Source organism: Synechococcus sp. ATX 2A4, from assembly GCF_024346375.1.
Classification (GTDB): domain Bacteria; phylum Cyanobacteriota; class Cyanobacteriia; order PCC-6307; family Cyanobiaceae; genus MW101C3.
The window spans coordinates 1-43,088 of sequence record NZ_JAGQCV010000018.1 but is presented as its reverse complement, the minus strand read 5'-3'; the positions used below and the strand labels follow the sequence as shown (position 1 = coordinate 43,088).

The 43,088-nt window shown below is 67.0% G+C and carries 53 protein-coding genes and 1 tRNA gene; 31 read left to right on the top strand and 23 right to left on the bottom strand.

Annotated features, from left to right (window positions below):
* Positions 1-30 precede the first annotated feature (30 nt).
* A complete protein-coding gene (locus KBY97_RS13940) occupies positions 31-180 on the top strand; it encodes an integrase core domain-containing protein (protein WP_315857174.1) in 150 nt (49 codons plus the stop codon).
* Positions 181-312: 132 nt separating this feature from the next.
* Here KBY97_RS13940 and KBY97_RS13935 read toward each other — a convergent pair whose 3' ends face one another.
* On the bottom strand, positions 313-537 hold the full coding sequence (locus KBY97_RS13935; RefSeq protein ID WP_255147831.1) for a hypothetical protein: 225 nt from the start codon (positions 535-537) through the stop codon (positions 313-315).
* A 43-nt stretch (positions 538-580) separates the two neighbouring features.
* On the opposite strand from KBY97_RS13935, the gene KBY97_RS13930 reads away from it, so the two are divergent.
* The 4 genes from KBY97_RS13930 (at position 581) to KBY97_RS13915 (ending at position 4,959) form a co-directional block, all read left to right on the top strand.
* Positions 581-961: an HNH endonuclease signature motif containing protein gene (locus KBY97_RS13930; protein ID WP_255147829.1), complete on the top strand. Its 381-nt coding sequence runs from the start codon at positions 581-583 to the stop codon at positions 959-961.
* 346 nt (positions 962-1,307) lie between these two features.
* Positions 1,308-1,853, top strand: coding sequence for a hypothetical protein (locus tag KBY97_RS13925; protein ID WP_255147826.1), 546 nt, complete (start codon positions 1,308-1,310; stop codon positions 1,851-1,853).
* A 632-nt stretch (positions 1,854-2,485) separates the two neighbouring features.
* A complete protein-coding gene (locus tag KBY97_RS13920) occupies positions 2,486-4,225 on the top strand; it encodes an Eco57I restriction-modification methylase domain-containing protein (RefSeq protein WP_255147825.1) in 1,740 nt (579 codons plus the stop codon).
* Positions 4,222-4,959, top strand: a complete 738-nt coding sequence (locus KBY97_RS13915) for a PaeR7I family type II restriction endonuclease (protein ID WP_255147824.1) — start codon at positions 4,222-4,224, stop codon at positions 4,957-4,959. The genes KBY97_RS13920 and KBY97_RS13915 overlap by 4 nt, the downstream gene beginning before the upstream one ends.
* A 46-nt stretch (positions 4,960-5,005) precedes the next feature.
* Here the strand turns inward: KBY97_RS13915 and thyX are convergent, their stop codons facing one another.
* Both thyX and KBY97_RS13905 read right to left on the bottom strand, forming a co-directional pair.
* Positions 5,006-5,731, bottom strand: coding sequence for an FAD-dependent thymidylate synthase (thyX, locus tag KBY97_RS13910; protein WP_255147822.1), 726 nt, complete (start codon positions 5,729-5,731; stop codon positions 5,006-5,008).
* An 81-nt stretch (positions 5,732-5,812) separates the two neighbouring features.
* Positions 5,813-6,379 (bottom strand): thioredoxin domain-containing protein, encoded by a 567-nt coding sequence (locus KBY97_RS13905; protein WP_255147819.1) that lies wholly within the window; start codon positions 6,377-6,379, stop codon positions 5,813-5,815.
* 133 nt (positions 6,380-6,512) lie between these two features.
* On the opposite strand from KBY97_RS13905, the gene KBY97_RS13900 reads away from it, so the two are divergent.
* Together KBY97_RS13900 and KBY97_RS13895 are read left to right on the top strand one after the other, a co-directional pair.
* Entirely contained in the window at positions 6,513-6,926 is a 414-nt protein-coding gene (locus tag KBY97_RS13900) for an NIL domain-containing protein (protein WP_255147818.1), read from the top strand.
* Positions 6,927-6,954: 28 nt separating this feature from the next.
* Entirely contained in the window at positions 6,955-7,491 is a 537-nt protein-coding gene (locus KBY97_RS13895) for a hypothetical protein (protein WP_255147816.1), read from the top strand.
* 55 nt (positions 7,492-7,546) lie between these two features.
* On the opposite strand, the gene KBY97_RS13890 is transcribed toward KBY97_RS13895, so the two are convergent.
* Complete coding sequence (locus KBY97_RS13890) at positions 7,547-9,589, bottom strand: lytic transglycosylase domain-containing protein (RefSeq protein ID WP_255147815.1); 2,043 nt, start codon at positions 9,587-9,589, stop codon at positions 7,547-7,549.
* A 95-nt stretch (positions 9,590-9,684) separates the two neighbouring features.
* On the opposite strand from KBY97_RS13890, the gene KBY97_RS13885 reads away from it, so the two are divergent.
* A complete protein-coding gene (locus KBY97_RS13885) occupies positions 9,685-9,873 on the top strand; it encodes a hypothetical protein (RefSeq protein ID WP_255147814.1) in 189 nt (62 codons plus the stop codon).
* 77 nt (positions 9,874-9,950) lie between these two features.
* On the top strand, positions 9,951-11,360 hold the full coding sequence (gene glmM, locus KBY97_RS13880) for a phosphoglucosamine mutase (protein ID WP_255147813.1): 1,410 nt from the start codon (positions 9,951-9,953) through the stop codon (positions 11,358-11,360).
* On the opposite strand, the gene KBY97_RS13875 is transcribed toward glmM, so the two are convergent.
* The 4 genes from KBY97_RS13875 to KBY97_RS13860 are packed head-to-tail and all read right to left on the bottom strand — an operon-like array spanning position 11,361 to position 15,732.
* Positions 11,361-12,398: a BadF/BadG/BcrA/BcrD ATPase family protein gene (locus KBY97_RS13875; RefSeq protein ID WP_255147811.1), complete on the bottom strand. Its 1,038-nt coding sequence runs from the start codon at positions 12,396-12,398 to the stop codon at positions 11,361-11,363.
* Complete coding sequence (locus KBY97_RS13870; RefSeq protein ID WP_255147809.1) at positions 12,391-13,728, bottom strand: IctB family putative bicarbonate transporter; 1,338 nt, start codon at positions 13,726-13,728, stop codon at positions 12,391-12,393. The genes KBY97_RS13875 and KBY97_RS13870 overlap by 8 nt, the downstream gene beginning before the upstream one ends.
* On the bottom strand, positions 13,729-14,430 hold the full coding sequence (gene trmB / locus KBY97_RS13865) for a tRNA (guanosine(46)-N7)-methyltransferase TrmB (RefSeq protein WP_255147839.1): 702 nt from the start codon (positions 14,428-14,430) through the stop codon (positions 13,729-13,731). It abuts the gene before it with no gap.
* A gap of 6 nt (positions 14,431-14,436) precedes the next feature.
* The gene (locus KBY97_RS13860; RefSeq protein WP_255147808.1) at positions 14,437-15,732 is read right to left on the bottom strand and encodes an FIST N-terminal domain-containing protein; all 1,296 of its coding nucleotides are present in this window, start codon (positions 15,730-15,732) and stop codon (positions 14,437-14,439) included.
* 59 nt (positions 15,733-15,791) lie between these two features.
* Here KBY97_RS13860 and KBY97_RS13855 point away from each other — a divergent pair, with 59 nt between their 5' ends.
* Positions 15,792-16,406 (top strand): DUF3177 family protein, encoded by a 615-nt coding sequence (locus KBY97_RS13855; RefSeq protein ID WP_255147807.1) that lies wholly within the window; start codon positions 15,792-15,794, stop codon positions 16,404-16,406.
* Positions 16,406-16,789, top strand: coding sequence for a hypothetical protein (locus tag KBY97_RS13850; RefSeq protein WP_255147805.1), 384 nt, complete (start codon positions 16,406-16,408; stop codon positions 16,787-16,789). The genes KBY97_RS13855 and KBY97_RS13850 overlap by 1 nt, the downstream gene beginning before the upstream one ends.
* Before the next feature lie 33 nt (positions 16,790-16,822).
* On the opposite strand, the gene KBY97_RS13845 is transcribed toward KBY97_RS13850, so the two are convergent.
* Both KBY97_RS13845 and KBY97_RS13840 read right to left on the bottom strand, forming a co-directional pair.
* Positions 16,823-17,686 carry a PhzF family phenazine biosynthesis protein gene (locus tag KBY97_RS13845; protein WP_255147804.1) on the bottom strand — a complete coding sequence of 288 codons (864 nt, stop codon included), beginning with the start codon at positions 17,684-17,686 and terminating at the stop codon, positions 16,823-16,825.
* A complete protein-coding gene (locus KBY97_RS13840) occupies positions 17,683-18,579 on the bottom strand; it encodes a transglutaminase family protein (RefSeq protein ID WP_255147803.1) in 897 nt (298 codons plus the stop codon). The genes KBY97_RS13845 and KBY97_RS13840 overlap by 4 nt, the downstream gene beginning before the upstream one ends.
* A 159-nt stretch (positions 18,580-18,738) precedes the next feature.
* Here KBY97_RS13840 and KBY97_RS13835 point away from each other — a divergent pair, with 159 nt between their 5' ends.
* Together KBY97_RS13835 and KBY97_RS13830 are read left to right on the top strand one after the other, a co-directional pair.
* The gene (locus tag KBY97_RS13835) at positions 18,739-18,903 is read left to right on the top strand and encodes a hypothetical protein (RefSeq protein ID WP_255147802.1); all 165 of its coding nucleotides are present in this window, start codon (positions 18,739-18,741) and stop codon (positions 18,901-18,903) included.
* Between the two features lie 308 nt (positions 18,904-19,211).
* Complete coding sequence (locus KBY97_RS13830; RefSeq protein ID WP_255147801.1) at positions 19,212-19,463, top strand: hypothetical protein; 252 nt, start codon at positions 19,212-19,214, stop codon at positions 19,461-19,463.
* Positions 19,464-19,480: 17 nt separating this feature from the next.
* Here the strand turns inward: KBY97_RS13830 and KBY97_RS13825 are convergent, their stop codons facing one another.
* Positions 19,481-19,852: an AbrB family transcriptional regulator gene (locus KBY97_RS13825; RefSeq protein ID WP_255147800.1), complete on the bottom strand. Its 372-nt coding sequence runs from the start codon at positions 19,850-19,852 to the stop codon at positions 19,481-19,483.
* Positions 19,853-19,994: 142 nt separating this feature from the next.
* A complete protein-coding gene (locus KBY97_RS13820) occupies positions 19,995-20,828 on the bottom strand; it encodes a sterol desaturase family protein (protein WP_255147798.1) in 834 nt (277 codons plus the stop codon).
* A gap of 142 nt (positions 20,829-20,970) precedes the next feature.
* Here KBY97_RS13820 and modA point away from each other — a divergent pair, with 142 nt between their 5' ends.
* Genes modA through KBY97_RS13805 form a run of 3 tightly spaced genes read left to right on the top strand, consistent with a single transcriptional unit; the run spans position 20,971 to position 23,265 of the window.
* On the top strand, positions 20,971-21,768 hold the full coding sequence (modA, locus tag KBY97_RS13815) for a molybdate ABC transporter substrate-binding protein (protein ID WP_255147796.1): 798 nt from the start codon (positions 20,971-20,973) through the stop codon (positions 21,766-21,768).
* A gap of 25 nt (positions 21,769-21,793) precedes the next feature.
* Complete coding sequence (locus KBY97_RS13810; protein ID WP_255147795.1) at positions 21,794-22,600, top strand: ABC transporter permease; 807 nt, start codon at positions 21,794-21,796, stop codon at positions 22,598-22,600.
* Positions 22,597-23,265: a sulfate/molybdate ABC transporter ATP-binding protein gene (locus tag KBY97_RS13805; RefSeq protein ID WP_255147794.1), complete on the top strand. Its 669-nt coding sequence runs from the start codon at positions 22,597-22,599 to the stop codon at positions 23,263-23,265. Before KBY97_RS13810 ends, KBY97_RS13805 begins: the two co-directional genes overlap by 4 nt.
* Before the next feature lie 49 nt (positions 23,266-23,314).
* On the opposite strand, the gene KBY97_RS13800 is transcribed toward KBY97_RS13805, so the two are convergent.
* Positions 23,315-23,965 carry a ParB-like protein gene (locus tag KBY97_RS13800; protein ID WP_255147791.1) on the bottom strand — a complete coding sequence of 217 codons (651 nt, stop codon included), beginning with the start codon at positions 23,963-23,965 and terminating at the stop codon, positions 23,315-23,317.
* Positions 23,966-24,199: 234 nt separating this feature from the next.
* Here KBY97_RS13800 and pstS point away from each other — a divergent pair, with 234 nt between their 5' ends.
* The 5 genes from pstS (at position 24,200) to crtR (ending at position 29,097) form a co-directional block, all read left to right on the top strand.
* Positions 24,200-25,207, top strand: coding sequence for a phosphate ABC transporter substrate-binding protein PstS (gene pstS, locus KBY97_RS13795; RefSeq protein WP_255147789.1), 1,008 nt, complete (start codon positions 24,200-24,202; stop codon positions 25,205-25,207).
* A gap of 249 nt (positions 25,208-25,456) precedes the next feature.
* Positions 25,457-26,092 (top strand): Crp/Fnr family transcriptional regulator, encoded by a 636-nt coding sequence (locus KBY97_RS13790; protein ID WP_255147787.1) that lies wholly within the window; start codon positions 25,457-25,459, stop codon positions 26,090-26,092.
* A 56-nt stretch (positions 26,093-26,148) separates the two neighbouring features.
* Positions 26,149-26,853 carry a response regulator transcription factor gene (locus tag KBY97_RS13785; protein WP_255147784.1) on the top strand — a complete coding sequence of 235 codons (705 nt, stop codon included), beginning with the start codon at positions 26,149-26,151 and terminating at the stop codon, positions 26,851-26,853.
* A gap of 13 nt (positions 26,854-26,866) precedes the next feature.
* Entirely contained in the window at positions 26,867-28,015 is a 1,149-nt protein-coding gene (locus tag KBY97_RS13780; RefSeq protein ID WP_255147783.1) for a cell wall metabolism sensor histidine kinase WalK, read from the top strand.
* A 41-nt stretch (positions 28,016-28,056) separates the two neighbouring features.
* Positions 28,057-29,097, top strand: coding sequence for a beta-carotene hydroxylase (gene crtR / locus KBY97_RS13775; protein WP_255147782.1), 1,041 nt, complete (start codon positions 28,057-28,059; stop codon positions 29,095-29,097).
* 95 nt (positions 29,098-29,192) lie between these two features.
* Here crtR and gatC read toward each other — a convergent pair whose 3' ends face one another.
* Genes gatC through KBY97_RS13760 form a run of 3 tightly spaced genes read right to left on the bottom strand, consistent with a single transcriptional unit; the run spans position 29,193 to position 30,454 of the window.
* A complete protein-coding gene (gene gatC / locus KBY97_RS13770) occupies positions 29,193-29,486 on the bottom strand; it encodes an Asp-tRNA(Asn)/Glu-tRNA(Gln) amidotransferase subunit GatC (RefSeq protein ID WP_255147837.1) in 294 nt (97 codons plus the stop codon).
* 49 nt (positions 29,487-29,535) lie between these two features.
* Positions 29,536-30,312: a creatininase family protein gene (locus KBY97_RS13765; RefSeq protein WP_255147781.1), complete on the bottom strand. Its 777-nt coding sequence runs from the start codon at positions 30,310-30,312 to the stop codon at positions 29,536-29,538.
* Positions 30,299-30,454: a hypothetical protein gene (locus KBY97_RS13760; RefSeq protein WP_255147779.1), complete on the bottom strand. Its 156-nt coding sequence runs from the start codon at positions 30,452-30,454 to the stop codon at positions 30,299-30,301. Before KBY97_RS13760 ends, KBY97_RS13765 begins: the two co-directional genes overlap by 14 nt.
* A 91-nt stretch (positions 30,455-30,545) precedes the next feature.
* Here KBY97_RS13760 and KBY97_RS13755 point away from each other — a divergent pair, with 91 nt between their 5' ends.
* Entirely contained in the window at positions 30,546-30,845 is a 300-nt protein-coding gene (locus tag KBY97_RS13755) for a DUF6679 family protein (protein ID WP_255147778.1), read from the top strand.
* A gap of 47 nt (positions 30,846-30,892) precedes the next feature.
* Here the strand turns inward: KBY97_RS13755 and KBY97_RS13750 are convergent, their stop codons facing one another.
* Positions 30,893-31,036, bottom strand: coding sequence for a hypothetical protein (locus tag KBY97_RS13750; RefSeq protein ID WP_198948333.1), 144 nt, complete (start codon positions 31,034-31,036; stop codon positions 30,893-30,895).
* 21 nt (positions 31,037-31,057) lie between these two features.
* Here KBY97_RS13750 and KBY97_RS13745 point away from each other — a divergent pair, with 21 nt between their 5' ends.
* The gene (locus tag KBY97_RS13745) at positions 31,058-31,813 is read left to right on the top strand and encodes a DNA-3-methyladenine glycosylase (protein WP_255147776.1); all 756 of its coding nucleotides are present in this window, start codon (positions 31,058-31,060) and stop codon (positions 31,811-31,813) included.
* Complete coding sequence (locus tag KBY97_RS13740; protein WP_255147774.1) at positions 31,810-32,844, top strand: aspartate carbamoyltransferase catalytic subunit; 1,035 nt, start codon at positions 31,810-31,812, stop codon at positions 32,842-32,844. Before KBY97_RS13745 ends, KBY97_RS13740 begins: the two co-directional genes overlap by 4 nt.
* Here KBY97_RS13740 and KBY97_RS13735 read toward each other — a convergent pair.
* The 3 genes from KBY97_RS13735 to KBY97_RS13725 form a co-directional block, all read right to left on the bottom strand.
* Positions 32,831-33,169, bottom strand: coding sequence for a DUF565 domain-containing protein (locus KBY97_RS13735; protein ID WP_315857172.1), 339 nt, complete (start codon positions 33,167-33,169; stop codon positions 32,831-32,833). The two genes, KBY97_RS13740 and KBY97_RS13735, sit on opposite strands and share 14 nt — an antisense overlap.
* Before the next feature lie 239 nt (positions 33,170-33,408).
* The gene (locus KBY97_RS13730; protein ID WP_255147772.1) at positions 33,409-33,609 is read right to left on the bottom strand and encodes a hypothetical protein; all 201 of its coding nucleotides are present in this window, start codon (positions 33,607-33,609) and stop codon (positions 33,409-33,411) included.
* A gap of 124 nt (positions 33,610-33,733) precedes the next feature.
* The gene (locus tag KBY97_RS13725; RefSeq protein WP_255147770.1) at positions 33,734-33,895 is read right to left on the bottom strand and encodes a PCP reductase family protein; all 162 of its coding nucleotides are present in this window, start codon (positions 33,893-33,895) and stop codon (positions 33,734-33,736) included.
* 108 nt (positions 33,896-34,003) lie between these two features.
* Here KBY97_RS13725 and KBY97_RS13720 point away from each other — a divergent pair, with 108 nt between their 5' ends.
* The gene (locus tag KBY97_RS13720; protein ID WP_255147769.1) at positions 34,004-34,237 is read left to right on the top strand and encodes a hypothetical protein; all 234 of its coding nucleotides are present in this window, start codon (positions 34,004-34,006) and stop codon (positions 34,235-34,237) included.
* Between the two features lie 77 nt (positions 34,238-34,314).
* Here KBY97_RS13720 and KBY97_RS13715 read toward each other — a convergent pair whose 3' ends face one another.
* Together KBY97_RS13715 and KBY97_RS13710 are read right to left on the bottom strand one after the other, a co-directional pair.
* A complete protein-coding gene (locus tag KBY97_RS13715) occupies positions 34,315-34,542 on the bottom strand; it encodes a hypothetical protein (protein ID WP_255147768.1) in 228 nt (75 codons plus the stop codon).
* 492 nt (positions 34,543-35,034) lie between these two features.
* Positions 35,035-35,107, bottom strand: a tRNA-Ala gene (locus KBY97_RS13710).
* 202 nt (positions 35,108-35,309) lie between these two features.
* Here KBY97_RS13710 and KBY97_RS13705 point away from each other — a divergent pair.
* The 6 genes from KBY97_RS13705 to KBY97_RS13680 all read left to right on the top strand — a co-directional run bounded on the left by KBY97_RS13705 (position 35,310) and on the right by KBY97_RS13680 (position 41,684).
* Positions 35,310-35,507: a DUF2555 domain-containing protein gene (locus tag KBY97_RS13705; protein WP_255147833.1), complete on the top strand. Its 198-nt coding sequence runs from the start codon at positions 35,310-35,312 to the stop codon at positions 35,505-35,507.
* Entirely contained in the window at positions 35,497-36,789 is a 1,293-nt protein-coding gene (gene coaBC, locus KBY97_RS13700) for a bifunctional phosphopantothenoylcysteine decarboxylase/phosphopantothenate--cysteine ligase CoaBC (RefSeq protein ID WP_255147765.1), read from the top strand. Before KBY97_RS13705 ends, coaBC begins: the two co-directional genes overlap by 11 nt.
* 112 nt (positions 36,790-36,901) lie before the next feature.
* Positions 36,902-37,720 carry a photosystem II manganese-stabilizing polypeptide gene (psbO, locus tag KBY97_RS13695; protein ID WP_255147763.1) on the top strand — a complete coding sequence of 273 codons (819 nt, stop codon included), beginning with the start codon at positions 36,902-36,904 and terminating at the stop codon, positions 37,718-37,720.
* A gap of 152 nt (positions 37,721-37,872) precedes the next feature.
* Positions 37,873-39,048 carry a sulfate adenylyltransferase gene (sat, locus tag KBY97_RS13690; protein ID WP_255147761.1) on the top strand — a complete coding sequence of 392 codons (1,176 nt, stop codon included), beginning with the start codon at positions 37,873-37,875 and terminating at the stop codon, positions 39,046-39,048.
* A 55-nt stretch (positions 39,049-39,103) separates the two neighbouring features.
* The gene (gene ftsH3 / locus KBY97_RS13685) at positions 39,104-40,948 is read left to right on the top strand and encodes an ATP-dependent zinc metalloprotease FtsH3 (protein ID WP_255147759.1); all 1,845 of its coding nucleotides are present in this window, start codon (positions 39,104-39,106) and stop codon (positions 40,946-40,948) included.
* Between the two features lie 73 nt (positions 40,949-41,021).
* Positions 41,022-41,684, top strand: coding sequence for a bifunctional 4-hydroxy-2-oxoglutarate aldolase/2-dehydro-3-deoxy-phosphogluconate aldolase (locus tag KBY97_RS13680; protein ID WP_255147758.1), 663 nt, complete (start codon positions 41,022-41,024; stop codon positions 41,682-41,684).
* A 40-nt stretch (positions 41,685-41,724) separates the two neighbouring features.
* Here KBY97_RS13680 and aroC read toward each other — a convergent pair whose 3' ends face one another.
* Complete coding sequence (gene aroC, locus KBY97_RS13675; RefSeq protein ID WP_255147756.1) at positions 41,725-42,813, bottom strand: chorismate synthase; 1,089 nt, start codon at positions 42,811-42,813, stop codon at positions 41,725-41,727.
* Positions 42,814-43,088: the final 275 nt, after the last annotated feature.

Genomic DNA, 43,088 nt, shown 5'->3' with positions numbered 1-43,088 from the left:
CGTGCCTATAGCGATGGCTGGGAAGCAGAGATCAGCCTGGCCCGCTTCTTCTGGAGGTATGGCCATGTAAGACCACACAGCGCACTGGGAGGCAAAACTCCCCAAGAGGTCTACACTGAGACCAAACCCTGTTCCTCCCGTCCTGGGTTAACGATGTCAGGGGCCGAATCTGTCCAGTAAAAGGCACCCACCTCAGTTTATTGTCTGCTCGTCCGGTCCTGAATGGAGCAAGATGGCTACTGGCTGTTAAATTATAACCTGCTAACATCAAGATGCAGAAGCCGGGTGCGGAAGCTGGTGTCTATACCAAAGTTAATCCCCGCTTCTAATCTTGGCGTTAGCCAATACAGATCCCGCCGCGTTATATGCCTTCTCGACCTCTTCGGGCATCCTCCCGTGGTGACGATCGCGTATCACCTGATACAGATCGCGCAGCGTGGATTCTAGCCGCTCGGCGTGGGCCTCCATGATTTCAAGGCGGATGTCTACGGGCAGGTTTAGTTCTTCGTGGTGTTTTTTGAGTTCGGTGGTTTTCATCAGAAATAAAAGGCGGGCTAACAAGGCGTTACAGAGAACGCCCATGATCGTCGGTTTGCGTGCTAGGCTCAAAGACTGGTCGTCACTGAGTTTTAACGTTAGCCAAAAACAAAACAACACAATGCCATATCAATACCCGTTCCAAGGAACAGACGAACAAACGAAGCGCCGTGTTTTCGACACTGGCACCCCGATAACAGATTTCGATGCCTCCATATGGAGGCGTGACATTTGTGGTCATGCGATGAAATACTCCGATCACGGAGACACTAATTCGGAATTTGGATGGGAGATCGACCATAAGAAGCCAACGGCAAAAGGAGGGCCAAACACTTGGGAGAACTTGCAGCCGCTATATTGGAAGACCAATCGAGAAAAGGGAGATGCCTATCCTTGGGATTGTTCGATGCGGGGCGGAGCGTAATCCACTGAAACAATGAAGTGGTATATTCCGCCATGTTTGTCCGGTATTGGTTCTACATATAGCCCCATTTTGAGGAGCGTCTCATAGAGCCGTTCGTTTCTTGATGCCGCATCCATATGAAGCGGTGCTTTATCGAATATTGTAGGTGTCACAACAGAAAAATTAAATGAGGCTAACCAGGCAGTGGAGCCAACTCCGGCAGCTGTCACAGGTCGTGCTTGCGCACGCCCAGTGCCAGCTACCTCCGTGGCTCACTTTGAGCGTTGTATTGACTAGCGAGCCCGTGTTGTGCATTTAACCGGGGTTTCCACGCGGTCAAAAAGCTGCCTGCCGATTCAGGCTTCCCATGCAAGCCAGTCTCACAGCTGGTATGGTTTGGGTCACTGACCACCATGCTATGACTTCGATGTTTGGAAAACTTCAATCCATTGCTGGCAAGGCAGGCAATCTGGCCGCACAACTTCAGGAGAAGACAGTTACAGAGTATCTGCCGTTAATTGCCAAGCTTCTCAGAGAGAAGGCGGGTCCGGCTGCTATTGAGATCTTAAATGACCCCGCCAGGATGACGGAACTATCCCGCACGGTATATCAAGTTATGCCGATGCCGGTCAGAATGGCGATTAAAGAAGATGCTTTCAGTTCAGCTGTACTTGCTCACAAGGACAAGTTGATTCCACTTATCCAGGCTCAGATTGAGAATGAACATCTTGATCAAGAAAAGGATGCAAACGCTGCAAGCCAGGAATCTAATGAGGCAGCGCAGGCTGGGACAGAGTCCGTAGCGGTTAAATCATCGCAAGCAGAGATTGTGGTTGATGAGTGTCAAGATCATTATGCCATGAGTATGGATAACACCGACGGGGCGAGCAATACAGCACCACAATCCACCTGAGCCGACACCGGAAGCTTGGTGAACCCAATTATGCAAAAGTCAAATAAATACTCTGCGACCAGCTGATGGCAAGCGTTAGACTTACCTTCTGTGTACACTCCTAGAATGGCACACCTTGCGGAATGCTTTCTGACAGCAATCTCTGTCCAGAAAGCCGTTGAAGGTATCAAGCCAAAGGTGTTTCAAGTTTCAATTGGTTCGTGCAATACTGTTGAAGGACTTGATGTTGACTTTAGAATGAGCGTGGAGATTCTGTTTGATGAGTCTCTGAACTTTCTCGGAGATCGAGTCACTTGCTTTGGCGCGTGTTGGACTTTTTATGGGGAACTAGCCCGCGATTCTGTGGAATGTGAAAGGATCTGCAGAAATGTCAAGATGTAGATGCCTCTCAATGTAGTTGTCGAGCAACTTGGGCCAGTTTCGATTTGAAGCAGGATGGCGAAATGCTTTATGCAAACCCAGAGATCTTGGGCCGATTCTTTCAATTGTTAGCCTCATTTTGGAAGGTAGGCTGAAGGGACCAACTAATGACATTCTTGCGATTTAACTCATGCAGGGCTTGAGTGGGCATCCCACTGCATCTTCCTTAAACAAGATATGATGGTACACTTGGACTATCAGCCTTAGGAGCGATGCAAGCACAGCAGGGCGAGCTCCAACTCTCTTTTCCTGCTGTGCATCCCGCCAGCCGCTCTTCAAAGGTGCGAGAAGCGATTCGTGAGTTATCGGTTGGAGGTGGCATTGAGGCCAGAGGGGCGATTTTCACCAAGCCAGAAGTTGTAGACTTCATCCTTGACTTATCTGGCTATAAGGCTTCAGCCGATCTCACGCAACTCAGGTTTCTGGAGCCCTCTTTTGGCGGTGGAGATTTCTTGATCCCAGCGCTTCGAAGGATCTTTGCTTCATGGCGTACACACAGATCACGCAATCCCACTAGAGCAGAACTTGAAAGTTCAATCGTTGCCTTTGAGCTCCACAAGCAAACATTTTATCAAACTCGTGATTTAATCTCCAGCCTCTTGATTCAAGAGGGCCTCTCGGTAGATGATGCAGAAGCGCTTGTAGGCACGTGGTTGCATCATGACGACTTCCTCCTTGCGCCGATTGATGGCCATTTCGACTTCGTTGTTGGCAATCCTCCGTACGTTCGCCAAGAACTGATCCCGGCGGCCTTGCTCAGGGAATACCGCTGCAGATTCAGCACCCTTTATGACCGTGCTGATATCTATATCCCATTCATTGAGCGCTCTCTTGGGCTCCTGGGGCCAACTGGAGTGTTGGGTTTCATTTGTGCTGATCGCTGGATGAAAAATAAGTATGGCGGTCCGCTCAGAAGGTTGGTGTCCGATGGATATCATCTGAAAATTCATGTTGATATGTCTGATACGCAGGCCTTTCAATCAGATGTGATTGCTTATCCTGCAATCACGGCGATCTCAAGGGCGCCCTCGGGTCCCACGCGTATCGCGCGGCAGCCGGTCATTAGCAAGGAGTCTCTAGAGCGCCTTGCGCAGGAGCTCACGGCTGCTGATCATGTTTCCAATGAGAAGGTGCGTCTTGCCGTTGGTGTGGCGAAGAGCTCTGAGCCATGGCTTTTATCAGGTGCTAATCAGATTGAGCTGATCAGGCGCCTGGAGGATCAGTTCCCCACGCTCGAAGAAGCAGGCTGCAAAGTTGGCATCGGCGTGGCAACAGGAGCTGACCGGGTCTTTATCGCTGACGACGCAAGGCTTGATGTTGAAGCCGACCGAAAACTTCCTCTTGTAAGAACAAGAGACATTTCCAGCGGTGAAGTTAAATGGTTGGGCAAGGCCATCATCAATCCGTTCAATGAAGACGGAAGCTTGGTGAACTTATCCGACTATCCCAAGCTCAATCGCTATCTGGAGGCCCGCAGGGCCACCATCATGGGCCGCCATTGCGCCCAGCGCAATCCCCGCAACTGGTATCGCACAATTGATCGAATTACGCCTTCTCTTTCCTGCAGGCCAAAACTCCTAGTGCCAGACATCAAGGGCGAGTCTCATGTTGTCTATGAAGATGGCCAGTTCTATCCCCACCACAACCTGTATTACATCGTTTCAGATGAGTGGGATCTGCGTAGCCTCCAGGCCGTGTTGCTGTCTTCGTTGTCACGTGCCTTTGTTTCCACGTATTCAACAAAGATGAGAGGAGGCTTCCTTCGGTTCCAGGCTCAGTACTTGCGCCGAATTCGGATACCGGTATGGGGATCTCTGTCTGTGCCGATGAGGGATGAGCTGGCCGATGCTGCTGTCTCCAGGGATATCTCTGCGTGCAACAGGGCCGTTGGCAAGCTTTATGGCCTAAGCCCTGAGGACATGGGCACGTTGTGCAGTGCCGCCTCTGCATGACCTTAGATCTAGCCGGCTATAAGGAGAAAGCCCACAAGGCGGTGAAGGAGTTCTGGGGCAATCGCGATGCCGCCAGACAGCGCCAGCTCGCCTCCGGCAATGTGGATCAAGGGGAGCGGGCTGGTGTGACGGCAGGCAAGAACATGGATGGTTTCCTGTCCCTGGTGATCGATGTTGTCAACTTGAATGGTCTGGCTCATGCCGATGTCCATATCAATCGGGCAATGCTCACCCTGCCTGGATTCTTCCGTCCCACCAAGATTTGGGACTTGGTGGTGCTCCATCGTGGCGAGCTGATTGCTGCGGTTGAGCTGAAGAGCCAGGTTGGATCCGTTGGCAACAACTTCAACAATCGGACAGAAGAAGCCATCGGCACGGCCCATGACCTTTGGACTGCCTATCGAGAAGGTGCTCTTGGTAATCAGCCCAGACCTTTCGTGGGTTGGCTGATGATGGTTGAAGATGCGCCTGGTTCACGCAGGCCCATTCGCGACGCCTCCCCTCACTTCCCAGTGCTTCCCGAGTTCCAGGGCGCTTCTTATCTCGACAGATATGACCTTCTCTGCCAGAAACTCATGAGAGAGGGGTTGTACAGCTCTGCATGTCTTCTCGCTTCTCCAAGAGAGGCGGCCCTTTCTGGCGAGTTTTCTGAGCTCTCCCCGATGACCAGCCTCAAGACATTTATCACATCGCTGGCTGGCCACATCGCTTCCGAGGCTTCTCGCCTTGCTTGACGATGATCTAGCTGCACGTATACGCCGTGGCGGCAGTCAACTCTCGTCAAGGCGCCAACCGCGCCTTATGCAACCGACTCTTCTCATACCACTCCGCAAACTGCGGCACCCAGCCCTGCAGGTGCGGCCACATCAGATCGCAGAGTTCGCGGATTTCCTGCTGGGCATCCAGCTTCGCCCGTAGATCCAGAAAGTGCAGAAACGCCCGCAGGGTGAAGCTCACCACGAAGTGCTGGCGGTAGTCGAACGGCAGGATGCCGCGGGCGTGCTCTTCCGCGTAGCCCGCATCCAGCAGATCGCGGTAACGCGCCGCCGCAGCACGGCAGAGCTCCAGATCAATGGCCCGTTGGGTGTCGTCGTAGATGTATTTCTTACCCTGGCGGTCGTTATAGGCGCCCACGGGCCGTAGATAGAACACTTCCTCCAGGTCTATTTCACCATTGGCGGCCTTGCGAATTCGGTCGCCCGTATATCTCATCGACTGCACATCAAAGCTCACACCAACACGATGGGTGCGCGCCTGTTGCATCACCGAGTGGGGAAACCAGCCCACGTTGAGCACAATCTGGGCGTGCTCGAGCGGGCCGTAGTGGCCGCGTTCGCCGGCCAGCAGGCGCTTCACGCAGATCTCACCGGCCTTGGTTTCATCCGGCCAGTCGGCGCGGTCGGCGGCCACGAAGCCCTCGCTGTAGTCCTGATGCATGCCGGCGTACACGCACTGCTGCGGGTTCGGGGTAGCGGCGATCAGCTCAACCCGGAAGCGGGGATCCATGGGCAGGGGCGGTGAGGGTGGGCGTTTCTGGGGTTGGGCGGTTGGCGTTCCGCGGGCGTTCGGCGCAGGCGGCGTCGGCCCTCAGCCGTGGCTGCGCGGGCCGGTGGCGGCGGGTTCGCTGCTTTGGGGTCCCTGCTCCAGCTCGCTGAGCTTGCCCACGCCAGCTAGGCGGGGCAATGGCTTGTCGTCGATCAGGGCGATCGTGATCGCGGCCAGTTCCGCCGGGCTGCGCAGGCCCAGGGAGCGGCCGATCGGTTGGCCTTTGCGGTTGAACAGCTCCAGCTGCGGGATGCCGTTCACCTCATAGCGGTCGAGCTCCGGGCCCCAGCGGGGATTGTCCACATTCAGCAGCACCACATTCAGCTTGCCGCGGTTCTGGCTTTCCACCGCCTCCATCGCCGGCGCCATCGCCCGGCACGACTCACACCAATCGGCGTAGAACTCCAGGATCGTGGGCCGTCCATTCCCCAGCGCCACCGGCAGCTCTAGCGACCGCCGTGCCAGCTGCTCCAGCGGCGCCTGCGGTTGCAGCCAGCCACGCGCGAAGAACAGCACCAGTGCCAGCAACGCGGCCAGGCCGGCCAGCACCATGCGTTCGCGGCGCCCCAGCGGTGGTGAAGAGATGGGGTCGATGGGCGGTTCGGTCATCGGGGCGTGTGCTGGGATCGCCTCGGGCTGGGGCACTCTGGCAGCTACGCGCTGCAGGCCGGGGCTGCTCGCTGCACGCTGCAAGCCGGGGCTGCCTGCGTCAGCATGGGATTTCGCAGCGCCCGCCCCTCCGTTGAAGCGCCGCCTCACCCTTCACTTCCCGCGCCAGGCGGTGCATCAGCCGATCACCTACCGCCTGGCGGTGGATTTCGACATCGCCGCCAAGATCCTGCGCGCCCAGGTGGCCCCCAACCAGAGCGGCACCATGGTGGTGGAGCTCTCCGGTGACATCGACGAGCTCGACGCCGCCGAGCTGTGGCTGGAAAGCCTCGGCCTCTCGCTGGATCGCGCCCCCGGTGAGATCCGCATCGATCCGGCCCGCTGCGTCGACTGCGGCATCTGCGCCAGCGTCTGCCCCAGTGGCGCCCTGAGCAGTGCGCAACCCGATTGGCGGCTTAGCTTCGATGCCAAACGCTGCTTGGTCTGCGAACAGTGCATCCCCAGCTGTCCGCTCGATGCGATCGCGCTGGTGCTGGAGCCCCGATGACCGCGCCTGCCCCCCGCCTGCGCCGGCCATGGTGAAGGCCCAGCCCCGCAATGGCCCCGTGCGGGCCCTGCTGCGGCTCACGCTGCTGCCCGTGCGCGCGCCGTTCCTGGTGGTGCTGCTGGGGGTGAGTGCCTACCTCGGCATGCAGTGGGTGCTGGTGTACCCCCACGAAGCCGTGTCGCTGCTGGCCCTGCCGCGCCACCAGCAACTGTTCTGGTCGGTGGAGTGCCTCCACTCGCTGATGGTGGTGGTGCTCTGCTCCATGCCCGGTTACCTGCTGGCCCAGGTGTCGCGCCTGATGAACGCCAGCAAGGTGTTCACGCTGGTGTTCTCGTTGCTGGTGGTGAGCGTGCTCGCCATCTACATGATCGATCTGGGCCGCTTGCTGGCCGAAGTGATGATCCTGGGCTCGTCGGTGTTCCTGGCCCGCCTCGACCTCGCCCGCATCAAGGTGGTGCCACCGCCGCCGCAGCTGGCCTTCGTGCTCAGCCTCTACGTGCTGGCGGGCGTCGGCCTCGGGCGTTGGTTGTTCCTTGAGGGGATCTGGCGGCCGTTGCCGGTGTGAGGGGCGCCAGCTGCAGGGGTGCCGCTGAAGCAGGCCGCAGGCTTGCGGCGGGCGTTCAGCAGCCTGGCGTTTGCCGCAGCGCCTCGTAGCTCCATACATTTCCCAGCACCTTTTTCACGTAGAGGCGGGTTTCGGGGAACGGGATCGCCTCCACCCACAGTTCCGGCTCGCGGCTGAGCGAAAGGCTGGGGTCGGCGGGCGCTTCCAGCCAGGCGCCCACGGAGCCCTGGCCGGCGTTGTAGCTGGCGGCCGTCAGGAAGGGATTGCCGCTCCACTGGCGCAGCCGCTGGTTCAGGTAGCGGGCCCCCAGCGGGGCATTCACCTCCGGTTGGCGCAGCTGTTCGTCGGACACCGGCGCCCCGGCCAGCTCCGCCGCCGTGCTCGGCAACAGCTGCAGCAGCCCCACGGCGCCGGCTGGTGAACGCACCCCCGGCGTGAAGCGCGATTCCTGCTTCGCCACCCCCAGCAGCAAGGCGGGGTTCAGCCCTTCCGCCGTGGCTGCCGCCCCGAAGATCGCGCCGAAGCGCAGCGGATGCAGCGCCTGCTCCAGCGGCAGGCTGGCGCGGCAGCTGGCGCCCACCCAACGCAGGCTGGCCAGCTCCAGTTGCCCCAGGCTCGTCCAGTCGTCGCCCACGCCCTGGCGCAGGCGGCCCTCCACGATCAGCTCCGCCGGCCGCTGGGGCGGCTGGTTGCGGCGCGCGGTGCGCCAGCGCTCCCAGGCCTCCAGCGGCTGGTCCAGCCGCCACAGGCGGTTCAGGTTGCTGTTGCCGCTGCTCAGCGGCTGCCAGGGGGTGGCGGCCAGGCCGCTGCTGGTGCCGTCGTTGCGCAGGGCGAGCGGTGCCTCCAGGCCCAGCCGCACCCGCGTTCGCCAGCCGTAGTAGCCCCAGGGGTTGCGCGCCAGCAGCTGGCTCCAGGAGCGGCGCGCCGCCTCGTTCTCGCCCAGCTCCTGCTGCGCGTAGCCCAGCCAGAACAGTTGCCGTGCCGCCAGTGGGCTGGGCAGTTGCTGCGGCTCCAACGCCATCAGCAGCGCCGCCGCTGTCGTCCAGCGGCGCTCCAGCAACGCCTCGCGCGCCAGCTCCCACTGCAGCTCCCAGCTGGCCGGATCGGTGGGCCAGCGGCGTAACACCTGCTCCCAGCCCCAGCCGTCGGCGGCGGCGGCACGGCGGGCTGCCACCGGTGCGCTCTGCTGCAACGCCAGCGGCAACCTCGCCAGCTGGGCCACCGCTTCCGGTGTGTCGCCCTGGCTCAGCAGGCGGGAGGCCTCCAGCGCTTCCGGTGCCGCCGGCCAGCGGCCAGCCAAGGCCAGCAGCCGTGCCTCGCCCGCCTGACCCTGGGCTGCCGTGCCCTTCAGCAGCGCCCGGCCGATCACCAGCTCCGTGGCCGCATCAGACGCTGCCCTCGCCAGGCAGGCCGCCGCGGCATCGCCGTCGCCCAGTTCCCCCAGCCCCCGCGCCAGCACGCGCCGTTCGCTGGCGCTGAGCGGTGGTGTCTTCAGCTGGCAGCTCTGGCGCAGCAGCGCTTCAGCCCCCGGCCAGCGCGCCCCCCAGCGGGCCAGGTGCAGGGCGCCCGCCCGGCGTTGCGCCGCCCCCGGGCCCGCTTCAGCAGCAGCAGCGAGCGCGGCGGGGTGGGCGGGGAAACGGCGCCACAGCTGCCCGCGCAGGGCGGGATCGTTGTGGCCCAGTGCATAGAGCGCATCGGCGCTGGCGGGGTCGGCCGGGAAGCGGCGTAGCAGCTCGCGCCAGCGGGCGGTTTCCACCAGCGGTTGGCCGAGCTTGCCGGCCGCCATGGCATCGAGCTTGAGCGCCACCGCCGCGAGCGGGTCGCGGCCCCAGCCCTGGCCCTGCAGCAGCTCCCGTTGCCGGGCCGGTGTGGCCGCCGCCCGGGCCGTGAGCAGCAGGCTGGCTTCGCGGCGCCGCTCTGGATCCATCTCCCAGCGCCGGCTGCGTTCCAGCGCGGCGGTGCTGGTGGCGGGGCTGGGCAGGGGCCGCGCGTTCAGCGCCTGGCGGGCCAGCACCAGCAGCGCCAGGCTGCCCAGCACGGTGAGCGCCAGTAGGCGTGGGCCTTGCGTGGGCGGGGCGGCCGTTGGCGAACTGGGCACAGGCGGCAGGGGTGGCGGTGACGCCGGCAAAGTTTTGGCATTCTGTAACCACGTCTTCGATCCCCATGGCGCTGCGGCCCTCCTTGCCCCCCCGGTTGACGACCCTGCCCGGTGCGTCCCAGCGCCGCCGCGCCCTGGCCGTGACCGCCCTGGCGGCAGGGGTGTTTTGCCTGCGCCCCTTCTGGCCCCTGCAGGTGCTGCCCGGCTGGGTGGTGGGGGCCCTGCTGCTCTGGGCCGTGCTCGAACTGGTGCGCTGGGTGTGGTGGCCCCGCCGCAGCGTGTAGATCTCGGTGGCGCTTGCGCTGCCGGGAGCTCCCGCCTGAAGCCCGGCACTTAATCTGCGCCCAGCGATTGCGTGTTCATGGCGGAGCCGGCCCCCCTGCCCATCGGCCCGCCCCTCAGTGCCGGTGGGGCCTGGTTCGGCACCGACGGCATCCGCGGCCGCGTCGGCACCCACCTCACGCCCCTGCTCGCCCTGCAGGTGGGCTACTGGTGCGGCCAGGTGCTGCCGCCCGAGGGGCCGGTGCTGATCGGCATGGATTCCCGCAGCAGCGGCCCGATGGTGGTGGCGGCGCTCACCGCCGGTCTCACGGCGGCCGGCCGCGATGTGTGGGACCTCGGGCTCTGCCCCACCCCCGCCGTGCCCGGTGCGATCCGCCGTTGTGGTGCCGCCGGCGGGCTGATGGTGTCGGCCAGCCACAATCCCCCCCACGACAACGGCATCAAGCTGTTCGGCCCCAGCGGCGACAAGCTCGACCGGCAGCAGCAGGAGGTGATCGAAGCGGGCCTGCATGGCCGCGCCAGCGCCAATGCCACCGCCAGTGCCAGCGCCGCCTCCGGCGCCTGCGGGGCGGTGCGGCAGCGGCCCGAGCTGCTGGCCGCCTACACCGACACCCTGCTGGACAGCGTGGCGGGGCGCCGCCTGGACGGCTGCCCGATCGTGCTTGATCTCTGCTGGGGATCGGCCACCGCCTGCGGCGAAGCGGTGTTCCGCGCCCTCGGCGCCGATCTCACCGTGCTGCACGGCACCCCCGACGGCAGCCGCATCAACGTGGGCTGCGGCAGCACCCAGCTCGAGCCGTTGCGGCAGGCGGTGCTGGCCCGTGGTGCGGCGATGGGCTTCGCGTTTGATGGCGACGCCGACCGCATGCTCGCCGTCGACGGCCGCGGCCGGGTGGTGGACGGTGACCAGATCCTCTACCTCTGGGGCGGGGAGTTGCTGGCGTCCGGTGAGCTGCCGGGCCGCCGCCTGGTGGCCACGGTGATGTCCAACCTCGGCTTCGAGCGGGCCTGGCTGGCGCGTGGTGGTGTGCTCGATCGCACCCCCGTGGGCGATCAGCACGTGCATGCCGCCATGGCCGCCAGCGGCGCCGCCCTCGGCGGTGAGCAATCGGGCCACATCCTCTCGGCCCACCACGGCATGAGCGGCGATGGCCTGCTCACGGCCTTGCAGGTGGCCACCCGCATCCACGCCGGTGGTGGCTCCCTGGCCGACTGGATGGACACCAGCTTCTCGCCCTATCCCCAGATCCTGGTGAACGTGATCGTGCCCGACCGCCAACGGCGGCAGCACTGGCACGACTGCCTGCCCCTGCGCGAGGCGGTGGCGCAGGCCGAGGCCGCCATGGGCGGCGAAGGCCGGGTGCTGGTGCGGGCCAGCGGCACCGAACCGCTGCTGCGGGTGATGGTGGAAGCGGCCGAACCCGCCGCCGTCGATCACTGGTCGTCGCATCTGGCCGACCTGGCGGCCGCCGAGCTCAACGGGGTGTGATCAGAGACCAGCCAGCTGCTCGGCGGCAAGGCTGAGCGCACCGTCGCAGGCATCACCGGCGGCTTCCACCAGGGCGGCGCCGGGCAGGCCGGCGGCCAGCGCCTGCCGGTAGGCCGCGGCGAAGGTGGGCAGGTGGACCAGGGCCCCGCCCTGGCCGCACACCCGCGGCTGCTCCAGTGCCAGCGCTGCCGCCACGCCCCGCACCAGGCCAGCGAGGGCGTCGGCGGAGCGCTGCAGCACCGCCAGCGCGTCCGCGTCGCCTGCTGCCGCCAGTGCCTCCACGCAGGGGGCCAGCCGCGCGAAGCCGGCGGCGCCGAACGCCGGCGCCACCACCATCGCCTTCACCTGCTGGGCCGTCACCACCCCGCTTTCCCCCGCGAGGGCCTGCCACAGCGCGGGGCGCAGGCCGGTGCCCGGCCGCCGGCCATCGGCCATCTCCAGCGCCAGCGCCAGGGCGTCGCGGCCCAGGTCGCAGGCGGAACCGCCCTGGTCGAGCAGCCAGCCCCAGCCGCCGCAACGGTGCTCGCGGCCGCGGCCGTCGCGGCCCAGCGCGATGCAGCCGGTGCCGCTGATCACCACGATGCCGGCGCCGGCGGGCCCGTCGCCAGCGAAGGCGCCCCGCAGGGCGGTGCGCTCATCCCCGGTCACCAGCACGCGTTCCGCGGGCAGCTGCAGCGCTGCTGCCGCCAGCTCCTGCCCCCGCTGCTGCACCGCGCTGCCGTGCTCAATGCCGCTGGCGCCCACTCCTGCGGCGGCCAGTGGCGTTGTTGCGGCCGACCCCCCTGTGCCAGGCCCCGTGGCGCCCAGCCCCGCCGCGCCCAGGGCCGCCTGCAGGCTGGCGCGCAGGGCGTGGCTGAAACGCTCCTCCCCGCCGGCGGCCTCCAGATGGCTCACCCCCGGCCCCTGGCCCTCCGCCAGCACCCGCCAGCCGCCACCGGGCTGCACCGCCGCCAGCCGGCAGGTGGTGTGGGTCTGGCCGGCATCGAAGCCGGCCAGCAGGTCGGGCGGCGCGCCGCTGTGGCTGCGGCCCTCAGCCATCGGCAGCGGCAGCCGGCAGTGCCGACAGGGTGGCCAGGCAGAACCAACCGGTGAGTTGCACCTCCGGCCGGAAGAAGATCGTGTCGGTGATCCCCTGCACGGCCAGGCCGGCGATCACGGCCACGGCGGCCACGGCCGGCAGGGCCTGGCGGCCGTTGGCGCGCACCTGGCGCAGCCCCAGCCGCACACTGGCCACCAGCAGCCCGATTCCGGCCAGCAGCCCGGGGATGCCCCCCTCCACCGCCAGCTCCAGCGGAATCGAATAGGCGCTGAGCGCGTTGAACTTGGGTTGCTGATACAGCGGATAGATCAGGTTGAAGGCGCTGTTGCCCGGCCCGATGCCCAGCCAGGGGCGGTCTTTGATCATCTCGATCGCTGCCATCCACACGTTGATGCGGAAGTTGTTGGAGCTGTCTTCCCGGCCGGCGGCGAGGCTCATCACCCGCACCCGCAGCGGCTCCACCAGGGCGATCGCCACCACCAGCGCCACCCCCGCCAGCCCCATCAGCAGCAGCGGAAACACCCGCCGCCAGAACACCGGCCAGTGGCGGGTGAAGCGCAGCAGCAGCAGCACCGCCAGCACCCCGTAGGCGGCCACCAGGCCCAGCCAGCCGCCACGGCTGTAGGTGAGCACCACGGCCACACTGCCGAGCACGGCGGTGGTGAGCGCGAACAGCCGGGCGCTCAGCCGCTGCCAGCGGAGCAGCGCCACCACGGCGATCGGCAGGATCGGCAGCAGGTAGCCGGCCAGCAGGTTGGGGTTGCCGAGCGTGCTGTAGATCCGCACCGTTCCCCGCGCCACCGAGTTGGGATCCGACCAGCGGGCCAGGGCGGAGGAATCGGCGTAGAGCTGGCGGATGCCGATCACGGTCACCAGCAGGCTGCTGCCCAGCAGGCAGGCCGTGATCCGGTCCCACCAGGGCGGCGCCGTGACCAGCAATTGGCGCATCAGCGCATAAACGCTGAGGTAGCTGAGCAGCTTGAGCAGCCCATTAGCGGCCGCCGCCGGCACCGGCGAAAAGCCCGTGGCCAGCACCGACAGGCCCAGCATCACCAGCAGCCAGCCACTGATCGGGCCGATCCGCCCCGCCGGCGTGCACAGCGCCCACAGCAGCCACAGCACCCCCGCCGCCGTGATCAGCAGACTCAGGCCCTCGCGGGTCACCAGCGGCAGCCCGGCCATCAGCGCGCAGAGCACCAGGCCGGCCAGCAGCGGCAGCCGGCGGCCCAGTGGCCCGGCCGCCCAGCCGGCCAGCAGGCCCTGCCAGCGCAGCAACCAGGGAACGGAGCCACGGGCGGGGCCCAGGGCGTTGGGGGTGGTGGAAGACATTCAGGCGCCGGGCGTGGGCGGATTATGGGTGCGGCAGGCGGCTTCCTCCAGCCCTTCCAGAGCAGGCGTGGCCGCGCCGTTGCGCCGATACAACACCCGGTACACCGGCAGCCCCAGCGCCAGCACGTGCTGCTCCCGCTCGGTGGCCACCGGCAGCGGGTTGGTGGGGCGATACGGCCGCGGGTCGTCGGCGGGCCGCTCGAAGCAGCCGCTCGCTTCGGTGACCTGCACCATCGGCACGATCACCGCTTCCACATCGCTCTGCAGCAGCAGTTCGCCGCCCGCTGGCAGGGCCGCCGCCAGGGCCGCCACCAGCGACGGCTGCAGCACCCGCCGCTTCTGGTGCCGTTGTTTGAACCACGGATCGGGAAATTGCAGCGTGACCCGCCGCAGCCGGCCTGGCGGCAGCTGCGCCAGCCAATCCAGCAGGCTCACATTGGCGTTGCAGAACACAAAGCGCAGGTTGTCGAGCTGCAGGCGGCGGCGGTCCTGCTCGGCGGCCTCCACCAGCACCCGGCGGATCTCCACCCCGAGGAAGTTGGTGCCCGGCTGCTGCGGCGCCATCGCCAGCAGAAAGCGGCCCCGGGCGCTGCCGATGTCGAGGTGGAGCTGCAGCTGCGGCTGGGCGAACAGCTCGAGCAGTGGCGGCAACGGCCGCGGCTGCTGATGCACCCGGCTGAGCGGGTTGACGTGCTGACGCACCAAGGCTCAGGTCCCGGCCCGGGCGGCCGCAGGGGGCACGCCGTCGTCGTCGTGGTTGGGCACAAGGAAGCCCCAGCTGGCCGTGTAGCCGTGCAGATGGGTGCTGCCCGCCACCGGGCCGATCTCGCCGTTGCAGAAGGCGCCGGCGATCGGCACCTGCGGAAATTGCTCGCGGCACACGCTCACATCCCCATCAGGCTGGCCGTAGAGGCCTTCGCCGCGGCCCAGGCAGGCGAACAGCAGCGCCGCCAGCGGCGTGCCGTCGGCGCGGGCCTGGCGGCGCAGGAGCTGGCGCAGTTCCTGCCGAGACGCGGCCGCATCGCGCAGCTGGAACTGCACCTGCTGGCCCACCCGCAGTTTTTCCGCCACCGCCACGGCGCCGTTGCGCGGGTCGACCCCCAGCAGGTTGCGCACCAGGAAGGCGGTGGGCTCCGCCGGGCTGCTTTCGCCGGGCAGGCTGAAGTTGCTGCGCGCCACGCCCAGAAACAGCGAATGGCGCACCTGCTCCCGTTCTGCCTGCGTGAGCGATTGCAGGATCCCCTGCAGGCAGTTGACCGGGCTGTTGGTTTGCGCGCCCGAGCTGAGCTGCAGCACCACGTTGCGTTCCGCCTGCTCGATCTCAAACACCGGCCCGATCGGTCGGCAGCCCTGGGCCACCACCGGATCCAGCCGCCAGGCACCGCCGATCAGGCAGCCCACCGCGCCGGTGAGCACGCGGCCATCAAAAAACAGTGAGCCGTGATCGGCGCTGTGGTGGCCGGCGATGCCACCCACCTTCGCGGCCGCCGGGTAGGCGTAATCCAGGCCGCTGATCAGATCGTTGATCTTCTGGCAGGTGGGATCCACGAACAGGAGCATGGAGCGGGCCCGCTCCGGGTCGGCGCCCACCCAGTTGATCCAGTCGAGGTTGTCGCCGTCGAGATCGGGCAGGGAGGCGGGATCCAGCTCGAACAGCTGCAGATCCGCCCCCGGCAGCCGCAGCAGGGTGACGCTCAACGCCGGCTGCTGCTCCAGTTCCCGCGCCTCGCCGCTGGCCTCGGTGCCGATCACCCCGCCGCCGGCGCAGCCGATCCAGTGGCGCGCGTTGAGCCGGCTGCGCAGCAGCGGCAGCAGGCGGGGGAGATCGCTGGCGTAGCTGGTGGAGCAGAACACCAGGGCCAGATCGTTAGCGCCACGGTTGCCCAGCGCCTTCGCCACCTCCTCGATCGCGGCTTCCAGGGAGGGCTGACGGGACAGGGCCGTCTGGCACGAGGCCGGTGCTTCGCCACGTTTGAGCCAGGAGGGCAGGGAAAGCGCAGCCATGGACTGGACCTTACTGCCGGAGCACGACTACGGATAATGGCGCTTCCCGTACCGCCCCTGTGCCAGATCTGCTCTACCGCACCCTGGTGTGGCTGGATTACCGCCTGGCGGTGGTCTTCGCCGTTGGGCTTCCGCTGGTCCTGCTGGTGTGGGCCGTCGCGCGGCGGGAAGGCGCTCTGGTGCGTCTGCTCTCGATTTATTGGAAGGTGGCCAGCCTGCTGGGCATCTCGGTGCTGCTGCTGATCGATGCCCGCCCGCTCGGCTACGTGCTGGCGTTGGTGGCGGAGGTGCTGGTGGTGGTGGCGGTGTGGTTCTGGGTGGATCTCAACGAGGAACTCGACGATCTGCCCCCCTGGCGCCCCCTGCCGCTCACGGTGCGGACCTGGCGCTGGGCGCTCACCTTCTACGGCGTCACGGCGGCGGTGTTGAGCGTTTCGGCGCTCACCTGCCTGGCGGGCGGGGTGAACCGGCCGGTGTGCCAGGCGTGGCTGGAGGCGCCCCGGCAGTTGCACCAGGTGGCCGTGCGGGTGTTCGGCTTCGTCTTCGGTGGGGAGCTCACCCCGGGGCTCACCGCCTTCTTCGGCTACCTGGCGCTGGCCCTCTACGTGGTGGGACTGCTGCAGTGGCTGCTGGTGCGGCTGCCGCGCTTCGGCCGGGTGGCGGGCGGCTTCTGATGGGGCCCGGCCTGCCGTCCCTGCTGCAGCGCCTCGAGCGCATCAGCCACGAGCGCCCCGACCGCGTGCTGCGCCTGCGCGGGCGGCTGCCGCTGGAGCTTGAGGGTGCTGCTGAGATGAAGCCTGATGGGCTTGATGCACCAGGCGAAGCGGCTGCTGCTCAAGCTGATGCTTGGGAACCTTTTGAATTGCTGATCTTTCGCGGTTTCTCCAGCAGCGTCACCCACCCCACCGCCTACGACCCCGACCAGAGCGCCCTGCCGCCCGGCGCCGAGCTCGCCAGCGCTGAACTGCTGGCCGGACCGCTCGATCCCAGCAACGAACGGGTGCTGGTGGCGGCCACCGCGGTGGAAGCCTTCCTCGATCCGGCCACCTGGGCCTGAGCTGGCTCCGCTTGGCCCGGCTCGGCTCTGGCCTCAGTTCCCTGCTGGCAGGCGCACCGCGCCGCCGCTCACCACGATCCCGCCGGTGGCTGGAACCGTCACCAGCAGCTGGCTGGGCCGGCCCATGGCCTCGCCCTGGCGGATCTCCAACGTGGCGGGCACGGGGATCAGGCCCGCGGCGCGCAGGTAGCCGCCGAGTGCGGCGGCGGCCGAGCCGGTGGCCGGATCCTCCACCACGCCGCCCACCGGAAAGGGGTTGCGGCTGTGGAACAGCTGGCGGTCCTGGCGCCACACCAGTTGCAGGGTGAGCAGGTCTTCGCGCAGCATCAATGCCTTGAGCGGCTCGAAGGCGTACTGGAGCCGGGCCAGCCGCTCCGCCGTGGCGGCAGCCAGCACCAGGTGCCAGGCGCCGGCGTAGGCCTTCATCGGTGGCAGGGCCGGGTCGAGCTCCTCCGCCTGCCAGCCCAGGGCCTCGAGCGCGGCGGCCACCAGTGGATCAGCGGCTGGCGCCTGGCGGGGTTCCACCGAGGTGAGCGAGGCCTGCAGCACGCCCTCCCGCTCCGCCACCTGCACCGGCACTGCCCCCACCGGGGTGTGAAACACAAAGCTCCGGCCGGGTCCGGTTTCCGCCAGCAGCACAGCGGCGGCGATCGTGGCGTGGCCGCAGAACGGCACCTCCCCCGCCGGGCTGAAGTAGCGCACCTGCCGCTGCGGGCCGTGCTGCGGCGAGAGGAACACGGTTTCCGAAAACCCCACCGCCGTGGCCAGGCGCTGCATCGCCGCCGCTTCCGGCAACGCCGCGCCCACCCACACCCCGGCTGGATTGCCACCATCGGCGCGGCTGGTGAAGGCCGCCAGACGGTGCAGCTGGGGGGGCTGCCTGGCGGAAAGGCTCAATGGACTGCGGTGCCTCCGCTGTCCGGCAGGTTCAGTTCTGCGGCGGTTGCCGCCGCCCGCAGCCGCACGGTGTAGCCCATGTTCGAGCCAATGCCGGTGCCGCGGTAGGTGCCTGACACCGGTGCGGCCAGCTGGTGGTCGGGGGCGGCGGCGATCGCCACATGCCCATCGGCCACGGCCAGCCCGAGGCTGGGGTCGTAGGCGCGCCAGCCGCCGCCGGGCATGTACACCTCCGCCCAGGCATGCAGCTCCTGTTCGCTCACTTCCGGCGGGTGGTGCATCGAATAGCCGCTCACGAAGCGAGCCGCCAGCCCCTGGCTACGGCAGGACTCCACGAACAGCATCGCCGTGTCGCGGCAGGCCCCGCAGCGGCTGGTGAGGCAGTCGCTGGCCGGCAGTGGTTCACCGTCCGGCCGGCCCACGTGGTGGAAGGTGAGGTGGATGGTGTCGGTGAGCTGGGTGAGGAAGTCGAGCGTGTTGTGCTGGGCGCCCGCAGCCAGCTCGGCCGCCCAGCTGCGCACTGGCTCCGCCACGGCTCCGCCGCGGCTGGGGGCCAGGGAGGCCGCCTCCCCCGGTTGGTAGTGCGCCGGCAGGTGCTGGGCGCCGGCATCGGTGACGATCCAGGCGAATGGGTTGTCCCGCAGGGTCTCCACCACCGACTCCACCTCGATCACCAGCGTCTGTCGCTTCTCCTTGAACCACAGCACCACGGCATCACTGCCATCGGGTTCCACGATGCTGGCCTGGCCCAGGGGGGGCTCCACGATGCGCAGGCTGTGGCTCAGCAGCCGCTGGCTGGCGTCCTGCCGCGGCGTCAGCCGCAGCGTCATCGGCTCAAGGAACACCGGCTGGTCGTAGGTGTAATCGAGGCGGTGGCGGATGTGAAACAGCATCAGACGGGGGGTTTCGGCCTCGGCGCCGGCTGGTGCAAGGGGCTCCCACCATCGTGCCTCCCGTAGGTTGGGCCGCCCGATCGCTTGGCATTCGCTGACACATGCGCTTGGCTGTGCCGCGCACCAACGGCCTGCCGGGTGCCTCCTTAATGTGTCTTCATGAACCAGTCGCTTCCCCAATCCCATGCCGCGCCTGAGCCGGCCGGTCCCGAAGTTGTCCTCGATGGCGCCGCCACCACGCGCATCGACGAGCCCTGGGCCTCCGGGCAACGCAAGCGCTATCTGCGCAGCCTGGCCCCGATCGAAAGAGCTGAAAACACCTGAAGGACCAGCCTCCATCCACGCGCGTTGCCGCTGACCGGCACCACGGAACCTTTCACCTCAAGGCCTCTCACCTCAAGGCCTTCTGGCTCAAAACCCTTTCTCCTCGAAACCTTTCCGATCAAAAGTCTGCGCCGCTGAACCCTGCGCCACTAAATCCGGCACCGCAGGGATTCGCCCATGGCCGTGTTGGCCGACACAGCGGCCTGTGGTGCGGCAAACGCCGGTGCGTGCTCTGGCCAGATGGCCTTAACGGAACCTCAACATGGGGCCCCTACAACGGTTCTGCGCCTCCATGGGCCCCCTTGGCAATGGGACTGACGGAAGAAGAACAGGCGATCGTGATGACCGCCCGGCAGTGCGGAATGATCAGCGACAGCGAGCAGGTGCGTTACCTCTGTGGGAACCGCTGCATCCTGTGGGCCTTGGGCCTGGCGCCGTTCACGCTGGGGTTCTCGCTGATCCTTTGCCCGCTCGTCTGGGTGGCGCAGCACGACAGGACCGGCCGGTCAATTGATCGCCTGCGCCAGCAACTGGCCGCGACACCCTTCGCTCAGGGTTGATCGCCCGGGGCCGACGATCAGTCTTCGTCGGTATCTTCGCCGCCGACCGGCACGAGGCGAATCTGCTTGCGGCCCAGCTTGAGTTCGAATTCATCGCCGGGTTTGAGATCGAGCAAACCGGTATAGGCCTTGCCCACCAGCAGGTTGCCGTTGCCTTGCACAGTGGCCACGAAGCTGAGTTTGCGGCCGCCTTTGCTGACCGGGGAACCCGCGCCATTGCCCAGGCTCACGCCTTTGGCTTCAAGCAGAGCTTCGTAGAAGGCGGTGAAGTTGAGCCGCTCTGTGCCGTCCTTCTTGGTGCTGAGATAACCGCAGCTGCGGACGAGCTCAGATTTGGAGGCATCGCCAAGCTCCTTGACTTTGGCGAGCAAATCAGATCCAGTGAGCATGTTCGGATGCGCCTGAAGACGTCTTCAACATAGCAATCGAAGGGCATGGCTCTGCAAGTGGTTGGCCAATTCAAGCCGCGATCCAGCCGCAATAACGTATGACCGGCCCCAAACATGCAGGGTGTTCGCTTAGCTGGTCCCATTAGCTGGTCCCAGGCGACACCGGGCATGATGGCTCTGGACGAGGGCTCAGTTCCCTGCTATAGAAAGGATCCTGGGTGCCGCAGAGGTTGTCCCAGAACGTGAAATAAAGGCCGAAGTGAACGCTGTGCTTGCGGTGATGAAGCGAATGATGCTGGGGGCCGATCACCCAGCGACCCAGCCAGTGGTGAGGAAATGAACCGGGCAGCCGATCGAGGCCGAGATGGTTCACCACCGCCCACACGCTCATGGTGGTGAGCACCGCCAGCAGGGTCACCACATGGAGCGGCACCACGAACACGATCGCCACAAGGAACACCGCTTGAACCGCCGCTTCGGCGGGATCGAAGGCGAAGGAGGTCCAGGGTGTGGGGCACGGTGAACGGTGGTGGCCCTGATGCAAGCGCACGAACAGGGCAGGGTGATGGAACAACCGATGGGTGGCGTAAAAATAACCGTCCTGCAGGATCAGTGCGGCGCCATAGCTGAACGCCGCATAGAGCAGGCCATGGCCGTCAAGGCCGTCGTAGAGGAGGGTGAACCCATGGTTGTAGGCCGTCATCATCGCGGCGGTGGCGAGCGCGAAGATCGCCGCCGATATCACCGAAAGCCGGATGTCATGGCCGATCCAGTGGCGCCAGGAGCGGCGACCGATCGCCTGCGCTTGCAGCTGTGTTCTGGGCTGCGGTGAAGCCTCTGAGGCCACGATCGCCGTGGCACCGGCAGGCTCCGATCGGTAAAACAGCAGATGGGAGATTCCGGCCACGAGGAAGTAGCGCAGCACGATCAAGGCGAAGAACACCACCACGTAGAAGCCGAAACCGTGGCTCTGCATGCCTGAACGCGATTCCCTTCACCGTATGGGCGCCGGACGATTCCCCCAGGGTGGGTTTCCCCCTGCCGTCCCCCCGGCCGTCGCTCCGCCCCCCGCAGCTTCTGTTCGTATTGCCACACCAGGGCTGATCGCCGCTGGCCTGGTGGCACTCCTGGCTGCAGGCGGAAGCGCCGTGCTGGTGTTCACCGCCATTGCCACTGGCACGGCCACAGCCACTGCTGCCACCACCGCCGCCACCACCAGCAGCAGCAGCACCGCCGCCAGCGAGGTGCTCACCGTTTCAGCGGCCGCCTCGCTCACCGGTGCCTTCCGGGAGCTGGCTGCCGACTTCCGCCGTCGTCACCCCGGCACCGTGGTGCGCTTGAACCTGGGCGCGTCGTCGTCGCTGCTGCGTCAGATCCAGGCCGGCGCGCCGGTGGATGTGTTCGCCGCCGCCGACCGCACCAGCATTGAGGCCCTCCGATCTTCCGGCCATCTGCGCAGCCAGCCGCTGCCCCTGGCCCGCAACCGGCTGCAGATCGCCGTCAAGCCGGGGAATCCCCTGCGCCTGCGTGGGCTGGCGGATCTGGGCCGGGCCCCGGTGCTGGCGCTCTGCGGCGCCACGGCGCCCTGTGGCCGCTATGCAGCAACTGCACTGCAGCGGGCTGGGGTGCGCCTGGAGCGTTCCCGCCTCAGCCGTGGCACCGATGCCCGCGCCACCCTGCTGGCGGTGAGCCGTGGTGATGCCGATGCCGCGATCGTGTACGCCACCGATGTGCGCGCCGCCGGCCGGGCGGTGCAGGGGGTGGAGATTGCGGCGGCGCAGAACATCAGCGCCTGGTACGGGCTGGCGATCGTGCGCGCCGGCGGCGCCCGGCCGATCGACCGGGCCTTTGTGGACCACGCCACCTCGGCCCGCGGGCAGGCCATCCTGAGGCGGCATGGCTTTGCGGCGCCCTGAGCGGCCAGCACCGTTCCCCCCGCCCATGGCCAGATCCGTTCGCCATTCGCCCCGCCTGCTGCGCAGCCTGCTGCCGCTCTCGCTGCTGGCGGTGCTGTTCCTGGCCCTGCCGCTGGTCGGTCTGCTGCAGGGGGTGCGCTGGACGAGCCTGCTCAGCGACCTCGCCGCCCCCCAGGCCCGCGAGGCCCTCGGGCTCTCGCTGCTCAGTTCGCTGCTGGCCACTGCCCTCGCGCTGCTGCTCGGCCTGCCGCTGGCCTGGAGCCTGGCGCGCGAGCGCTTTCCGGGCCGGGAGCTGGTGCGGGCCCTGGTGATCCTGCCGATGGTGCTGCCGCCCGTGGTGGGCGGCCTGGCCCTGCTGGGCGCCTATGGCCGCAGCGGTGGTCTGATCGGCGGCTGGCTGCACCAGGCGCTCGGCGTGCAGCTCACCTTTTCGCTGGCGGGGGTGGTGGTCGCCCAGACCTTCGTGGCGCTGCCCTTCCTGGTGCTGGCGGTGGAGGGCGGGCTCCGCGGAATCGATCCCCGTTATGAGCAGGCCGCCGCCACGCTCGGCGCCGCTCCGCTCGCTTGCTTTCTGCGCGTCACGCTGCGGCTGTTGCTGCCGTCGCTGGCCGCCGGCACCGCCCTGGCCTGGGCGCGGGCACTGGGGGAGTTCGGCGCCACGATCACCTTCGCCGGCAACATCGAAGGCCGCACCCAGACCGCCCCGCTGGCGGTGTACCTGCTGCTGGAAAGCCAGCCCGCTGCCGCCTATGCGCTCAGCTTCGCGCTGGTGCTGTTGAGCCTGGCGGTGATCATCGGGCTGCGGGGGCGCTGGTGGAGCCTGGGCCGATGAGCCTGGAGCTGCACGGGCTGCTCACGCTCGGCTCCCTGCGCCTGGAGGCCCACCTGGAGGTGGGCGATGAAATCGTGGCCGTGACCGGCGCCAACGGCATCGGCAAGACCACCCTGCTGCGCCTGATTGCCGGCCTGCTGGCGCTCGACAGCGGCAGCTTGCGCCTGCACGGACGCCTGCTCGATGAGGCGGCCAGCGGCCTGTTTGTGCCTCCTCACCGGCGCCAGGTGGGGCTGATGTTTCAGGACCATGTGCTCTTCCCTTTCAGCACAGCGCTGGAGAACGTGGCGTTTCCGCTGCGTCGTCAGGGGCTCGGCGCCACTGAGGCGCGCCGCCGTGCCCAACGGCAGCTCGATCACTACGGCATCGGCGCCCTGGCCGACCGCCGGCCGCCGCAGCTCTCCGGTGGCGAAGCCCAGCGGGTGGCCCTGGCGCGGGCGCTGGTGGGGCGGCCCGCCGCCCTGCTGCTCGATGAGCCGCTCTCCGCCCTCGATGCCGGCGCCCGCGCCGAATTCCGCCGCCTGCTGCGGGATCAGCTCAGCGCGTTGCCGGGGCCGAAAGTGCTGGTCAGCCACGATCAGCTCGATAGCGCGCAGATCTGCGACCGGGCGGTGACCCTCTGCTGGAACGGTTCGGCGGTGGTGATCCGCCCGGCGCCACCGTGATCGGCCGTTAGCGATCACTCGTCAACCATCAACCATCAACAATCAACCATCAGCCCTTCCAGCCCGCCAGCCGCGAGGCGGCCTGGGAGCGTGCCAGGGCGCGGGCGGCCGGCAGGGCCGGTTCAAGCCGCAGGGAGGTGAACGGGGGCAGGTAGCGGCTGCGCAGCCAGGCCCCCCAGCGGAACTCATGGAAGGGGATCAGGGGTGCCGGCTCGATCACCCCCTCCCGCTTCAGCTTCCACACCAGGCTGCGGTAGGGGTCGTCGTGCAGCTCCAGCAGGCTGCTGGGCAGCTGCTCCGGCGGCAGGGGCCCCTGGCCGCGGCCGTCGAAGAGATACAGCCAGCCCAGCGCCTGCAGCTCCCGCAGCACCGAGGGGCGGTCGCTGTGGTCGAGCTGGCGCACCAGGTAGCCGAAGGCAGTGGCCCTGGGGTCCACATCCAGCAGGCCGCGCAGGCGGTGGTGCCGGTCCACCATCCAGAGGCCACCAGCGGCGCTGCGTGCCAGCGGCACCGGCTTCTTCCTCAGGTAGCTGCGCCGCTGCTTGTCGGGTTCGTCTCTGAAATCAGCCCGCCGGTGCAGCACCTCGGCCAGGCCGATGCACATCTGGGTGGGCTGCAGCTCCGCCACCGGCACTTCGAACAGCGCCTCGACCTCGGGCGGGGGCGGCAGGGGCTCGAAGGGGGGCAGATGCAAGACCATCACATGCTCAGCGCTGAGGATTGACCGGGGAGGCCAACCCTGACCAGCTTTTCACCCATCAGCGCCCCGCCACACCTACAACCGCAACAGAAGAGATGGCTTACAGGCCATGGAGTTGCCAACATGTACGGAATGTGCCAATGCCGCCAACTCTTGAAGACCTGTTAATCCATTCATAACGCAAATGGGCTCATTGCGTTGCTATCAATACGTTGCCCCCAATTGGCTTTTCTGATGACCTTCGCGAAGAAGGCCCTAATTCTCTCCGCTGTCAGTGCTGCCAGCGCTGGAATTGTGATTCCGGTCCTTGCCCAGAGCACCTCCATCAGTGGAGCCGGGGCTAGCTTTCCCGCTCCGGCCTATCAACGCTGGGCCGTTGAATTCGCCAGGGAAACCAAGAAGCAGGTGAACTACCAGTCGGTGGGATCCGGCGCCGGTGTTCGCCAGTTCCACGCCGGCACCGTTGATTTCGGCGCTTCTGACGAAGAACTGCAGGCTTCCAAGGGCGAGTTCACTGCCGGTGTCACCGCCCAGCGCGGTGCCCTGCAGATTCCGATGATGGGCGGCACCGTCACCCCTGCCTACAACAACCCCAGCTGCAAGAACCTCAAGCTCACCCAGCGCCAGGTTGCCGACATTTTCCTCGGCAAAATCAAGACCTGGGAACAGCTGAAGTGCGGCACCGGCCCGATCCGGGTGGCCCACCGTTCCGACGGTTCCGGCACCACCTACGTGTTCACCAACTCCCTCTCCTGCTTCTCGCCTGAGTGGAAATCAAAGGTGGGCACCGGCAAGGCCGTCAAGTGGCCCGTGGGCCTCGGTGGCAAGGGCAATGAAGGCGTGGCTGGCATCATCCAGAGCACCCCAGGCTCGATCGGTTACCTGAACCAGGCCTTCGTCAAAGGCAAGATCGTGGGCGCCGCCGTCCAGAACAAGGCCGGCAAATTCGTGATGGCCAACGACGTCACCGGTGCTGCCGCCCTCAACGGCGTCAAGCTGGATGCTCGCCTGGGCGGTGAAGATTGCAACCCGGCTGGCGCCAACGCCTTCCCGATCGCCGCCTTCACCTGGATCCTCGCTTACCAGCGTGGCAACGGCGCCAAGACCGACACCATCAAGCAGTTCCTGAACTGGGGCCTCTCACCCAAGGGTCAGGCCATCGCCAAGCAGCTCGATTACGTGCCCCTCACCGGTGCCGTGCTGGCGCGCGCCCGCGCTGAAGTCAACAAGATCGGCCGTTGATCTCGCTGACCACCCCGCTCTCCTGAGCGGCGTTCTGGGGGCTTCGGCCCCCTTTTTTGTTGGCGCCACTTTGGGATTGATTCACAGCCCCTGCAGACATGCGCCCCCTGCTTGAGCCCTTGCCGCCCCACGGCCCTTCACCCACCGCCCATCCAGGGCCTTAGCCGCTGCTTAACCGACTCCTTATCCGGCCTTTGCCTCCTTGTCGGTAGTCCTCCATACGCTCATTGGTGTCCCCGGGTGATGGCCATGGTTTCGACGCCTTTCCGTGATGCCGGCCGCAGTGGCGCCATTCGAGACATCCTCGAAACCAGCTATCGCAACCGCAACCTGCTGCACGTCACCGCCGGTAGTGGGGTGCCGTTGATCAAGAACAGCATCTGGCTGGTGGTGCGCGGCATGGTGAAACTTGAGGCCGTCACCATGCATGGCGATGCGCTGCTGCTCGGCCTGGCTGGCCCCAACGAACCCTTCGGCGAACCGCTCACCAATGTGCAGGCCTACGGTGCCTACACGATCTGCGATTCCGATCTGCTCTGCCTCTCCTGCGCCGAGATCGAGCAGTCACCCCACCTGGCCATGGCGATGATGCAGGCGCTGGTGTCGCGCTATCGCCAGGCCGAAACCATGTTGTCGCTGCTGGGGCTGCGGCGGGTGGAAGAACGGGTGCGCGGCTTTCTGGAATTGCTGGCCCAGGATTATGGCCAGGCCTGCGAAACCGGCCTGCGGCTCAACCTGCGGCTCACCCATCAGGAACTGGCCAGCGCCCTCTCCACCACCCGCGTCACCGTCACCCGCGTGCTCGGCGTGCTGCGTGAGGAAGGCTGGTTGCAGATCGATGGCCAGCGCCATCTGGTGATCAGCCATCTGCCCAAGCGCCGGTGAACCCGCAGGAGCCTGGCCTAGCTTCAGCTCAGGATGCCCCCTGGGTCAGAACTCTCATGCCACGGCTGCTGATCGTCGATGACGATGAAGGCATCAGAACCACCCTGCAGGAAGCCCTCAGCCATGAAGGTTTCGATGTGGTCTGCGCCTCCAATGGTCGTCAGGCGATCAACCAGATCGATGCGCGCCAGCAAGCCGCCAACGGCGGCTTTGACCTGGTGGTGCTGGATCTGATGCTGCCGGGTGTGGGCGGCCTTGATGTGTGCCGCCACATGCGCCGCAGCGATTCCCGCACCCCGATCCTGATGGTGAGCGCCCGCGACACCGAAACCGATCGCGTGCTCGGCCTCGAACTCGGCGCCGACGATTACCTGGTGAAGCCGTTCGGGTTGCGGGAGCTGGTGGCCCGCTGCCGCGCCCTGCTGCGCCGTTCCCAGGGCCCGTCTGAGCGCTTCCCCGTGCACCCTGCCGTCAGCCATGCGGGCCTCACGCTCTACCCGGATGAATTCCGCGTCACCCGCGACGGCGTGAACGTGAACCTCTCGCCGAAGGAATACCGGCTGCTCGAGTTCTTCATGCAGAACCCCGGGCGTGTCTGGAACCGCAACCAGCTGATCGATGAGGTGTGGGGCACCGATTACGTGGTGGACACCAAGACTGTGGACGTGCACATCCGCTGGCTGCGCGAAAAGCTGGAAGCCAACCCCTCCGCTCCCGAACACATCCTCACGGTGCGAGGCTTCGGCTACCGCTTCGGCTGAGGCCGCCTCCCCGGTGAAGACACTCCTCGCCCTGGCCTTCGGCATGTTGATCGGCTGGAGCCTGGCCCAGGCCACGGCCTCCTGGCGCCGCCGCGAAGCCGAAGCCGGTGCCCGGGAGGCGACCCCGCCCACCCGCGCCCAGTTGCTCGCCTGGCTGAACGCGGCCCCCCATGGCTGGCTGGCCCTCGACCCCACTTGCACGATCCAGGCGATCAACGCCAAGGCCGAGCATCTCCTGCAACTTCCCGCCGAACGCCTGCTGTGCGGCGAGCAGCTGCTGCATGTGATCCAGTCGCCCGAGCTGGAGGAGGGCATTCAGCGCTCGCGCCGGCTGGCGCGCGCCCAGCGGGTGGAGTGGAGCCTGGGCTCGGAGCCGCTGGAAGCCACCCTTTTGCCGGGAGAGGGGGGCTGGATGGCGGTGTGGCTCAGCAGCCGCCGCTCGCTCGAATCCCAGCTCGATCAGCAGAGCCGCTGGGTGAGCGATGTGGCCCACGAACTCAAGACGCCGCTCACGGCCCTGCTGCTGGTGGGTGACAGCCTGGCCGCCCAGGCCACCCGTTCCAACGCCGTGCTGATCGAACGCCTGCAGCGCGAACTGCAGCGGCTGCGGGAGCTGGTGGGAGATCTGCTGGAGCTGTCGCGCTTGGAGAACAGCCTTCCCGGCGACGATGAGCGTTACCGCCGCCTTGATCTCTGCGATCTGCTGGATGAGGCCTGGAGCAGCCTGCGCCCGCTCGCCGAGCAGCGGGGCGTGAGCCTGGAGCTGCCTCGCTGCCCCTCCGCCCCCCTGCGGGGCGATGAGGGCCGCCTGCACCGCGCCCTGCTCAACCTGCTCGACAACGCCCTGCGCTACAGCCCGGACGGCACCGTGATCGAGGTGGACATCACCGGTACGGGGCAGTGGTGGGAGCTGACGGTGCGCGATCACGGTTCTGGATTCAGCGACACCGATCTGAAGCATCTGTTCGAGCGCTTCTACCGCGGCGATCCCTCCCGGGTGCGCAGCCGCCGCTCCGGCAGCGGCCTGGGCCTGGCGATCGTGCAACAGATTGCGCTCACCCATGGCGGCCGGGTGGAGGCGCGCAACCACCCCGGCGGCGGGGCACTGATGGAATTGGTGCTCCCCCACGGCGAGTCGCCCCTCCCTCCGGTTTCCCCGTAAGGTGAGGGCTCACAATTGCCAGTCGGGCGTCGGATCAGGGGATGACACAAGCTCTGGCCCTCCCGCCTGAACAGCATGCCGCCTCCGCCAGCACGGCGCCCGTGCGGCAGTCGGTGCCGAAGATGTATCTCGACCCACCGGAGCCGTGGAACCCCACGGTGGGTCTGTTCCTGGCGGGTTACGCCCTGGCCGCGCTCTGCATCTGGGGCTGGTTCGTGGGCAACTGGCCGTTGCCGGCGCTGCTGATGCTCGGCTTCCTGGCGCTCCACCTGGAGGGCACGGTGATCCACGATGCCTGCCACAACGCCGCCCATCCCAACCGCTTCTGGAATGCGGTGATGGGCCACGGCGCGGCGCTGTTGCTGGGTTTCAGCTTTCCGGTGTTCACGCGGGTGCACCTTCAGCACCACGCCCATGTGAACGATCCCAAGCGCGACCCTGACCACATCGTCTCCACCTTCGGGCCGCTGTGGCTGATTGCGCCGCGCTTTTTTTATCACGAAGTGTTCTTCTTCCGTCATCGCCTCTGGCGCCGCTGGGAGTTGCTGGAGTGGGGGCTGGCCCGCGCTGTGTTTTTCACGATCGTGGCGGCCTCGATTCACTTCAACTTCCTGCACTTCGTGCTCAACGTCTGGTTTGCTTCGGCGTTGATGGTGGGTGTCACCCTTGGGCTCTTCTTCGACTACCTCCCCCATCGACCCTTTCTGTCGCGCAACCGCTGGCAGAACGCCCGCGTCTATCCCAGCCGTGTGATGAATTGGCTGATCATGGGCCAGAACTATCACCTGGTTCACCATCTCTGGCCTTCCATCCCCTGGTTTGAATACCAGGACGCCTACCGCGCCACCAAGGATCTGCTCGAATCCAAAGGCTCACCCCAGCGGCTGGGGCTGTTCGAAACCCGCCACGACGGCATCAATTTCCTCTACGACATCTTTTTCGGCATCCGCAGCCATAAACGCCGCCGCAGCCGTCTGCGCCCGATCGCCGCACTGTTCCCCAGCCCTCGGGCCCGCCGTCATGTGCTGGCGCTGCTGCACCGCACCGCTGTTTCCCCTTTGCCCCGCTCCTCGGCCAGCTGAGCAGTTCCAGCGCGGGCCTGCGTTTTTCAGGGCCAGCCGCACCTGCCGACCAATCCATCGGCCGGACGTTTCCTGATCCATCGGCCGGGATTTTCCTAATCCGCCAGGATTTTCGGCACCCGGAAGAAATCACCCTGGCGCTGGGGGGCCAGCCCCAGCAGTTCGTCGCGCACGGGGGTGGGATCCACCCGGTCTTCGCGGGTCACATTCACCACTTCCACCGCGCGCGTGGTGGCAGGCACGCCCTCGGTGTCCACTTGCTCGAGGTGGGCGACGTAATCGAGGATGCGCTCGAGCTGCCCGGTGTAGGTGGCGATCTTCTCGTCCGGCAGCTCCAGGCGGGCCAGCTTGGCCACCTTGCGCACGTCATCGCTGTCGATCCTGCTCATCGCGCTGGAGCTCACCATCTGGGGCCGAACCTAGCCTGTGCCGCTTCGCTCAGTCGGCCGGTTCCCCGTCGCTGAGGAAGGCTTCGAGATCGGCGGTGAGCGAGCTGGCGGCCTGATCGAGGATGGCCGCGCCATGGGCGGCGGTGGCCAGGTAGGGATCGGAGCCCATGCGCCCATCGGGATGCCGACGGCGGAAATCCTCCGGGCCGTGGATCGGGCCCGCTGGCGCCGCTTCCGGCAGGGGGCGCTGCAGGGCGATCAGGCTGGGTTCCAGGTGCAGGGTGAGGGCGATTTCACTGGGGGTGGCGTGGTGCCCCTCCCGGTCGCCGTAGAGCTCGCGGGCCTGGCGCATCACCGGCCCCGCCATGAACCAGTTGGCCAGTCGGCAGCGCAGGTCGGCGGCATGGGGCAGCCCGCGGGCGGCAGCGGTGCCGTAGGCCTGGGCGAAGGCGGCCCGCGCCGTGGCGATGTTGCCGCCATGGCCGTTGATCACGTAGATGCGCTGGAAGCCATGCCGTGCCAGCGACAGCACCACGTCGTGCAGCACGGCCAGCAGCGTGGCGGGCTGGAGGCTGATCGTGCCGGGGAAGGCCAGGTGGTGCTCCGCCATGCCGAAGGCCTGGGCGGGCGTCACCAGCACGCCGGTGCGGCGCCCCACCTCCAGCGCCACCGCTTCGGCGGTGAGTGCATCGGTGCCGATGGCGCCGGTGGGCCCGTGCTGTTCGGTGGAGCCGAGCGGCACGATCACGCCCTTGCAGCGCTCCAGATAGGCCTCCACCTCCGGCCAGCTGCGCAGCTGCAGCCGGATCGCCTCAGGGCTGGCCACCGGGCCGGGAACGGCGGAACCAACTGCAGCAGCAGGGGTAGAGGGGGCGCCGCCGGCAGCAGGGGCGGTAGCGGAAGCTGTGCCGCTGCCAGCCGAAGCCGGTGCAGGGGAGGAAAGGGTGCTCACCGGCGGGAGGCGGCACGGCCGCCGCATGAAACGGATCCGTCCATCATCTCTAGGATCGAAAGCAACCGGGCCCGACCCGGCCTCGTCCGGCGCCGGCCGGGAGGGTGATGCTGCACCGCAAGCTGGATCAGTTCTGCAGCGAGAAACGCCCGGTGTGGGTGTTCCTGCGCGATCAGCAGCGCTGGATTGAGCAGGCGATTGTGGTGGAGATCGTGGGTGATCTGGTCACCCTCCGCTACGACATGGCCGACGACGACGAGCGCCACAGCTGGGAGGAGAGCGTGCGGCTCGAATCGATCGGCGCTGTGAGCACCCGGTTGGCCTCGTTCAGCCGCAGCGGCAGCGCGCAGGATCTGGAAACTGCCGACGATTGCCCGGAATCGGAACGGCTGCACAGCCAGGGTTGAACGCTGCTCGCTGGGCTGGCCCGGGCGCAAGTCCCGCTGGCTTGGCCTCAGTGGGCCGTGCCGTTGCCGTCGTAATCGTCGGTGTCGTAGAAGCCACCGCGGGTGCCGAAGTAGAGGGTGGCCAGAACGAACAGCCCGCTGCCGGCCAGCAGCACGGTGCCGAGGTTGAAACTGGAGAGAGCGCTGGACACGGGAAGGAGCCGATCGGACGAATGGCAGGGACGTTGAGCCCCCCCGCCGGCACCAGTCTGGCGGGTGGCGACCCGGTGGGCGCAGCCGTGTGCGCGAGCGATCACCGGCTGCCCGCTGCGGCCGGCGCCGGCCTGCCGCCCAACGTCTTTGCCCGCCCGGCCGAGCTTGTGGCCCCCGATCTGGTGGGTTGCCTGCTGGTGCGCGCCCTGCCCGGGGGCGGCCATGTCTGGGGGGTGGTGGTGGAAACCGAGGCCTATTGCCAGAGTGAACCGGCCTGCCATGGGCACCGCCGCCGCTCCCCCAGCAACGACACCCTCTTCGGCCCGCCGGGCCGCTTGTATGTGTACCTCACCTACGGCCTGCATCACTGCGTGAACGTGGTCACAGGGCACGACGGTCATGCCAGTGGCGTGCTGCTCAGGGCCGTGGCCCTGTCGGGTGAGGCCGAGCGGATCGCCGCCGGCCCCGCTCTGCTGGCGCGGCGTTTCGGCCTGAACCGCTGCCAGGACCGCCAGCTGTTGATGCCGCCGCAGGGGGTCTGGATGGCGCCGCGCCCTGCGGCGCTGCAGCGCTGGTGGCAGGCCCGTGAGCTGGAGGGCGATGGCCCCTTGGTGTGCACCACCCGCATCGGCATTTCCCAGGCTCAGGAGCTGCCCTGGCGCTGGTATCTGCGCGCCAGCCGCAGCGTCAGCCGGCGCGCGCGGGGCGATCGCATGCCTCGGCCGGCGGCGGCCTTCTGCCCCGCAGCGATGGGCACACCGGAGGCGCAGCCATGAGCCGCTGGAGCCACCGCCATGTGCTGGATCTCGCCGCCTTCTCCCTGGCCGACTTCACCACCGTTCTGGAGTTGGCGCAGCGCTTCCGCTCCCTGCCCACCAGTGGCGCGCGGCGCTTGCCGGCCCTGCAGGGCCGCCTGGTCACCAGCCTGTTCTTCGAGCCCAGCACCCGCACCCGCAGCAGCTTCGAGCTGGCCGCCCGGCGGCTGTCGGCCGATGTGCAGAGTTTCTCACCGGCCTCCAGTTCGCTGAGCAAGGGTGAGAGCCTGCTCGACACCGCCCGCACCTACGTGGCCATGGGCGCCGACGTGCTGGTGGTGCGCCATGCCTGCGCCGGTGTGCCCGCCGCCATGGCCCGCGCCCTCGACCGCAGCGGCGAACGGGTGGCGGTGCTCAACGGCGGCGATGGTCTGCACAGCCACCCCAGCCAGGGCCTGCTGGATCTGCTCACCCTCGCCCGCTGGTTCGAGCCGACGGCGCCCACGCCGGCTGCCCTGGCCGGCAAGCGCATCGTGATCGTGGGGGATGTGCTCCATTCCCGCGTGGCCCGCTCCAACCTCTGGGCGCTCACCGCCTGCGGCGCCGATGTGGTGCTCTGCGGCCCTGCCACGCTGCTGCCCGATGGCTTCGCCGCCTTCGTGCAGGCGCCGCCGCCGGGCCAGGCGCACGATCCGGTGGAGTGCCGCGGCACAATCCGCATCGTGCGCCAGCTGGAGGAGGCCCTGCCGGGGGCCGATGCAGTGATGACCCTGCGCTTGCAGCAGGAGCGCATGCACCAGCACCTGCTCACCAGCCTCGACACCTACCACCGTCACTACGGCATCAGCCACCAGCGGCTGGAGCTCTGCGGTAAGCCGGTGCCGGTGCTGCACCCGGGGCCGGTGAACCGCGGCGTCGAGCTGAGCGGTGCGCTGCTGGATGATCCCAGCTGCTGCCTGGTGGAAGAGCAGGTGCGCAACGGCATTCCGATCCGGATGGCGCTGTTGTATCTGCTGGCGGCGGCTGAACCCGACCCGTTCACAGCAGCTTGAAACCGTCCAGCAGCAGCCCGTAGAGGAAGCCGGTGCGGGCGGCATCGATCAGCTGCAGGGTGAGCCGGTCACCGCTCTGTTGCAGCAGGGCGCGGCGGGTGCGCACCGATAGCTCCATCAGCGCCACACAGGCCAGGGCAGCGATCGGGTCAAGATAGGAGAGGGCGCCGATCAGCATGCCCACCGAGCCCCCCATGAAGAAGCCGCCCAGCAGGGTGATCACCTGCAACGAGAGCCGGCGCCAGGGGTTCTGGGCCCAGAGCTGCAGCCGCTCACCTGCCAGGCCGATCTGGCGGTGAAGCCTGGTCTGCTGCAGGCGGGTCACGGAAGAGGGTGGCAGGAGCAACGGCTGGCGATCCCCATCACCTGGCCCGGACAACTGCCAAACACTTTTTACACCATTTCTGGTGTGGGCGGTACCCCCAAACGCCATCCATAGGGGATTGAAATAAAAAGGCCCGGGCAGGGCCCGGGCCAGAGGGATGGGAACGGACTCACAAAACCGATGGCTTTGCGTCCTGGCAAGACGCACCCTCTGCCGGTGCTGTCAAGGGGCCGGCAGCCTCAGCCGTCGCTGTCCTTGTTCTTGCGGGCGCCCTTGCCTTCCAGCAATTCGAGCAGGGCTTCCATCTGTGCCATCACGCCGCGCACTTCGCCGGCCTCGGGCAACAGGCCGTCTTCCATGACGCCCTGGTGCATTTCGCGCAATTCCTGACGGATGTAGCGCAGATGGCTGACGACCTGTTCTCGCTTTGACTGCGACATGGAGGCGGGAGGCAGGATGCTGACCTCCCTTTTACCCTATCGAGCCCCCCTGACCCGCTGGCCAGGTGTGGCTGCTGCGGTTCGGGACCTCAGAGCGATGCAGGTTGCACCCTCGTCGCCGCACTCAGCGGCGCGCGAACCGCGCCCGGGCCTCGTCATAGAAGGCCAGATCGATGGCGCTGAGCTGCGCCTCCTCCGCCATCGCTTCGATCCGTCGCCGCACGGCGGGTCGCACGAAGAAGGGCACTTCCTTCAGCTTCTGTTCGGCGTCGCTGGTCCAGTCCATGGTTCAGGCGGGTCGTTGGAGGGGATGGGGCTGCCGCGAGGGCCGTCGCAAAGGCAACAGGCCCGAGGCAACCGGTTTGCAAGAGTGGGCGGATCGGATGGCCCCAGCGTGCAGTTTCACGGAAGCCTGGACGAGCTCAAGTCCATCGTCACCAGCCTCGACCATCCCGGTCACTGGGAGCACAAGGGGGTCTATGAACTGTTCGTCTTCGACGAAAAGCACACCAACCTCCGCCTCAACTGGTGGCCCGAAAGCGGCGCCATCACCCTCGTGGGTGACCCCGCCGACCGTGACACCTACCAGGCCGCCCTCGCGGGCTTGCTGGGCGGCAGTGGTGACTGAGCGCTTGAAGTTCGGCGCCAGCAGTGGTGGGCTGGCGGCTCAGCTTCTGCGGCTGCCGCTCTGCTGGAGGTGTGAACTCAAGCCTCCAGCCCGCAACGGCTCAACACGTCGTCCAGGGTGATGGTCGGCTCCCCCGATCCCTCGTGCCCCAGCCAGGCGGATTCGGCCAGCTGAGCGTCTTCGATATCTTGCAGGCTTTCGTTGATGACCCGACCGAGCAAGGCATCGGCGCTGCTGCCGGACGCGTTGGCAAGCGGTTGCAGCCGGCTCTCTGGATCCGGAGACAGGCGCACCGTGGTGGCCATTGGCGGGAGTGGGAAAAACTTAAAAGCTAGCTCTGGCCTGCCGAGCACACTGCGTTGCTTGGCCGCTGGCGGAACTCAGCGAAGAGCCGGAGCGTGTATCCCCGCCGGCTCGCGCCACCCATGGACACCGGCGCAGGGTTGATCAAGCAGCAGCACCGCCGCCCCACCATCGCTGCGATAGCGCAGTGGCCACGGCCCGGCTACCCACAGTGGCCGGCCAGCCTGCAGGGGATGGTGTAGCAGCGGTCCACAGCGGGGGCGCAAGGCCGGGAGGATCCGCCGCTTGTGATTAGGAGCTCCAGCCACGCCGGCGCACGATTAGATGCGGCAGCCGAACCGCTGGCTCCCCGGCGCCTTTGCCGAGGTGGAGAACTGGATCGGTACCCGACCCTGTACCCAGGTTCTGCACCCAAGGTCTGCACCAGGGCGAGCCAGGAAGACTTCTTGAGACTCCTGAAATCCAGTCACCGACCGGGAAATGCTGGCTTCCCATGGAGAATAGGGGACTCGAACCCCTGACCTCTGCGGTGCGATCGCAGCGCTCTACCAGCTGAGCTAATTCCCCGTGCCGAAAAGCTATCACTGCCGCTCGGGTGTCTGCCGGGGGCTGGGCCGGCGTCCGCAGGGCTGTTGATGCAATGAGCAGCCGCAAGGCCGTTGATGCGATGGAATGAAACCGGACATCCGTCTCCATTGTCTTGGCCGACCCCATCGCTCCGTCCACGTCCCAGGCCGCTGGCCAGCCGCAAGAGCGCGGTGGCCCAGCGATCACCCCCGAACGGCTCGAGGCCTTTGATGAAGCCGCGACCGCCGAGCTGGCCCGCCGCCTTGATGAAGACGATTACCCCACCCCCTTCGCCGGCCTGCAGGACTGGCACCTGATGCGGGCACTGGCGATTCACCGCCCGGAGCTGGCCCGCCCCTACGTCCATCTGGTGGATCAGGAACCGTTCGATGAGGAATGAGGGCGACAGCCGTGCTGATCCCCTGGCGGGGTGCCGGATCCTGGTGGGCATCAGCGGCAGCATCGCCGCCGTCAAGCTGCCGGGCCTGGTCAGTGCCCTCGCCAAGCGGGGCGCCGAGCTGCGTTGCGTGCTCACCCCCAGCGCCACCCGGCTGGTGAGCCCGGTGGCGCTGGCCAGCCTCAGCCGCCACAGCTGCCTGCTGGAGGCGGATCAATGGAGCCACCAGGCGGCGCGGCCGCTGCACATTGAACTGGCTGAGTGGGCCGAACTGGTACTGGTGGCGCCGCTCAGCGCCACCAGTCTGGCCCGCTGGGTGCACGGCCTGGGCGACACCCTGCTGGCGAGCACCTTGCTGGCGGCCGAGGCGCCGGTGCTGGCTGCCGCCGCCATGAACACCGCCATGTGGCGCAGCCCCGGGGTGCGCCGCAACTGGCAGGAGCTCCAGAACTTTGAGGGGGTGCTGCCGCTTGGCCCCCAGCCGGGGCTGCTGGCCTGCGACCGGCAGGGCGATGGACGGATGGCCGAACCGGCCCTGCTGGAGCTGGCGCTTGAATCCCTGCGCCTGCATGGTGCCAGCCGCGACTGGCGCGGACGTCGGTTATTGGTGAGCGCCGGACCGACCCGCGAATCTCTCGATCCGGCCCGCTGCCTCACCAACCCCAGCACGGGACGGATGGGGGTGCTGCTGGCCCAGGCCGCCCGCCTGCGGGGGGCGCAGGTGGATCTGGTGCACGGTCCGCTGAGTGTGGAGGCCGCCTGGCTGGAGGGGTTGCAGCTTCATCCGGTGGTCACCGCCGCTGAGCTGCAGCAGCGGCTGGTTGCTCTCCAGCCCGAAGCCGATGCGATTGCCATGGCGGCGGCGGTGGCCGACCACCGCCGGGCGGCGCCCCTGCCCACCAAGCTGGCCAAGGAGGAGCTGGCGCAGGCCCTGCAGACGGGCTGGCAGGGGGTGCCTGACCTGCTGCAGCAGCTGGTGAGCCAGCGCCCGCCCGGCCAGCGGATCCTCGGCTTCGCGGCCCATTCCGGCGATGTGTTGCCCCAGGCCCGGGCCAAGTTCCGGCGCAAGGGCTGTGATCTGCTGTTCGCCAATCCGATCGATCAGCCCGGCGCCGGATTCGCCGCCGCCACCAACCAGGGCTGGCTGCTGGGGCCCGGCGACGGGGAGCGACCGCTGGCGCCGATGGGGAAGCTGGCCTTGGCTCACCGGCTGCTCGATGCGCTCGGCGCCTTGCTCGCGCCTGCCGCCGCGCCGGCCCCGCCGGCATCGGCCAGGCGGCTGTGAGTCATGTTGTTGAGAGGCGCAACGCCGCTGCAGGAGCCCGGGTTTCTCCTCTGTAGGATCGCCGCGACGCACGCCTTCACAAGGTTTCACCCTGCCCGCGCGGCTTCTCCCCATGCGTTTCCGACCCCTGCTCGCACTCGTGCTGGCGCTCTGCCTCACCATGGTCACCGCCTGCGGCGGTGGTGCCAAAGCTGTTGATCGCTCCAACGTCACCTATGACGACATCGTCAACACCGGCAAGGCGAACGACTGCCCCACCCTTCCCGATTCTGCGCGCGGCACGATTCCCCTCGATTCCGGCGCCCGCTACCAGCTTCGTGACATCTGCCTCCACCCCAGCGAAGTGTTCGTCAAGGGTGAACCCACCAACAAGCGGCAGGAAGCCCAGTTCGTGGCCGGCAAGATCCTTACCCGCTACACCTCCAGCCTGGATCAGGTGTATGGAGATCTGAACGTCTCGGGCGACTCCCTCACCTTCAAGGAGCTCGGCGGCATCGACTTCCAGCCGATCACCGTGCTGATGCCCGGTGGTGAGGAAGTGCCCTTCACCTTCTCCAGCAAGGAGCTGCTGGCCACCTCCAATGGCGCCGCCATCAGCACCAGCACTGATTTCGAAGGCACGTATCGCACCCCCAGTTACCGCACCAGCAACTTCCTGGATCCCAAGGGCCGCGGCCTCACCACCGGTTACAGCAGCGCTGTCGGCCTCGTGCCCGCCGGTGACGACGAATCGCTGGCCAAGGAGAACACCAAGCAGTACGTCGACGGCCGCGGCGCGATGAGCCTTTCGATCACCAAGGTCGACAGTGCCACCGGTGAATTCGCCGGCGTGTTCACGGCGATCCAGCCCTCGGACACCGACATGGGCGGCAAGCAGGCCGTCGACGTCAAGGTGACCGGCCAGCTGTACGGCCGCCTCGAAGAAGCCTGATTCAGGCCCCGGCCTTCCTCCTTTCTTCAAGCCCCTCCGGAGCTCCCTCCGGAAGGGCTTTTTGCTGCCAGCCGATCCCACCAGGCTTCGCGGCTTGCCAGCAGGGCCTGGGTGCTCTGAAAGAATCTCTCCATTCCCTCACGCCGCTGCCCGTGACCTCCACCACCTCCACCGAAGGCCAGCCCCAGGTTCATGGGATCGCCCCCCATGGCGGCACGCTCGTTGATCTGCGGGTGCCGCCCGAGCAGGTGGCGGCGGTGAAGGCCGGTGTGGATCGGGTGCTGGAGTGTTCCGACCGCAACGCCTGCGACGTGGAGCTGCTGATGGTGGGCGGCTTTTCGCCCCTGCGCGGCTTCATGCACGAAGAGGATTACCTCGCTGTGGTGAGCGGGCACCGCACCACCTCGGGCCTGCTGTTCGGTCTGCCGGTGGTGATGGACACCGATGACGACACCATCGCTCCGGGCGATCGCCTGCTGCTCACCTACCGCGGCCAGGATCTGGCGGTGTTCACCGTCGAGAGCCGCTGGGAACCCGACAAGGTGCGTGAGGCCGCTGGCTGCTACGGCACCACCTCAATCGAGCACCCGGCGGTGCGCATGATCTGCGGCGAGCGTGGGCGCTTCTACCTCGGCGGCGCGCTGCAGGGGCTGGAGCTGCCCCGTCGGGTGTTCCCCTGCCAGACGCCGGCTGAGGTGCGCAGCCAGTTGCCCGCCAATGAAGACGTGGTGGCTTTCCAGTGCCGCAACCCGATCCACCGGGCCCACTACGAGCTGTTCACCCGCGCCCTGCATGCCACCAACGTGAGCGCCAACGCGGTGGTGCTGGTGCATCCCACCTGCGGCCCCACCCAGGAAGACGACATCGCCGGCGAGGTGCGTTTCCAGTCGTATGAGCGGCTGGCCGCCGAGGTGGAGAACCCCCGCATCCGCTGGGCCTACCTGCCCTACGCGATGCACATGGCAGGCCCGCGCGAGGCCCTGCAGCACATGATCATCCGCAAGAACTACGGCTGCAGCCACTTCATCATTGGTCGCGACATGGCCGGCTGCAAGTCGTCGTTGAGCGGCGACGATTTCTACGGCCCTTACCAGGCCCAGGATTTCGCCCGTGACCAGGCCACCGAACTGGGCATGGAAACAGTGCCGTCGCTCAACCTCGTCTACACCGAGGAAGAGGGCTATGTGACCGCCGAGCACGCCGAGGCCCGGGGCCTGCATGTGAAGAAACTCAGCGGCACCCAGTTCCGTCAGATGCTGCGCAGCGGCGAGGAAATCCCGGAATGGTTCGCCTTCCGTAGCGTGGTGGAGGTGCTGCGCGCCGTCTGACGGCCTGCCGCGCCATTAACATTCCTTTACTTCCATCTCATCAGGAGCACACAGGGTGAAAAAGCGCTGGCGCAACGCGGGGCTCTACGTGCTCCTTGCCGTCGTGGTGATCGCCGTGGGCACGGCCTTCCTCGACCGGCCCAACCCGGCCAACGCCCCCCGCACCCTCCGTTACAGCGATTTCGTTGAAGCGGTGCAGAGCAGGCAGGTATCGCGTGTGCTCATCTCCCCCGACCGGGGCACCGCCCAGATCGTGGAAAACGATGGCGGCCGCGCCGTGGTCAACCTCGCCCCCGACAAAGACCTGCTGAAACTCCTCACCGACAACAACGTCGACATCGCCGTGCAGCCCAGCCGCGAACCGGCGGCCTGGCAGCAGGCGATCGGCAGCCTGCTGTTCCCCCTGCTCCTGCTCGGCGGCCTCTTCTTCCTGCTGCGTCGCGCGCAGGGTGGCGGTGGCAACCCGGCCATGAGCTTCGGCAAGAGCAAGGCACGGGTGCAGATGGAACCGCAGACCCAGGTCACTTTCGGTGATGTGGCCGGCATCGAGGGCGCCAAGCTCGAGCTCACCGAGGTGGTCGACTTCCTCAAGAACCCCGATCGCTTCACGGCCGTGGGCGCCAAGATCCCCAAAGGGGTGCTGCTGGTGGGCCCTCCCGGCACCGGTAAAACACTGCTGGCCAAAGCGGTGGCCGGTGAGGCCGGCGTTCCCTTCTTCTCCATCTCCGGCTCGGAATTCGTGGAGATGTTCGTGGGTGTGGGCGCCAGCCGCGTGCGCGACCTGTTCGAACAGGCCAAGAAGAACGCCCCATGCATCGTGTTCATCGATGAGATCGACGCGGTGGGCCGTCAGCGCGGCGCCGGCCTCGGCGGTGGCAATGACGAGCGCGAGCAGACCCTCAACCAGCTGCTCACCGAAATGGACGGCTTTGAGGGCAACACCGGCATCATCATTGTCGCCGCCACCAACCGCCCCGATGTGCTCGATTCGGCGCTGATGCGGCCGGGCCGCTTCGATCGCCAGGTGGTGGTCGATCGCCCCGATTACGCCGGCCGGTTGCAGATTCTCGGCGTCCATGCCCGCGGCAAGACCCTCGCCAAAGACGTCGACCTCGACCGCGTCGCCCGCCGCACCCCCGGCTTCACCGGCGCCGACCTGGCCAACCTGCTCAACGAAGCGGCGATCCTGGCGGCCCGCCGCCAACTCACCGAAGTGTCGATGGATGAGGTCAACGACGCGATCGAGCGCGTGATGGCCGGCCCCGAGAAGAAGGATCGGGTGATGAGCGAGAAGCGCAAGCGCCTCGTGGCGTATCACGAAGCGGGCCATGCTCTTGTGGGGGCCCTGATGCCCGACTACGACCCGGTGCAGAAGATCAGCATCATTCCCCGTGGCCAGGCCGGCGGCCTCACCTTCTTCACCCCCAGTGAAGAGCGAATGGAATCGGGCCTCTATTCCCGCGCTTACCTGCAGAACCAGATGGCTGTCGCCCTCGGTGGCCGTGTCGCCGAAGAGATCGTCTACGGCGAAGACGAAGTCACCACCGGGGCCTCCAACGACCTTCAGCAGGTGGCCCGGGTCGCCCGCCAGATGGTCACCCGCTTCGGCATGTCTGACCGGCTGGGCCCCGTGGCCCTCGGCCGCTCCCAGGGCGGCATGTTCCTCGGCCGTGACATCGCCGCCGAGCGGGATTTTTCCGAAGACACCGCCGCCGCGATTGATGAGGAGGTCGGGCAGCTGGTGGAAGTGGCTTACCGCCGTGCCAAAGGCGTCCTCACCGACAACCGCCCGGTGCTCGATGAGCTCGCCGACATCCTGGTGGAAAAGGAAACCGTGGATGCCGAGGAGCTGCAGGAGCTGCTGATCCGCAGCGATGTGCGGGTCGCCGAATACGTCTGAGCGTCACGATGCTCCGCCGCTCCTACCAGGGGCTGCGGAGTGCGGGCTTGCCGCCGCCCGTCTGATCGACTCCTTGCGGGAGCAGCCGCTGCTCACAGTGGTGCGCTGCAGTGAGCCTGCCGCTCTGCGCCGGCACGTGGGGCAACTGGCAGCTGCTGGTGTGCGCCATGTGGAGGTGGCCTGGATGCCCCAGCCTGGTTGGGTTGAGCAATGCCGCGAGTTGCGCCGCCTTTTCCCCGCCTTGCAGTTGGGGGCAGCATCGATCACCACGGCTGCCGCTCTCGCCGATGTGCGTGCGGCCGGTTTCTCCTATGCGATGTCGCCGCTGCTGCGCGCTGAACTGCTGGTCGAGGCGGCACGGATGGGCCTGCTGCTCGTGCCAGGGGTGATGTCCCCCACGGAGGTGGATCTCGCCCGCCGCCTGGGCTGCAGGCTCGTCAAGTTGTTCCCGGCGGCGGCACTTGGCCCGGGTTACTGGCGCCTCCTGGCCGGCCCTCTGGCTCCACTGCCCTTCTGCATCGCCGCCGGTGGCCTGCGCCCTGCCGATGTGCCCATCTGGCTGGCGGCCGGCGTGCAGGCGGTCACGCTTGGCGCGGCACTCTTTTCTGCCGCCCCAGAGGCTGTGCTGGACCCTCAGCTGGCGCTCGTGCTGCAGGGTCTGAGGGAAGCATCAGCGGCCGGCCCACCTCAGCCCGCAGGTGAACCTGCCCGCTCTCCAGCAGCGGGTTACGCCTGACAGCAGGCTCCTGGGTGGCCCTGTCCTCACCTCAGTGCCTTCACCAGAGGCTGCATTGCCCCTGCTGTCGCAGGAGGTGATCGGCCAGCACCAGCGCCACCATCGCTTCCACCATCGGTACCGCCCGCGGCAGCACGCACGGATCGTGGCGCCCCTTGGCTTCAAGCGTGGTGGCTTCGCCGGCCAGCGTCACCGTCTGCTGCGCCTTGCGGATTGTGGCGGTGGGCTTGAAGCCCACCCGCAGGCAGATCTCCTCGCCGTTGCTGATGCCGCCCTGGATGCCCCCGGAATTGTTGGTGGCGGTGTGCAGGCTGCCGTCAGCGGTGGGCAGGAAAGCATCGTTGTGTTCACTGCCCCGCAGCAGGGTGCCTGCGAAGCCGGAGCCGATCTCGAAGCCCTTGGTGGCCGGCAGCGACATCACCGCCTTGGCCAGATCGGCCTCCAGCTTGTCGAAGACCGGCATGCCCAGCCCCGGCGGCGGCCGCCGCACCACACACTCGATCACCCCACCGCAGGAATCGCCTTCGCGGCCGATGGCCTCGATCCGCCCGATCATCCGCTCCGCCGCCTCGGCGTCGGGGCAGCGCACGATGTTGGCCTCCACGGCCGCCAGGGTCACCTGCGCCGGATCGATCTGCGCCTCGATCGTGTGGATGCGCCGCACCCAGGCGATCACCTCGGTGCCATGGGCCCGGGCCAGCAGTTGCTTGGCGATCGCACCGGCGGCCACCCGGCCGATTGTTTCCCGCGCCGAGGCGCGGCCGCCGCCGCTGCGGGCCTGAATGCCGTACTTGGCCTGGTAGGTGGCATCGGCGTGGGAGGGGCGAAAGGCCACCTCCATGTCCTTGTAGTCCCCGGGACGCTGGTCCTGGTTGCGCACCACCATGGCGATCGGGGTGCCGAGGGTGATCCCATCGAGCAGCCCGCTGAGCACCTCCACCTGATCGGCTTCCTTGCGCGGGGTGGTGATGCGGCTCTGACCGGGTCTGCGCCGATCGAGCTCGGCCTGAATCGCCGCCAGATCGAGCGGCAGCCGCGGCGGACAGCCATCCACGATCACCCCGACGCCGCCGCCGTGGGATTCGCCGAAGGTGCTGATACGAAAGAGCTGGCCGTAGCTGCTGCCCATGGCGCCGTTGCACTGGTGGGAGCCTACTGATTCGAGCTGCAGAGCCTGAGGAAGCAGATGCTTCCTGCCGCAACCCAGAGCCGATCACTGTTCGCTCGTTTCCCGCAGGCCTGAGTCGATCGCAGGTGTTGGCGATGCCGTGCCCATTGCCCCCGCCTGCGATCCCGTTTGCCGTGGCTGTGCTGCATAAAAAAGCCCCCGCAATGTGCGGAGGCTTTGGATGGATCGATCGCTGTCAACCGGAGTGCCTTGAAGCAGGTTCAATGAACACCGGC

Bases quoted from the DNA above. Each gene is read 5' to 3' on its own strand.
- KBY97_RS13935 (WP_255147831.1), bottom strand. From the start codon at position 537: ATGAAAACCACCGAACTCAAAAAACACCACGAAGAACTAAACCTGCCC.
- KBY97_RS13930 (WP_255147829.1), top strand. From the start codon at position 581: ATGATCGTCGGTTTGCGTGCTAGGCTCAAAGACTGGTCGTCACTGAGT.
- KBY97_RS13925 (WP_255147826.1), top strand. From the start codon at position 1,308: ATGCAAGCCAGTCTCACAGCTGGTATGGTTTGGGTCACTGACCACCAT.
- KBY97_RS13920 (WP_255147825.1), top strand. From the start codon at position 2,486: ATGCAAGCACAGCAGGGCGAGCTCCAACTCTCTTTTCCTGCTGTGCAT.
- KBY97_RS13915 (WP_255147824.1), top strand. From the start codon at position 4,222: ATGACCTTAGATCTAGCCGGCTATAAGGAGAAAGCCCACAAGGCGGTG.
- thyX (WP_255147822.1), bottom strand. From the start codon at position 5,731: ATGGATCCCCGCTTCCGGGTTGAGCTGATCGCCGCTACCCCGAACCCG.
- KBY97_RS13905 (WP_255147819.1), bottom strand. From the start codon at position 6,379: ATGACCGAACCGCCCATCGACCCCATCTCTTCACCACCGCTGGGGCGC.
- KBY97_RS13895 (WP_255147816.1), top strand. From the start codon at position 6,955: ATGGTGAAGGCCCAGCCCCGCAATGGCCCCGTGCGGGCCCTGCTGCGG.
- glmM (WP_255147813.1), top strand. From the start codon at position 9,951: ATGGCGGAGCCGGCCCCCCTGCCCATCGGCCCGCCCCTCAGTGCCGGT.
- KBY97_RS13875 (WP_255147811.1), bottom strand. From the start codon at position 12,398: ATGGCTGAGGGCCGCAGCCACAGCGGCGCGCCGCCCGACCTGCTGGCC.
- KBY97_RS13870 (WP_255147809.1), bottom strand. From the start codon at position 13,728: ATGTCTTCCACCACCCCCAACGCCCTGGGCCCCGCCCGTGGCTCCGTT.
- KBY97_RS13860 (WP_255147808.1), bottom strand. From the start codon at position 15,732: ATGGCTGCGCTTTCCCTGCCCTCCTGGCTCAAACGTGGCGAAGCACCG.
- KBY97_RS13850 (WP_255147805.1), top strand. From the start codon at position 16,406: ATGGGGCCCGGCCTGCCGTCCCTGCTGCAGCGCCTCGAGCGCATCAGC.
- KBY97_RS13840 (WP_255147803.1), bottom strand. From the start codon at position 18,579: ATGCTGTTTCACATCCGCCACCGCCTCGATTACACCTACGACCAGCCG.
- KBY97_RS13835 (WP_255147802.1), top strand. From the start codon at position 18,739: ATGAACCAGTCGCTTCCCCAATCCCATGCCGCGCCTGAGCCGGCCGGT.
- KBY97_RS13830 (WP_255147801.1), top strand. From the start codon at position 19,212: ATGGGACTGACGGAAGAAGAACAGGCGATCGTGATGACCGCCCGGCAG.
- KBY97_RS13825 (WP_255147800.1), bottom strand. From the start codon at position 19,852: ATGCTCACTGGATCTGATTTGCTCGCCAAAGTCAAGGAGCTTGGCGAT.
- KBY97_RS13820 (WP_255147798.1), bottom strand. From the start codon at position 20,828: ATGCAGAGCCACGGTTTCGGCTTCTACGTGGTGGTGTTCTTCGCCTTG.
- KBY97_RS13810 (WP_255147795.1), top strand. From the start codon at position 21,794: ATGGCCAGATCCGTTCGCCATTCGCCCCGCCTGCTGCGCAGCCTGCTG.
- KBY97_RS13805 (WP_255147794.1), top strand. From the start codon at position 22,597: ATGAGCCTGGAGCTGCACGGGCTGCTCACGCTCGGCTCCCTGCGCCTG.
- KBY97_RS13800 (WP_255147791.1), bottom strand. From the start codon at position 23,965: ATGGTCTTGCATCTGCCCCCCTTCGAGCCCCTGCCGCCCCCGCCCGAG.
- pstS (WP_255147789.1), top strand. From the start codon at position 24,200: ATGACCTTCGCGAAGAAGGCCCTAATTCTCTCCGCTGTCAGTGCTGCC.
- KBY97_RS13790 (WP_255147787.1), top strand. From the start codon at position 25,457: ATGGTTTCGACGCCTTTCCGTGATGCCGGCCGCAGTGGCGCCATTCGA.
- KBY97_RS13785 (WP_255147784.1), top strand. From the start codon at position 26,149: ATGCCACGGCTGCTGATCGTCGATGACGATGAAGGCATCAGAACCACC.
- crtR (WP_255147782.1), top strand. From the start codon at position 28,057: ATGACACAAGCTCTGGCCCTCCCGCCTGAACAGCATGCCGCCTCCGCC.
- gatC (WP_255147837.1), bottom strand. From the start codon at position 29,486: ATGAGCAGGATCGACAGCGATGACGTGCGCAAGGTGGCCAAGCTGGCC.
- KBY97_RS13755 (WP_255147778.1), top strand. From the start codon at position 30,546: ATGCTGCACCGCAAGCTGGATCAGTTCTGCAGCGAGAAACGCCCGGTG.
- KBY97_RS13745 (WP_255147776.1), top strand. From the start codon at position 31,058: ATGGCAGGGACGTTGAGCCCCCCCGCCGGCACCAGTCTGGCGGGTGGC.
- KBY97_RS13740 (WP_255147774.1), top strand. From the start codon at position 31,810: ATGAGCCGCTGGAGCCACCGCCATGTGCTGGATCTCGCCGCCTTCTCC.
- KBY97_RS13730 (WP_255147772.1), bottom strand. From the start codon at position 33,609: ATGTCGCAGTCAAAGCGAGAACAGGTCGTCAGCCATCTGCGCTACATC.
- KBY97_RS13725 (WP_255147770.1), bottom strand. From the start codon at position 33,895: ATGGACTGGACCAGCGACGCCGAACAGAAGCTGAAGGAAGTGCCCTTC.
- KBY97_RS13715 (WP_255147768.1), bottom strand. From the start codon at position 34,542: ATGGCCACCACGGTGCGCCTGTCTCCGGATCCAGAGAGCCGGCTGCAA.
- coaBC (WP_255147765.1), top strand. From the start codon at position 35,497: ATGAGGAATGAGGGCGACAGCCGTGCTGATCCCCTGGCGGGGTGCCGG.
- psbO (WP_255147763.1), top strand. From the start codon at position 36,902: ATGCGTTTCCGACCCCTGCTCGCACTCGTGCTGGCGCTCTGCCTCACC.
- aroC (WP_255147756.1), bottom strand. From the start codon at position 42,813: ATGGGCAGCAGCTACGGCCAGCTCTTTCGTATCAGCACCTTCGGCGAA.